Source organism: Thalassospira lucentensis (assembly GCF_001613805.1).
Classification (GTDB): Bacteria; Pseudomonadota; Alphaproteobacteria; order Rhodospirillales; family Thalassospiraceae; genus Thalassospira; species Thalassospira lucentensis_A.
The window spans coordinates 115343-171424 of sequence record NZ_LPVY01000003.1 but is presented as its reverse complement, the minus strand read 5'-3'; the positions used below and the strand labels follow the sequence as shown (position 1 = coordinate 171424).

The following is a 56082-nucleotide window of genomic DNA, read 5'->3' as shown; positions in this document are numbered from 1 at the left end:
AAACCGGGCTGTCACCTGGAATGAAATCCTTGAGATTGCTGCGGCAGAGGACGGCGGCGCTGGTATTGAACAGCTGTTCCGTCGCCTGATTGACGAAGCGGATTTTGCCATCCCGATCAGAAACGATAACCGCACTGGCAATTGCATTAAGCACGCCAGTCGGATCTACCCCGTTCCCTTTGCCAAATCCAAGTCTCATTCAAAGTTTCCCCGATAAAATAGCTATTTGGTTCTTGTTATTCTCAGGCAGCAGCCTGGTTTTCGGTATTCTCAATCAGTGGCTCATAGAAAGCCCTGATTTGACTCCTGACTTCAGATGGATCACTTAACTCATTAACAACACGGCGAAATTCCGTCGCATTGCGCAAGCTGTTGCAGTACCAAGCCAGATGCTTTCTGGCGATCCGCACACCTTGCAGCCCGTGATGATCAATCATCGCATCATAGTGACGAAGAATGGTTTCCAACTGCACATCAAGCGATGGTGCAGCCAGTTTTGTGCCTGTTTTCAGGTAATGTGAAACCTGCGCCAAAAACCACGGTCGACCTTGTGCGCCGCGTCCTACCATGACACCGTCAGCACCAGAACGTTTCAGAAGTTCTGCTGCGTCTTCTTCTCTGTTGACATCGCCATTGCCAATGACCGGGATCGATACGGCCTGTTTGACCAGCCCAATTGCACCCCAATCAGCATCACCCTTGTAAAACTGACAACGTGTGCGCCCGTGAATGGTCAACATCGCAATGCCGAGTTCCTCGGCAATTTTCGCCAGCCGCGGCGCATTACGATTATCGTCGTCCCACCCCAAACGCATCTTGAGCGTCACAGGCACGGAAACAGCGTCAACGGTTGCCTTTATGATATCCGCAGCAAGCTTTTCATCGCGCATCAGGGCCGAACCGGCATAACCCTTTGTGACTTTTTTTGCCGGACAGCCCATATTAATATCGATGATCATCGCACCGCGATCTTCATTCATCTTTGCGGCCAAAGCCATTTCATCGGGTTCGGTCCCGGCAAGCTGAACGGAAAGCGGGCTCTCGGCTGCACAATCACCGTGCATCTTGCGCACTTCCTTCTGATGGCGCTGAATGCGTGTCATGGCATCAGACGCAATCATTTCCGATACAACAAGGTGGCCGCCAAACTGGCGCACCTGTTGCCTGAAAGGAAGGTCAGTCACACCTGACATCGGTGCCAGAATGACATTCTCTGGCACGGTTACAGAACCGATCTGCAAAGACATGAAGAAAATCCGATTGCCTAAAACTTGGGCAGATTAATGAAACTGGCGCGGCGTTGCAACAACTCTAAGCGAATTGTCGAATATATAGGCCCGGATCAACCGATCAGATATCCACTGACAAATCGCACCCCAGGGAATGCCAGCGTAAGCAGAAGCCACGCCCCAAGAACAAATCGCACCGCCATTCGGCCCCGCAAGGTGGATTTTTCATGAATGAAGATCAGAGCACAAATCACAGCGAAGCCAAGCAGGGTCAAAAGCATTTTGTGATCAAGATAGAAAAGCGACTGATCTTCGACCTGACGTAGTGCAAAGCCGGTGAAAATGCCAACAACAAGAACCCAAGCAGACCATTTAAGAAAACCAACCAGCATATATTCACTGTCACGCAAAGGCGGCAGGCGGCGGCTCCAGCGATTGGGCCGCCTGTTCTTCAGGGCATTTTCCTGAACGATATATGCCATTGCCGCTATTGCTGCCAAAGTAACGAGTGCATAGGTCACCAGAGACGTTCCGATATGCACCCATAGCCAACCGGAATAAAGAACCGGTTCTGATACTGATGGGTCGAAAACCGGCTCGAACACATTGAAAAACCCGGCAATTCCACCAAACAGTAAAAGATATCCCCCGATATAACCGGCAAGGCGCCATATCTGTTTCGGCCCTTTGCAAATAACAAGCCCGCCAAAAATCAGGATTACCGAAAGCTCAGACCAATGCAAAGCCGCTGTAAAGCCGCGCGATTGCACTTCTTCGCCGGTTAATCCAAGAACCACAACGGTGCCCAAAGCCGCTATGCAAATCGAGGTAAACAGCCAGACATCACGTTGAGGATCACGCCGCATGATTTGCGTGGTCAACGGCAACAGGCACAAAATGTGAAGAACGGCAGCGAGCATGTTCGGATCCGGACTTAAGCTGTTTACGTCATAAGGTCGGGCAAATGGCGACTTGGCAAAGTCGTCGCAGAAAGATAGCCTGCGGCACAATTCAGACAAGTCACGGCATGAACGTTTATGACCAAAAAAATCGCAGTTGTCATCGTTGCTGCAGGCAGCGGTAGCAGATTTGGCGACCCGATACCAAAACAATATCATCTGCTTGGCGGAAAGCCATTGTTGCGGCACTGTATCGAGAGTTTCGCAAAGCTTGTGCCGCTTGAAATGATCCGGGTGATTTATAATCCGGACCATCGGGATCGCTACGATGACGCCATGAACGGGTTATCGCTGCCGGAACCGATCGCCGGAGGCCTGACAAGACAACAGTCGGTTCTGAACGGATTGCGATCACTGGCAGATGAAAACCCGGACTATGTCCTGATACATGATGCGGCAAGACCCGGGATTTCCGACGATGTTATTTTGCGCGTCGTTAATGCATTGTCAGAACATTCTGGTGCAATTCCGACCCTGCCCGTTATGGATACCATAAAACAAGCAGGTCTTTCGGGCTTTATTGAAAAGACAATTCCGCGCGCACAACTTCATCGCGCCCAGACACCACAGGGTTTCCATTTCGCAACAATTCTTGAAGCGCACAAGCAATTTGAAGGATTGGAGTTCACCGACGATGCCGCCCTTCTCGAGCAGCTTGGCCTTGATGTAATCTGTGTCGAGGGTAATGTTGCAAACGATAAAATTACGCGCCCTGACGATATGGATCGTGCGCATGACCGGTTGTACTCTGGTTCTAATTTAAAGAAAGAAAATAAGAAAATGATCCGCGAAGAGTTTCGGGTTGGCACAGGTTTTGATGTTCATCGCTTTGCGCCGGGCGATCATTGTATTTTGTGTGGGGTATCTGTGCCTCACACCGCACGTCTTGATGGTCATTCCGATGCAGATGTCGGATTGCACACCCTTACAGATGCATTGCTTGGGGCGATTGGTGCCGGTGATATCGGTCAGCATTTCCCGCCATCCGACATGAAATGGAAAGGTGCGGCATCCGACCAGTTTGTTTATCATGCGGTCAAACTTATCCGCGAACGAGGTGGCCGCATCATCAACGCGGATATCACGCTGATTTGCGAACGCCCAAAGATCGGACCTCATACTAGGGGCATGCGGGAAAAGGTTTCGGAAATACTGGGGATTGATGTTGATCGGGTCAATGTCAAAGCGACCACGACCGAGCGTCTTGGCTTCACTGGTCGCGAGGAAGGTATAGTGGCACAGGCAGTCGTAAGTATCGCCCTGCCAGTCGAATAATCACATACAAATGAAGTGAAAGGCCGGGACTTGTGTCACGGCCTTATATTTGTTCGTTAAGCTTGAGCTGATTAGGCTGCGGGTGAGCCGCCCTCTTCTTCCGGCAACTGATGTTTCATCAATATCGGGACCTGTGCCATGCCGAATACCATCGTCAAAGGCATGATGCCCCAGACTTTGAAGGCGACCCAGGTATCGGTCGAGAAATTACGCCAGACGATTTCATTGATCACGGCGAGGACAATAAAGAATATGCTCCAACGCCAGGTCAGGATGCGCCAACCTTCGTCAGTCGCCTTGAACGCGCTTTCCAGAACCAGCTTCAAAAACAATTTTCCTGCCATCAAACCACCAAACAGAATTGCCGCAAAAAGCAAATTAACGATGGTCGGTTTGATTTTGATGAACAGATCGTTGTCCAGATAAAGGGTCAATCCGCCAAACACGATCACAAAAACCCCGCCAATCAACGGCATTACGGGGATCGTTCTGGCAACCAGGAACGAAGTGATCAGCGATACAACAGTGGCAGCCACAAAAACTGCGGTAGCAGTCATTAGATTGGTTGTTGCATTTACAGCGAAAAAGAGAATGAGTGGCCCCATTTCAAGGGCCAATTTTGCAAGCTGGTTCATTGGTCACTTCGTAATATGTAAAATTTCGGCCATCCTAGGGGCCAAGTGTCCCCTATGCAATCACTTCGGGGCTTTTGCTTTATTAACCTGATTTCGCAACCAATTCACATACGGGGCGTTTCCTCTGCCAAGGGGAATCTCAAGGATACAAGGAACCTCGTATGGATGGTGATCGGCGATCCAGCCGGCAAGGTCCTTCGCCACCGAAGACCTTGTTTTCAAAATGACGATCATTTCATTTTCTTCCTCAATGTCGTCGTCCCATTCATAGACCGCGACCATTTGCGGTAAAATGTTTGCACAGGCCGCAAATCGCTCTCGGACGGCACCACCTGCGATCACGCGTGCGACTTCCATATCTGGTACCGTCACGTAAAGAAACACCATATCGCTCTGCTCGAAGGGATCGTTCGTCATCATGATTGCTCCCCGGTTGATTATCCGTCACACTTAACTGCAATATATAGCTTGGTCATTACATTACGCCAACCGGGCGCGACATCCTGTCCGAAGGCGCTATGACGGGGAAAAAGCAGGTGAAACCGACACAGGTACAACTCGATTGGTTGCGCCGCGGCCTAAGCCAGCCTGGCGGAAAGCTGCCGCTTTTTGATACCAACGGCAAACAGATTAGTGAAAAAACGGTCAAAAGCTGCATCGATCACGGATGGGCTGCACCATGGTTCGATAACCCGATAAAACCGGATTGGCTGATCTGCAAACTGACGGATGAAGGCCGTCGGGTTGCTACCTCCGTTACAGATAACAGGGCCTAAAAGATCCAAGCCCCCAGCTGCCGCTCAACTGATCTGATCAGTACGTTCTCGGGTATCAAGTTCAATAACTTTTTGCCAATGAGTGTGCCGCATCATGCGTTCATTTATCAGAAATATGATTGTCGCTCTAACTTTCGTCTGCTCGTTTGTCCCCCACAGCATCAAGGCAGCAGATGTGCCCCATTCGTTGGATATATGGCGCCAGCCCGGAGTGCACGCGCTGATGCGCCATGCCATCGCACCGGGCACTGGCGATCCCAAAAACTTTGTTATTGGCGATTGCAATACCCAACGAAACCTTGACGAGGCTGGTCGCAATCAAGCGCGTGCAATAGGGGGGCGCGTGCGTGAAGCGGGCATATTGCTGGACGTAGTTCTCAGCAGTCAGTGGTGTCGCTGTTTGGAAACAGCCAAATTACTCGGACTTGGCAACGTGATTGAGACACCTGCTTTGAATTCGTTTTTCCGCGATGGTAGCACCAAGAAAATACAGACAGATCAAATCATTGACCGACTTCGCGCACTTCCCAAACACAGCAATGCCCTGTTGATCACCCATCAGGTGAACATTACCGCCTTGACCGGTGTTTATCCAAGCTCAGGCGAAATAATTCTGTTCCGATTTGGTGATAATGACGTCTTGGACATGCTTGCGCGATTGACGCTGTAGCCTCGACAGGACAACAGGGTTCAGATCAAATTTTGAGAGAGATTAAATTGGTCGGAGCGAGAGGATTCGAACCTCCGACCCCCTGCACCCCATGCAGGTGCGCTACCAGGCTGCGCCACGCTCCGACCGTAAATGCGCCGTTTGGCGCGGCTCGATAAATAGCCGCGCAAGCCCAAAGACGCAAATGGTTTTTACGTATTTTTTTCCGCCTGCCCCAAGGCCGAGTTAAGGATGCCCTGCAGGTCTTCCAATTCACCCAAAAGGTTCGTCAGAGCAATTTTATCGGATGCGGTTACGTTGCCAGACACTGCGACAGGAGGTTGTATTTGATCCGAAGCGAGATCAGCTGTTTCCGTCAAAGAAGCAACTGCAATTTCGGAAGGCAACTTGCCTTTGTGCTGATCCAGCAGCTTTTGCACGCCCTTGATCGTATATCCCTGATCATGGAGCAAAGAACGGATATCTGCCAGTAACACCAAGTCTTCCGGGCGGTAGTAACGACGCCCGCCCGCACGTTTCATCGGCTTGATCTGGGGAAACTTGGATTCCCAAAAACGCAGGACATGCTGCTGCAGGCCCAGTTCTTTTGCTGCTTCGCTAATTGTACGAAACGCAGAGTCAGACTTTGCTGTGCGGCGGTTATCCGCCACAGCCCCCAAGTGATTTTTCATGAGTTCGGTTCTTAAGCGTTAATGCGTGCTTTCAGCACCTGCGACGGCCGGAACACAAGTACCTTGCGTGGCAGGATCGGTACTTCTTCGCCCGTTTTGGGGTTACGACCGATGCGCTGCCCTTTCTGACGGACAGAGAAACTGCCAAAGGAGGAAATCTTGACGACTTCGTCTTTGATCAGTGCAGAAGAAATTTCATCGAGTACCGTTTCCAGCAACTGGGCGGACTCGTTACGCGACAAACCGACTTCCTGATAAACGGCTTCGGCGAGATCCGCGCGGGTAATCGTAGCTTCCGACATAACTGGCCGCCTCCTTAAAACGGGACTTTATACACAAGGCTATATCTGGTAGCGAAATCAGTCAATATCAACAGGATACATTGCTTTAAGGCAGAATGTTGTGCTTTTTAAGCAAATGCTTTGTTTTTCAGGGATATTGCAGGGAAATTTCTGCTTTACCAGCGAACGAGTGCCGCACCCCAGGTAAAGCCGCCGCCCATTGCTTCCAGAATGACAATGTCACCGCGCTGAATACGTCCATCATGAACCGCTTCTGCCAGTGCCAGGGGAATCGACGCTGCTGATGTGTTTGCGTGACGATCAACTGTGATCACCACCTTATCTTCGGAAATACCGAACTTTTTGGCGGTGCTATCCAGAATGCGACGGTTCGCCTGATGCGGGACCAGCCAGTCAATATCCGATGCTTCCAGCCCTGTATCAGCAAGAACTTCACGAATAACACCGGCAAGATTGGTCACAGCATGACGGAAGACTTCTTTGCCTTCCATCTGAAGATACCCCACGGTCTGCGTTGAAGATGGGCCGCCATTAACATAAAGAAGTTCGTATTTGCTGCCATCTGAATGCAGCCGACTTGCAAGAATACCCTGATCCTTGATCGTTCCATGCCCTTCGACAGCCTGAAGAACAACTGCGCCAGCCCCATCACCGAACAAAACGCATGTACGGCGATCTTCCCAATCAAGAATGCGCGAAAATGTCTCCGCCCCGATCACAAGAACAGTTTTTGCCTGACCGTTGCGAATATACATATCGGCAGTGGTCAGTGCATAGACAAAGCCCGAGCAGACCGCCTGAACATCAAACGCAAAACCGACAACACCAAGACGATGCTGAACCTTTGTGGCCGTGGCCGGGAAAGTATTATCGGGTGTTGCCGTCGCAACAATGATCATGTCGATATCGGCTGCAGTTACACCCGCATGCTCCATAGCGCGCGTGGCAGCCGCAACCGCCAGATCACTGGTGGTTTCACCCTCCGCAGCTACGTGGCGCTGGCGTATTCCAGTCCTGGCAACGATCCACTCATCAGACGTATCGACGCGCTTTGCCAGCTCATCATTGGTTACAACATTCGAAGGAAGATATGATCCGCAACCAATAATGCGAGAACGAACAGTCATGATTTAAGAACCGCCAGTTTTAGTGGGAATAGTTGGGACAGTATCAGTCGGCCTGGCCAGCTGCGAGGGCGATGGTTTCCTCATCGATAGGCGCTTTGGATATTGCTTCTTCGAAGGCCGCAAGTTCGCCCTTGATTGTTTCATTTAGCCGGTTAGCGATAAGATCGTGACAAACGCCAATGGCATTCGAGAAACCCAACGCATCGGTGCCACCGTGGCTCTTCACCGCAATCCCGTTCAGGCCAAGCAGCATCGCGCCATTGTAACGGCGCGGATCCATCCGTTCACGAAAACGCTGCAATGAACGACGGGCTAATAGATAGCCAACTTTCGCCCAGAATGAGCTTTTGAAAGTTTCGCGCAGGAAATGCACCAGCAAACGTGCAGTTCCTTCAGCGGTTTTAAGTGCAACGTTACCGGTGAAACCATCAGTAACGATCACATCGACCGTACCTTTGGCCAGGTCATCACCTTCGACAAACCCTTCGAAACGGATCGGCAGATCGATTTCGCGAAGTATGGCCGCGGCTTTTTTGACAGACTCATTACCTTTGAGTTCTTCAATCCCGACATTGAGCAGACCGACAGACGGCTTTTCAATGCCAAACAGGATGCGCGCGAAAACCTCACCCATCAGCGCGAACTGCACCAGGTTGTTTTCATCGCATTCGATATTGGCACCAAGATCGAGCATGACGGTTTCGCCACGCTGGGTTGGCATATAGGTCGCGATGGCCGGACGATCGATGCCACGAACCGTTTTAAGGACAAATTTTGCCATTGCCATCAGTGCACCGGTATTGCCGGCAGATACGACGCCCTGCGCATCGCCCTCTTTCACGGCATTGATGGCGAGCCGCATACTGGAATCCCGCCGTTGCCGCAAGGCAACTGACGGCTTGTCATCCATTGTCACCTCTTGCGAGGCGTGACGAACTTCAGTGACGGCCTCAAGACCCGGATATTTGGCGAGCAGCGGTTTGATCCGCGCTTCATCCCCAAACATCAAAAATTTAAGATGAGGCAACCGCTTCAGGGCAATTTCTGCACCCGCCACGACCATCTCGGGCGCGTGGTCTCCTCCCATCGCGTCAAGTGATATGCAGACCTGTTCAGGCAATGTATTCTCTTATGGTTGTTCTAAAACATCTGAACCGGAATTTACCGGCAGGCTTGCCAATCGGCGAAACTTGTCTTCGGCATGCCGGAACGCCCGTAATTACCGGAATTCTCAGCCAGATACAAGGTAAAGCCGATATGCAGCCCAAAGCCAGTCCAGTTCTGCTTTCGGTCCGTATTTTCGCTCAAAAGCGTGAAATGCCGGTAACGACCGGCATTTCAGCGATATCTTACATGACGAAACACGCAACCAGAATGGTAATTTAGTTTTTCTTCTCAAGCTGTTCCTTAAGGCCCGCAAGTTTGGCAAACGGGTTCGGACGCTCTTCTTCGTCATCCTCGGATTTGACCACGTCGGCGACTTTTGCACCATCCTTGCGGGGGTATGGGTCCATAGCCACGGCAAGAAATTGCGAAACGACTTCGCCAACATCAATTTTGCCATCAACCAATGGCTCTGGCTGATCAAGAAGAGCCATAAGTTCCTCTTCGGAAAGATCATCCAGATCATCGGGATTCGACGGAAGATCATCTTCGGAAATATGCGGCGAAAACAGAACTTCCACCTCGTCTTCGACAATCTCGGGAACCGGTTCGAGGGTTGCGACACAACGCTGAATAATATCGGCATGCATTGGACCACGCAGGGTAACTTCGCCGTTGCCTGCCGTCGTGATTGTCAGGGTCGCCTTCAAACTGTTGATCGCAATCAGTTCGAAGCGTTCAGCAAGTGCAGCACACTCTTTTTCGTTCGCTTCAATCTCGATCTTGTTCTTTTTCCCGACCTGTTCGTCAGTGTTGACGATACGGGAAAACTCAGGTGCGATTTGCTCAGGCATTTGGGCCTCTTTCTATTCGGTTTGTGCAACAGCGATTTCCGGCACGGCCGGAAAATGAATGACGCCGTTGTGTAATTCTTCGGTTTTCTGACGATCAAGATTTGCAAGGGCATCATTGATATAGCCAACCATGGCCATCAATTGTGCGTCGCTTGCGTCATTATCTGCGTACAGATTGCGGTTAAGGGCGGCTGCAAGTTCTATGGCGCCAGTTTGCACGCCTTCCTCGTAGGCGACGATGCGACCGTGATAGGACTCCGACATTTTCCGGATGCGTTTAAGGATTCCGACGTCACCAATTCCCATCTCACGCATATTCTGATCAAGGTCGGAAAACATCACGTCAAAGATTTCCTGTGCCAGCTCCCGGCTTTCATTGTCTTTTTTCAGACGTCGAAACAGAACGAACGCATGCACCAGAATCAGGTCAAACCGACCTTCCATCGTGTCGGCAACGCCAAGACGTGTATAGAATGCAGGGTCTCGCGCCTGCTCGACCATTCTGGTGTAAAGCGCAAAGGCTGCACTTTGTTTGCGGTCTTTTTTCTTCAACCAGCCGAACAACAGCAACACTCCTTCGTTGACATTCCAGCCATGGCACGCAGAATGCCGTAAATTTCCCGGGGCGATACTGCCCCACCATTGCCCGGCAATATCATGCGCCCAGCGCTGAAACTCAAGGCAATTCCTTATTGATTTCAACTAGCGGATCGCTCTGGTGAGTTCCATGCATAAAAGAACAACACGCATTTCCCTTCTGATGCTGGCCGGACTGGCAATGGCAGTCGTTTCTGCCTGCAGCCCGCGTATTGCGACGCGCGGCAATGCCCCCGAACCGGAAGCACTCGAACAGATCGTGATCGGGGAATCGACCAAGGGTGATGTCACCGACCTTTTGGGATCACCATCCAGCGTTGCGGCATTCGACGAAAATGTCTGGCTATATATTTCACGCAGGACAGAAACAATTGCCTTTCTCGAGCCGGATGTTGTCGAACAGAAAGTCGTTCTGATCAGTTTTGATGCCGCAAACCGGGTTGATATTCTTAGCGAGTATGACCTTGAAGACGGAAAGCCGGTCATTCCAACCGACCGGATCACGCCAACTGCAGGCAAGGAAATCACAATCCTGCAGCAGTTGTTTGGCAACCTTGGTCGCTTCAGCGAAACGAAATAAGTCCGCTTAGTATCCAAAATGGTCGAACCCGCCCTTTGCGAGTTCGGCCATTTTTTTATCCATACCAATCAGATCAACCTGCCCGCTTCGATTTGTGACTTCGCCAATAATTGCAACATCATCACCCAGTTTTTTGATTTCATTGGGATCTGCACAAATCAGAAGTTCGTAATCATCACCGCCACAAAATACCGCATTCCAAAGTGTGGGATCATTCTGCACAGCATTTCGGGCGGCCTTTGAAAGTGGAATCCGTTCTTGATCAAAGGTCATACCGACATTGGATGCTGCGCAAATTTTTCGGCAGTCCCCCGCCAGTCCGTCTGAAAGATCCATAGCGGCATACCGTCGGTTGGCAGCTACGCATTTTCGACCGATTTCCAAACGTGGTTGAGGCACCCAGTATCGCGATTTCAGAAACGCTGCATCTTCGTGATCAAGGCTGCTTAAATCGCCCTGCAGAACCTTCAAGCCAAGTGCGCCATCCCCCAAGGTACCCGTGACCGCAATCAGATCACCAGGCTTGGCCGCATCACGGCGGAGCGCTCTTCCCGTCGGTACCGCGCCAAATGCTGTCAGGCTAAAGAATGTAGGACCAGGTGTGCCAACGGTATCGCCGCCCAGAAGTGGTGCGTTGAAGGCATCGCAATCTTGTCCCAAACCGTTCGCAAATTCCGCGATCCAATCTTCGGACAAATCCCGGTGATATCCTGCTGTCAATACGACGCCCAATGGGGATGCCCCCATTGCGGCAATATCCGACAGGTTAACACGCATTACCTTGCGCGCAATATCGGCCGGGTAGTCCTGGCTTCGGAAATGGACATCGGCAACAAGAGCATCAACCGTTATCACCAGTTCCTGCCCATCGGGCACGGACAAAACAGCCGCATCGTCCATAAGAGACAATGCGGCTTCTGACTTTTGCGCGATTGGCGCAAAATGACGCGCGATCAGATCAAACTCTCCTGACCGCCCTGCCATATTATTGCTGCCCGGTTTCACCTGCACGAAGCGTTTTGCCGATCCGGTCAAGAACAGCATTCACCAGCTTCGGCTCGGTTTCGTCAAAGAACGAATGGGCCGCATCCACGTATTCGGTGATGACGACACGCATCGGAACGTCTTCACGCATCATCAACTCGTAGGTTCCCGCCCTTAGGATACTGCGCAAAACGGTTTCAAGACGCTTGGTGGTCCAGCCTTTTTCCAAAGCTGAATCGATCAATCCGTCAATGTCGACGGTACGCGCGGTGACCCCCTGAACCAGATCGGCAAAAAAACCGCGATCCGGGTCAATAAGGTTGTCATTCGGCTCGTCAAGGTCGCGAACACCTTCGCCATCAAGGCGGAAGTCGGAGTATTCACGCACGACGTCACCGGCCGAAAGCTGTGAAAGCTCGGCCTGATAAAGCGCCTGAATGGCAGCAAAACGCGCGGCACTGCGTCGTTGGGCGGCTGAAGCCTTGGGTTTATCGGTCATTACTTGTGATGTATTCCAAAGTGGTTTTGAACTTCGATCATACGAAGAACGGCGCGGGCGGCCTCGCCCCCTTTATTCTTCTGATCGGCCTTGGCACGTGCAAGTGCCTGGGCTTCATTTTCAACAGTCAGGATGCCATTGCCGATCGCCAGACGATAATCAAGGCAAAGCTGCATCAAGGCACGGTTGGCTTCTTCGCAGATGTGATCGTAATGCGTGGTTTCACCGCGGATAACACACCCGAGAGCAAGATAGCCATCATACCGAGGGCCCGTTGCAAGGTCAGCCATCGACTGTACGGCATAGCGAATTGCTATCGGAACTTCGAAGGCACCGGAAACAGAAAGCCGGTCCCAAGTCGCACCACCAGCTTCCAGAGTCGACGCAGCCCCTTTGACCAGATCTTCGACGATGTGGGTGTAATAAGGCGCATCAACGATCAGGATGTGCGGACCGTTACTCATGTTTTATTCCTCCGAGACGACAAGCGGACGCTGATCAACCAAATTTAGACCGAACCCGTCAAGTCCTACGATGTGTCTTTTGGTGTTTGAAAGCAAAATCATGTCGTGAATGCCCAAATCCAGCAAGATTTGCGCCCCAACACCATAATCGCGCAAATCAGAGTCGCCAGCGGTTTTCGCGATTTCCTGACGAAGTGCCTCGCCATCGCCACCGTGCCGTTCGATCAGTTTTGCAATCGATGACGAAAGCGTATTGGGTCGCGGTTCACGGATCAGAACGATCACACCACGTCCCTCCTCACCGATCTGGCGCATTGCTGCCTGCAACTCACCACCGTGGCTTCCCTGCCGGTCGCCAAGTACATCTTCAAGAACATTCAGGGCATGGACGCGTGTAAGGACTGGTGCACTATCAGAAATATCGCCTTTAACAAGCGCGATATGTTCCGCATAGGTGATATTGTTTACATAAAGATTAAGCTCAAACTCGCCACCATGCAGCGAATTGATTTTGGTTGTCGCCTTACGCTGAACGACTTTTTCGTGTTTCCTGCGATAGCGGATCAAGTCGGCAATCTGCGCAATTTTCAAATTATGCTTTTGGGCAAATTCAACGAGTTCTGGCAAACGCGCCATTTCGCCGCTTTCGCTCATGATCTCGCAGATGACACCAGACGGATTGAGCCCAGCCAGCCGGGAAATATCAACCGATGCCTCGGTATGCCCGGCACGGACCAGAACCCCGCCCGGACGCGCACGAAGCGGAAAGATGTGCCCCGGGGTTACTATATCATCCGCCGTTGATTTTGGATCAATCGCTACAGAAATTGTTCTGGCTCTGTCCGGGGCGGATATCCCGGTTGTGACTCCGGTTGCCGCCTCTATCGAAACGGTGAATGCCGTTTCATGTCGTGTACCGTTTCGCGCGCTCATCAAAGGCAGGCCAAGATGATCGCACCGTTCGGATTCAAGCGTCAGACAAATAAGCCCACGGCCATGAGTTGCCATGAAATTCACGGCATCGGGTGTCGCCATTTGCGCGGGAATAACCAGATCGCCCTCGTTCTCACGATCCTCGTCGTCGACAAGGATGAACATCCGGCCGTTACGGGCTTCTTCAATAACATCTTCAATCGGCGAAAGGTGGCGATGTGGCATGGCTATTCAATCCTTCCCCAGCATGCGCGCGACATAACGCGCCAGCATGTCTATCTCGAAATTGATCCGGTCTCCCGGTTGCTTCGATCCCAGCGTCGTATGTGTCTGGGTATGGGGTATCAGATTGATACCAAAAGTGTTTCCGTCAACCTCATTGACCGTCAAAGAAACACCTTCAAGCGTTACGGAGCCCTTTGACGCTATATATTTCGCAAAAACCTCGGGAACCTCGAATGTCAGACGCAGAGAGTCACCTTCCGAAAGGCGTTTCGTAAGGATTGCAACGCCGTCGACATGCCCCGAAACAATGTGGCCACCCAGCTCGTCCCCAACCCGGGTTGCCTGTTCCAGATTGACCCGTGATCCGATACCAAGATCACCCATCGTCGTTTTGCTCAGACTTTCGGCAGATGCTTCGATGGCAAACCAGTCCGCCCCGGTTTCAATCACGGTCATGCAGGCGCCATTGCAGGAAATTGATGCACCCAGAACGATTTTGGAAGTATCGAAACCTGTCGTGAACTCAAACCGTGTATCGCCGCGCTTTTCAATTTTGCGAACGGTACCTATATCTGTGATGATGCCTGTGAACATTCAATTAATCCGTTATTTTCTCATAGTTTGTCACGATATCCTTGCCTGCTGCGCGAATAGAAACACGCCGGAACATCGATATATCTGACAGGCGATCAAAACCAAGATTCGCGATCATTGCCTTCCCATCCGCCCCTATAATGGAGGGGGCGCTGAAGTGGATAATGCGATCAACGAGATTATCCCGCACCAGACTGGCTGCAAGAATACCGCCACTTTCGACCAGCACACGGGTCAACCCCAGTTCGCCCAAACGTTTCATCACGTCATTTAGGTCGAAATGATCATTTTCGCATCTGGCAGAAAGTACTTTCACGCCGGTTTTTGTAAATTTTTCAGAAACTTCGCGCAAAAGTGCATCCGTTGTCACGACCCAGGTAGGAACATTATTGGCACTTGTCACCATGTCAGCCGACAGTGGCACCTCGCCTTTGCGATCCAGGATGATGCGAACAGGTGATTGTTCGTAGCGCCCGGCGATACGGCACGTCAGGGTCGGGTTATCCGTCAAGACGGTATTTGCACCGACAAGGATCGCGTCATGATTGGCACGCAACACATGCCCCTGCTCGCGCGCAGCACTACCGGTTATCCATTTGCTTTCGCCTGATTTTGTTGCCGATCGACCATCCATGGTTGATGCAAGTTTCAGCGTCACCGTTGGACGCCCGGACAGAATGCGCGACAGAAAACCGGAATTAATACGACGCGCTTCGTCACCATAAAGCCCGACATCAACAATAATGCCCGCATCACGCAACATATCGTGGCCTCGCCCGGATACACGATCGTCCGGGTCTTCAAGCGCACTGACAACACGTTTAACACCGGCCTCAATCAGGCCTGCGGCACAGGGGGGCGATACGCCGAAATGGCTGCATGGTTCAAGGGTGACATAGGCCGTCGCATTGCGGGCCTTTTCTGCAGCCTCATCCAGAGCAACACGTTCGGCATGGGGTCTTCCACCCGGCTTGGTGAAACCGCGCCCGACAATCGTTCCCTGGGGTGAAACCAGAACACACCCGACAGACGGGTTGGGCCAGACATTTCCCAGACCGCGTTTTGACAGGCTTAGAGCGACCCGCATGAAATGCCGGTCATCATCCGAAAACGCGGGAGTTGTCATTACTCTGCGTCCGCCCCTTCTTCCCCATCATGCATGTTTTCCACGAACTGTTCGAAGTCGCGGGCTTCACGGAAGTTCTTATACACCGAAGCATAACGGACATAAGCAACCTGATCGAGTGCGATCAACGCCCCCATCACCATTTCACCGATCGTGTCGGTTGAAATGTCGCTTTCACCACTGCTTTCTAGACGACGTTGAATACCGTTAAGCGCCTTTTCGACACGCTCGTCCTCAATCGGACGTTTACGGCAGGCAAGAAAGATTGATCGCGCAAGCTTGTCACGATCAAACAATTCGCGTTGCCCATCCTTTTTCACCACCATCAATTCACGGAGCTGAACACGTTCAAACGTCGTGAAACGCGATCCACAGGCTGGGCAAAACCGGCGCCGGCGAATAGCGTGATGTTCCTCGGTCGGACGGGAGTCCTTGACCTGGGTGTCTGTATGGCCACAGAACGGGCAACGCATTGTTTTTACTCGCTCCTGAAAGGATCAGGCATAAATCGGGAAGCGTTTGCAAAGGTCTTCGACCTTGGTGCGAACAGCATTCTCGATCTGGGCATTGCCATCAGGATTATCTACAAGGGCGTCAAGCACATCACCGATCAATTCGCCGATCTGCTTGAATTCCTCTACACCAAAGCCACGCGTGGTGCCAGCCGGCGTACCCAAACGAACGCCCGATGTAATGGTAGGCTTTTCGGTGTCAAACGGAATGCCGTTCTTGTTGCAGGTGATCCCTGCACGCTCAAGTGCGACTTCCGCGTTGTTGCCCTTAAGCCCCTTGGGACGCAGGTCAACCAGCATCAGGTGCGTATCGGTGCCGCCGGTTACGATATCGAAACCGCGTTTTACCAGAACTTCGGCCAAGGCCTTGGCATTGTCGACAACCTGCTGCGCATATTCCTTGAATTCCGGACGCAATGCTTCGCCAAAAGCAACTGCCTTGGCCGCGATGACATGCATCAACGGGCCACCCTGCAGGCCAGGGAAGACCGCCGAATTGATCTTTTTGCCGATTTCAACATTGTTCGACAGGATCATGCCGCCGCGCGGACCGCGAAGAGTTTTATGAGTGGTGGTGGTGACAATGTCTGCATAAGGAAGCGGGCTCGGATGAACGCCACCGGCAACCAGACCAGCAAAGTGCGCCATATCAACCATCAGCAGCGCACCAACCTTGTCCGCAATTTCGCGGAAACGCTTGAAATCAATCTGGCGTGGAATAGCCGAGCCACCAGCGATGATCAGGGTCGGTTTATGTTCGGCTGCAAGGGCTTCAACCTGATCATAATCAAGGGTCAGGTCGTCTTCACGTACGCCATACTGAATGGCATTGAACCATTTCCCCGAAAGCGCAGGACGTGCGCCATGGGTCAGATGGCCACCTGCATCAAGTGACATGCCGAGAATGGTATCGCCCGGTTTGCAAAGCGCCAGCATGACAGCACCGTTTGCCTGTGCGCCCGAATGCGGCTGAACGTTGACGAATTCGCAACCGAACAGTTCTTTGGCACGATTGATTGCAAGTTCCTCGGCAACGTCAACAAACTCGCAGCCACCATAGTAACGGCGTGAAGGGTAACCTTCGGCATATTTGTTGGTCAGAACCGTTCCCTGTGCCTCGATCACGGCCTTGGAAACAATATTCTCGGAGGCGATCATTTCGATCTGGTTCTGCTGACGATCCAGTTCGTCAGTTACTGATTTGAACAGGGCCGGATCTGCTTCTGACAAGCTGGTAGAGAAAAAGCCTTTAAACGACATTATGGGGCCTCTCGATACGATGTGGCGGGACCGAACGCAGCAAAGTTCGAAACCCGTACCGGGTTATTGCCAGGTGGCGAAAGAAATCAATCAGGAAGTGACGACAGTTTTTCGACACGACGTCCGTGTCGACCGCCTTCAAATTCAGTCGTTACGAATGCATTGACGCAATCGAGTGCCGTCGCATCGCCAAGCAGGCGCGCGCCAAGGCACAGAACATTGGCGTTGTTGTGTTGACGGCACAGTTCGGCTGACAGTCGGTCATGCACCAAAGCGGCACGGATTTGCGGATAACGGTTGGCAGCAATGCTCATGCCAATCCCGGAGCCGCAGACAAGGATGCCGCTCGCCGCATCGCCATTGATAATCGATTTTGCAACGGCCTGCGCATAATCCGGATAATCGACCGATGCCGATCCGTCAGTACCGAGATCAATCACTTCCCAGCCATTATCGGCAAGCGATTTGATGATTTGGGATTTGAGTTCAACACCACCGTGATCGGCAGCGATGGCAATGGTCTTGGCTGTCATATGCGAGCCCTTGGTAAATACGTCAAACAGTAATTTGGAGCGCCTTTTAGCACATAGCTTCGTAACTGCCAACGGACAGCGGCCTTTGTGCTTAAAGTTTTAGATGGACAACTTTTGAGTGTTCACCCGACAAGGCTACTACACTTAAGGAAAGACGTTCACACCAGTTACGTTAGAAACAGGTCAATTAAAGAAAAATAATGATATATATACCTTGATATATAGAGCACTACACACTTCAGATCAAAATCGATGTAACAAAACATGCATCCTTTGTTCAAATCAAACCGAATTGTCTATTTTTGGGTCCCATATGCGACTTCTTTGCCATCCATCCTAGTTTTATCCGGCTTATAAAATTTAAGTAGAATTGACATATTGAATAACAGTCTTGTTTGACTATATCTTCGAAATAATGCAAAAGCATTGTCTATTCGTAATGACGAAGGAATTATTTCAAGATGACCGATGCTGAAAACAGCGTTCTGGACCGCGACGAACTGCTACAGATGACTGTTGATATCGTTTCTGCTTATGTCAGCAACAATGCAATTGCATCTGCACAGATTCCCGAATTGATTTCGACGATTTTCAATTCGCTTGACGATTTGCGTGAAGTCGAAACCGTTGAAGAAGAAGAGCCGTTGAAACCGGCGGTTCCAATCCGCAAATCGATTGGCGATGATTACATCATTTGCCTTGAAGACGGTAAAAAGCTCAAAATGCTCAAGCGCCATCTTCGGACAACCTATAACTTGACCCCGGAAGAATACCGGGCGAAATGGGGCCTGCCGTCAGATTATCCGATGGTTGCACCAAACTATGCCAAACAGCGTTCGCAGTTTGCCAAGAAAATCGGTCTGGGTCGCAAGGCGAAGTAAACGCCTGCCCTTTTGATCTTAAAGAAAAAGCGTCTTCGGGATTATCTGAAGACGCTTTTCTTCTACCCGGCAAGCAACAAAAAAGCCCGGCATAATACCGGGCTTTCTGCCGATCAGAATATCTGATTAGTTGGCGTAATCGTAGCCACCGTCTTTCCATTCATAGAAGACGTAACCCGGTGCAGCAACATCGCCTTTGGCATCGAAGGAAATCGAACCAAGAACGGTGTCGAATGCATCGCCGCTGTGCAGAGCTTCGATAACAGCTTCAGAGTCGGTGGTACCGGCTTTTTCAACTGCCTGTGCCCAAGCCTGAACCGCACCATAGGTGTAAAGGGTGTAACCTTCCGGCTTGTAACCCTGACCTTCGAAGTATTTTACGAGTTCAGCGTTGCGCGGGTCTTTTTCAAGCGCCGGACCGGCGGTGAAAAGAGTGCCCGCACCGGCATCGCCAGTGATCGACCAATATTCGAGCGAGTTGAGTGCATCACCCGAAATCGCAACAGTCTCAAGACCCTGGCTGCGCATCTGACGAACGATCAGACCAAGTTCGGTGTGATAACCGCCGTAATAAAGGACATCAACGCCTTCGGATTTCAGCTTGGTCACCAGAGCCGAGTAATCTTTCTCGCCCGGGGTGATGGCTTCGTACATGACTTCTTCAACGCCAGCAGCGTTCAGGTTTTTCTTGGTCTCGTCAGCGAGACCTTTGGAATAAGCCTGTTTGTCATGAACGATGGCGATTTTCTTGTCGCCATAGTTTTCAGCAAGATATTTGCCTGCAACTTCGCCCTGCTGATCGTCGCGGCCGCAAACACGGAAAACGTTATCCATATCACGTTCGGTCAGCTGCGGGTTGGTCGAAGCCGGGGAAATCTGCACGATGCCTTCTTCGAAGTAAACTTCAGAAGCCGGGATCGATGAGCCCGAGCAGAAGTGACCAGCGACAAGGGCAACACCCTTGCTGACGAGCTGGTTTGCAACAGCAACAGCCTGTTTCGGATCGCAAGCGTCATCGCCGATTTCGAGAACGACTTTTTCGCCGTTAACGCCACCGGCAGCATTGAGGTCTGCAACCGCTTTCTGGGCACCCTGGGTCATCTGTTCGCCAAAGGCGGCGTACGGGCCGGTCATCGGACCAACTGTCGCGATAACGATGTCTGCTTTTGCTGCACCCATCGAGAGGACAAGCGCGGAAGCAGTTGCCAGAAGGCCGAGCTTGGTTTTCGACATAAGAGAAGTCTCCCTGTTCCAAAGGTTGGCCCCGTCACCATGACAGAACCATCTTTTTCGGACCCTAAACCGGCTCGTTTTTTTGTCGATTACCGGTTTCGGCTCCCTGTACTTTAACACCCCAGAATTAGTGTGCAATAGTACTAAACACTGCATTGCCAATAATTTAGCAATGCGATGGTGACGGCAAACCGTCACCATCAAAAAGTTCAGACATCCGCTCCTTCGCGTGCACGGAAACCGAACGGTCCCATACGCTCGTAAAGCCACGGATACTGTGACAGCATCTTGTTGACCCGTGTAACACGGAAGGCAGCCGCCATGATCACAAACAGGATAACCGTATCAAAGATATATCCTGAAAACGAAAGCAACTCGCCTTCGAAGAGAGCGAAGGTCATGAAACGGTCAGTTGCCCCCAGCAATAACGCGTAGGGGTAAAGCTGGTAAAACGGTCGCCACGTGTTAGCAATCGCCTGCCCTGTCATGAACGCGCAGAACCCCATCAGGATGACGGTCATTCCGATCGTGACACCAATGCTGGTACCTGTAATCGCTTCCATATCCGTCCTCCTAGTGACCACCCTCGAGATAAGCTGCCCGAACTTCCGGATTTGCCAGAAGTTCTGCACCAGTACCCGAGAGAGTGATGTTGCCGTTGACCATCACGTAACCGCGATGGGCAAGTTTGAGTGCGTGAAACGCATTCTGCTCGACCAGGAAAACCGTTACTTTCTTCTCGCGATTGATCTTCTTGATCGTCTCGAAGATCTGTTTCACGACAAGCGGCGCAATCCCGAGAGACGGTTCGTCCAGTAAAAGCAGGCGCGGACGTCCCATAAGGGCACGACCGATTGCCAGCATCTGCTGTTCGCCGCCGGACATCGTGCCGGCACGCTGGTTGATGCGTTCCTTCAGACGAGGGAACAGATCAAACACCATTTCCAGATCCTCTTCGAAATATTTCGGATCCTGGGTGCTTGCCCCCATCTGCAGGTTTTCATAAACCGACATGCGCGGGAAAATCCGGCGCCCTTCGGGTGACTGCTGAATGCCAAGACGGCAAATCTCATGCGTTGGCATGCGACTGATATCCTGACCTTCAAACAGAATACGCCCCTTGGACGCCTGCGGTGATCCGCAGCATGTCATAAGCAAGGTTGTCTTGCCGGCACCATTGGCACCGATCAATGTGACGATCTCGCCTTCGTTGACTTCCATATCAATGCCCTTGAGGGCTTCGATATTGCCATAGAAGGTGTGAACACCTTCAATCTTCAGCATGGACATATCGATCTGCTCCCTCGCTACGCATTCGGATCAAGATGAAGGTCGGCAGCGACTTCCGGCGGCAGTTCATCGTCTTCTTCCTCGCCGAGGTAAGCACGAATAACAGCCGGATCGTTTTTGACTTCGTCAGGATTGCCGTCAGCAATCTTTTTACCGTAATCAAGCACGATCACATGATCGGAAATCTTCATGACGACGCTCATGTCATGTTCGATCAGCAAAAGGCCGATCCCCTGATCGTCACGGATGCTTTGCAACAGAACGTTGAGCTCCGCAGACTCACGAGGGTTAAGACCCGCTGCCGGCTCGTCGAGACACAGCAAGGAAGGATTGACGCACATCGCACGCGCAATCTCGAGACGACGCTGGGAACCATAAGGCAGGTTACCGGCATTCCAGTCAGCCTGCTCGTACAGGCCAACCTTGTTAAGCCAGAACTTGGCTGTCTCAAGTGCTTCTTTCTCGGCACTGGTATAGCGACCGAGATTGAAAAGCCCCGCCAGCGAAAAGGCGGATGCCTCCATAAGCTGGTTATGCTGCGCGACAATCAGGTTTTCCAGAACGGTCATGCCCGTAAACAGACGGATATTCTGGAAAGTACGTGCAACGCCGTTGTTGCGCGGAATACGGAAACCTTCCATACGTTCGAGCAAACGCGGTCCATCATTGGCATAAAGCGTCAGACGCCCCTCGGTCGGAACATAAAACCCGGTAAGACAGTTGAAAACCGTGGTTTTCCCTGCCCCGTTCGGGCCGATAATTGCCGTAATCTCGCGCTTTCTTGCGGTGAACGAAAGATCGTCAATGGCGACCAGACCGCCAAAGCGCATGGTGAGATGTTCGACTTCAAGCTGTACGTTGTCGGTCATTTGACTTCTCCGGCAACTTTTTCTTTCTTGCTCATATTCAGCAGAATGGTCGGGTCACGGAAAGACAGAAGACCGCGCGGACGCCACAACATGATGGCAACCATACCAGCCCCGAAAATCAGCATGCGATATTCGGCCAGTTCACGGAACATTTCCGGGAAACCAATCATCACAATCGCGGCAAGAACCACCCCGATCTGACTGCCCATACCACCCAGAACAACGATGGCAAGGATCACGGCAGATTCGAGGAAGGTAAAGCTTTCCGGGCTGATGAAGCCCTGACGGGTGGCAAAGAATGCGCCGGCAAAACCGCCAAACATTGCGCCGATGGCAAATGCTGACAGCTTGGTGTTTGTCGGGTTGATACCCAGCGAACGGCAGGCAATTTCATCCTCACGCAACGCTTCCCATGCACGACCGATCGGCAGTTTGCGCAATCGTACGGTGACAAACGCAGTCACCAGTGCCAGCACAAGGATCAGATAATACAGGAAAATCAGGCGATGCATCGTCGAATAGTCCAGACCGAACAATTCGTTGAAGCCCATCACCCCTTCCGGCAAGCGTCGATCAAACTCGGCGAACCCAAAGAAACTCGGCCGTTCGATCGAAGAAATGCCGTCCGGGCCGCCGGTCAGATCATACCAGTTGATCAGAACAACACGGATGATCTCGCCAAATCCAAGGGTAACAATCGCAAGATAGTCCCCGCGCAGTCGTAGCACAGGGAAGCCCAGGATGATCCCGAAGCTTGCGGCGAAAATGCCAGCCAATGGCAGACAAAGCCAGAAGCTGAGATCAAAATGCTGCGACAGAAGTGCGTAGGAATAGGCACCGACCGCGTAGAACGCAACGTAGCCAAGGTCAAGCAGCCCCGCCAGACCAACCACGATGTTCAAGCCCCAACCCAGCATGATGTAGATCATGACAAGGGTTGCAAGATCGATCGCCGAACGGTTTTCACCAAACAGGAACGGGAAGATGATGAAGAATACAATCCCCAGCGCCCCGATCTTTTTGGTGTTGGTCCGGTAAGCCAACTGGATTTTGGCGGACAGCTTTGATCCGCTTTCTTCCTCTTCGGCAGTTGCCTTTTTCATGCTGAAATAGGCGATTGCAAAGACGATGGCGATAAACGCAATGGCCAGAACGATACTGGTTACACTGCTAAACGCCATATCAATGAAAACAGGGGAAGCCCAGCGGTCATCCATATCGCGGAAGCGGACAAACATTTCGAAGACTGCGACAGCTGCCACAGTAATCAGGATAGCCTGTCCGACACGCGAAATATTTTCGCGGCGAATGATCAACGCCAGTCGGCCGATGATGGTCGATATGATCGCGGTGATAACAAGATCCCAGCGAACGGCCAGTTCAAGTCCGGTTGGACGGTCAACTGTCTCAACACCCAGGATCATGACTGACATCAGCAGTGCAATGACAGCAAAGAACGCAAGTTCCTTAACAATCTCTGCACCGGAAATCCGTGAAGAAGTGATAAGAGCGGACATCAGACTTTCTCGACCTCCGGCTTACCAAGCAGACCCCACGGACGGAAAATCAGCACAAGAACCAGAATACCGAACGTTGCAACGTCCTTGTATTCGATTGTGAGATAGCCCGACCAGAACGCTTCGATCAAACCAATCAGCAAACCGCCAAGCATCGCACCCGGAAGTGAGCCGATCCCGCCCAGAACGGCTGCAGTGAAGGCCTTAACACCGGCAAGGAAGCCGATATAGAAGTCGATCACGCCGTAATACAGGGTCACCATCATGCCAGCGACCGCTGCAAGGGCTGCACCCATGACGAAGGTCGTGGAGATCGTACGATCAACGTTGACACCAAGAAGGCCTGCCATCGTGCGATCCTGCTCACAGGCGCGCTGGGCGCGACCGAGCGAGGTTTTCGCAATCAGCGTCGAGAATACAACCATTAGCACGAAGGTCAGAACAATAATGACGATCTGCATATAGCTGAGCTGAACGTTGAAATTCGGGCTTTCCATCAGGGTGATGCCACCCTCGATCAGTGGCTGCATCGGCTTCACGCGGGCCCCCTGCGAAATCTGAACGAAGTTCTGCAGGAAGATCGACATGCCGATGGCCGAAATCAGCGCTGCAAGACGGAATGATCCGCGCAGCGGCCTGTATGCAATCCGTTCAACGCCCCACCCGTAGATAGAGGTGAGTACCATTGACACAAACAGCATCAAAAGAAGTGTAAGCGGAAGTATACCGCTAATCCCTGCTGCCTGACAGATCAGGAACGTGATCAGGGAATGAAACGCGCCCAGCATATAGATTTCGCCGTGCGCGAAGTTGATCATACCGATGATGCCGTAAACCATCGTATAACCGATGGCGATCAAACCGTAGATGGCTCCCAGCGTCAGACCGTTGATCAATTGTTGTAAGAAATAAGCCCAATCCATTGCACAACCTTAGATTTGGCACAGACAAACGAGGTCTTCGACCGACTGGCTGAAGGTGCAAAACAAGATACAGCTGTATTGATTGGATGAGACCAAGTCTCCCCATTGCCCCCTAGCAAACCTCCGAAGCCTCCGTCTTTTTGTTATCGGGTTTTCCCCGGTTCTAGCTTTTGGGCACGACCATTCTTATTGTGGTTCATTATCCAAAAGCGCGATTAGAGTGCAAACCTTAGACACATGAGGTCGAAGGCTGCAAGCGGCTTTGATAAATTGGTCAAAAACACCAAATCGTATTTCATTCTTAGAATAAAACACCAACGCCACCGAATGCATCGCTCTTTATATTGTATACTTTATCCTTTATTGAGGACGTATTCAAGTTTTTGTACTGCGACGCGCTTGAGTTGCTCCGGATTCCTCGAAACCGGACCGGCAACTGTCACCTCGATTCCCGTTTTTCCGTCAATTGCCGTACACCGCAGATAGTTTCCAACCTGTCTCAATTCGAAATAGATTTCACGCGGGGCATTGTTTCTTGTTGTCATTCGTCAATCCGGGAATTTCTGTATCGGTGCCTTGACCGCTAGCCAGCACAAATCTACCACTAATGCGGGCCACGGTATTCATAAAAAAACAGGCCCGGCAAATACCGGGCCTGCATACCATACCTCATAATGCCGTAACGTTACTTGTCGCCATCCAGCATTTTGACAATCGCCGAGAAATCCATCCCGCCATTCCCGCTATTTGAATAAAGCGCATACAGGCTTTCGGCCAACGCCCCCATTGGTGTTGTCGCGCCAGACGATGCCGCGGCCTGCTGTGCAAGCTTCAGGTCTTTGAGCATCATGTCCACAGCAAATCCCGGCTGATAATCGCGATTTGCCGGCGACGTCGGAACCGGCCCCGGCACGGGGCAGTAACTCGTCAGGGACCAGCACTGACCGGATGCTTTTGACGAAATATCAAACAGCTTCTGCGCGTCCAGCCCCAGACGCTTGGCAAGCATGAAGGCTTCGGATACCGCAATCATGCTGACGCCAAGCACCATGTTGTTGCAAATCTTTGCCGCCTGCCCGGCCCCGCTGGTGCCAGCATGAATGATATTACTGCCCATTCCTTCAAGAACCGGTTTCGCGCGATCAAAATCACCATCATCGCCGCCGACCATGAATGTCAGTGTTCCGGCGGTCGCCCCTGCAACCCCACCAGAGATCGGCGCGTCAACTGCACCAAGACCTTTGGCCTTCGCCAGGTCGGCCGCCTTGCGCGCAGCATCAACTTCGATGGTGGAGCTATCAATCAAAAGAGTGCCCGCCTTGGCATTGGCAATCACGCCATCTGGCCCGTCATAAACCGATAGCACGTGCTTGCCAGCAGGAAGAACCGTGACAACGAATTCGACATCCTTTGCCGCGTCGGCAACCGTTGATGCCTTGGTTGCACCTTCTGTAACCGCCTTGCTCACCGCGGCCTCGGACAAATCAAAAACCTTCAGCGCGTGTCCGGCCTTGATCAGGTTGGCCGCCATCGGCCCCCCCATATTTCCCAGACCGATGAAACCGATTTTCGCCATTTGGAGTCTCCTCTGATTTCTCGATGATCGAGATTCTATTTTGATTTCTATCAGTTAAAGAACCAGTCAGAACTGCAACTTCAACTCTTTATCTTCAGGTAAAAGGTCAAAATATGCCGCCACATCGCGCGGATCGACCTGACCAATATCGGCGTGTTGCCATTTCGGACTGTGATCCTTGTCAACAATCACCGCACGGACTCCTTCGAACAGATCTGGCATACGAACGGTGCGCTGTGACAAACGGAATTCCATCGCCAGATCCTGCGCCAGCGTCATGTCGCGTCCCTGGCGGATCTGTTCGAACGTCACGCAAACGGCAATTGGCGATTTGCTTCGCAGTATTTTGGCCGTTTCTTTGGCAAAATCAGTCGAGGACGCATCAAGTGCGGCAAAAATATCTGCCACCGTATCGGCACCAAACAGCTTGTCGACCTCGGTGCGTAGGGTATTCAGAATCCCCTCTTCACCTTTTACATGATGATCATCCAGAACTTTCTTCACCGCTGCAAACGGATCATTCCCGCCTTCTATGGCCGACAGATCCGACTTCAGCGCGGCAATATTTTCGCTATTCACATTATGGGTTGCCAGGTCGGCATAAAGGCAATCTGCGGCCTTTATCCGGGCCCCCGTCAAACCAAGATAGAGGCCGATCTGCCCCGGGCAGCGGGACAGAAAATATCCGCCCCCGACATCGGGGAAAAACCCGATCCCAGTTTCCGGCATTGCGAACAATGTGCGTTCCGTCACCACCCGGAAATGCCCATGCACCGAAACCCCGACGCCCCCGCCCATCGTAATGCCATTCATCAAGGCAATATAAGGCTTGGGATATGTGGCGATGTAATTGTTCAGGCAGTATTCCCGCCGATAGAAGGCATCAAGCAGTGCATCGTCATCACGTTTTCGCGCGTCATAAAGTCCGCGAATGTCGCCACCGGCACAAAAGGCCTTTTCACCTGCCCCTTCGATCACGATTGCAACAACCGTCTCATCGTTTTCCCACTCACGAAGTTTGGCTGTGATCGCATCAACCATCGGCAGGTCAAGCGCATTCAATGCCTTGGGCCGGTTTAACAGGATATGACCGATGGCCCCGTCTTTCGAGAAAACAACGGATGCCTCATTGCCATGCGGTGGACTTGTCGCGTTTTCGCTGCTCATAAATCAATCCTTTAACGCGGCACGTGAGATGATCAGGCGCATGATTTCGTTGGTGCCTTCCAGAATCTGGTGAACCCGAAGATCGCGCAGAAGTCTCTCAATCGGATATTCGCGGATATAGCCATATCCACCGTGAAGCTGCAGCGCTTCATTACAGACCCTGAACCCGATATCCGTGCCGAAACGTTTCGCCATTGCGCAAAACTGTGTTGCATCCGGTGCCTTGTTGTCCAGTTTCCAGGCTGCTTTGTGCAACATCAACCGTGCCGCCTCAAGCTCCGTTACCATGTCGGCATATTTGAACTGCAATGCCTGAAACTGATCGAGTGTCTTGCCAAACTGCTTGCGGACTTTCATGTGATCGCGCGCATGATCCATCGCGGCACGTGCGCCGCCAATAGAACAGGCCGAGATATTAAGCCGTCCGCCATCAAGCCCCATCATGGCGAATTTGAAGCCCTCGCCTTCGTCGCCCAACCGGTTTTCGACCGGAACTTTGCAGTTGCTGAAAATGACGGCGGATGTCGGCTGGCTGTTCCAGCCCATTTTTTCTTCCAGCTTGCCAAACGAGAGACCTTCGGCATCCTTCGGGATGATAAAGGTGGAAATGCCCTTCGGGCTGTCATCACCGGTTCGCGCCATGACGATATAAACATCACTGTGCGATCCGCCCGAAATAAATGCCTTTTCGCCATTCAGGATATAGTGATCGCCGTCCCGAACGGCACGGGTGCAAAGTGCCCCTGCATCCGATCCTGCCCCCGGTTCTGTCAGGCAATAACTGGCGAAATGTTCCATGGTGACAAGTTTCGGAAGATATTTCTGGCGCTGATCTTCATTCCCGAAACGGTCGATCATCCAGCAAGCCATGTTGTGGATCGAGATATAGGCAGCCGTTGACGGACATGCGCTTGCCAGTTCTTCGAAAATCACCGCGGCATCCAGGCGGCCAAGGCCCGATCCCCCGACATCTTCGCGCGTATATATGGCGGCAAAGCCAAGTTCGGCCGCCTTGCGAAGGGTTTCTTCGGGGAAAATGTGGTTTGCATCCCACTCGCCCGCATAGGGTGCCATTTCGTTTTGCGCGAAATCGCGGGCTGCCTGTGCAAATGCCTGTTGGTCTTCAGACAGGTTGAATTCCATTGGATCGCCGCCTCTGAATGTTTTGGTATTTTCCCTTTACGTAAACGTGAATTCGGACCTTTGTCAATTCATTCGGTATAATAGTACCGAATTATGTGAATGTATTCTGATCGGGCTTTTTTATTCCGTCATTTGCGGATTTTTCATCCATCTTCTTGTCGCCATGGCGCGAATATGCATTACTTCCGCAAAATCAATACAACCTATAATCAGGGGAAACGACATGACAGGATCATCCAAACCGGAAACCATCGTTTTACATGCTGGATATCGTGCTGACCCGGCCACCGGCTCGGTTGCGGTACCGTTATATCAAACGACCAGTTATCAGTTCCGCGATACACAGCATGCGGCTGATCTCTTTGCCCTCAAGGAGCTCGGCAATATATACACCCGCCTGATGAACCCGACAAATGATGTGCTGGAACAGCGCATTACAGCCCTTGAGGGCGGTGCCGCGGCGGTTGCCGTCGGCTCCGGTCAGGCGGCATCAACTTTTTCCGTGCTTAACATCGCCCAGGCTGGCGACAATATCGTCAGTTCGACGGATTTGTATGGCGGTACATGGAACCTGTTTGCCAATACGTTCAAACAGATGGGAATCGAAGTACGCTTTGCCGATCCATCCGACCCGGAAAACTTCCGACGCCTGACGGATGATAAAACGCGCGCCTATTACGCCGAAACCCTGCCAAATCCCAAACTTCATGTTTTCCCCATCCGCGAGGTGGCCGATATTGGTGACGAGCTGGGTGTTCCGTTGATCATGGACAATACCGCCGCGCCGGTGCTGTGCCGCCCCATCGATCATGGCGCGACCATTGTCATGTATTCGACCACCAAATTTATCGCTGGCCACGGTACGTCTGTCGGCGGGATTGTCGTCGATTCAGGCAGATTTGACTGGGAAAAACATGCAAAACGCTTCCCGTTGCTGAACGAACCGGACCCCAGCTATCACGGTGCGGTCTGGACGCAGGCCGTCAAACCGATTGGTCCGGTTGCCTATGCGATCAAGCTGCGCTGCACATTGCTGCGTGATGTTGGTGCGGCCGCCTCACCATTCAACTCGTTCCAGACCATCCAGGGTATGGAAACACTGCCGTTGCGTATGGAACGCCATTGCGAAAACAGCGCCAAGGTCGCCGATTTCCTGTCCGCACATCCAAAGGTCACCAAGGTGATCTATCCCGGAAAACAGGATGGTGAAAGCCGCCGCCGTGCCGATACTTACCTTAAGGGCGGATATGGATCGCTTATGGGGTTTGAGCTTGCGGGCGGCAAGGAAGCTGGCGAGAAATTCATCAACAGCCTTGGCCTGTTTTATCATGTCGCCAATATCGGCGACACCAGATCGCTTGCCATTCATCCGGCCACGACCACGCACAGCCAGCTTTCCGAACAGGATCGTATTTCATCTGGCGTGACGGACGGTTATGTCCGCCTGTCGATAGGTATCGAACATATCGATGACATTCTTGCCGATCTGAAACAGGCACTTGATAAAGCCTGAGCCATCACATCGTTGAATCTGGAACCGGTCCTGTTTGCACGGGGCCGGTTTTTTATTGACCATTTTTCCGATCAAAGGTAAACGCGCATTATCGGCAAAACATGCAAAACAGGCAAATAGATGTCGAGTGTCAATTCGCGCCAGCGTGAAATCGAAAAACTCCTTCACAGCCAGGGCACAGTTCATATTCATGACCTGTCTGCTCTTTTTCATGCATCCCTTGATACCATTCGGCGTGACCTGCGCCAGATGGAAGATGCCGGAAGTCTCAGGCGTATTCATGGCGGTGCTACGTTGCCAAGTACTGCCCGCGAAGGATTTCATGACCGGGCACAGGATTTAAAGCCGGAACGATCCGAAATCGCGCGCAAGGTCGCCCATGACCTTGTTCCAGATCATGGTGTGGTCTTTTTTGATAGTGGAACGACGATTTATGAAGTCGCCCGGAATCTGAAACCGTCATTTTGTGGTACCGTGATCACGGTCAATCCCCTGATTGCTGTTGAACTGGCCAATCATCCGAATGCGAATATCATCATGATTGGCGGGATGGTTCTGAAACGTGATCTGGCGATCTGCGGACCGACGGCCATTGATGAAATACGCAACTATAATGCCGATCTTGTTCTGCTGGGCACCTGCGCCCTTCATCCCGAACTTGGTTTGACCACCAGCACCGCCGAAGAGCGCGCCACCAAGGCGGCAATGCTGGCAAAGTCTGCCGAAGCGATTGCCGTCACAACTGCCGACAAACTCGAAACCAGCTTGCCATTCAGGGTCTGTGACCTTGATGCGATTTCACATCTGGTCACGGGCAGGAAGCTGTCGAGCGGATATCTGAACAACTATACCGAACGCGGGATCAATGTGATCCTCGCCTGACGGAGGCCGAGCCCCAAATGCCTATCTCCAACCAGATTGCCCACAACCGGATCCGTGCCATTTTCTTTTTGCATGGTGCCGCCTTTTCAAGCTGGGTCCCGCATATTCCGCTGGTGCAGGAACGCCTTGGCTTTGGTCATGATGACCTTGGCGCCATCTTGCTGGCCGCCGCAGTTGGCGTTCTTGCCGTTATGCCAGTTGCCGGTCGGCTTTCGGACAAATTCGGCAGCGAACGCGTCGCACGCTATTCCGGGGTGGCTTATTTCATTTCCGTTGGCATTCCTGTCTTCATGCCAAGCTTTATGTCGATTGCGATTGCCATGTTCGCACTTGGCTTTTTTGGCGCGTTCCTTGATATATCGATGAATGCCAATGGCCTGAATGTTGAACGGGCTAAGAAACGCAGCGTCATGTCCGGCCTGCACGGTTTCTGGAGCCTCGGGGGCTTTGCCGGTGCCGGAACGACGGCGGCATGGTTTGCCCTGCCCTTGCCGGTTGAATGGCACCTTCCCGTCATGCTGACCCTATTTCTGATTTTGCATCTGATCCTTCAGCGTCAATTGCTGCCAGATGCAGCCGTTCCCCATCCCGCCCAAACGCATGAAGGATCATCTGCCAAACAGCGCGCGATGTTTCTGACCCTGTTGCCATTTGGGGCCTGCGCCTTCATCGGCCAGTTTGGCGAGGGCGTGATTACCGACTGGGCGACGGTTCTGATGAATACGGAACTCAATTCCGGCCCGACGATGGCCGCCGTGGGTTTTGCCTGCTATTCAGCAACCATGGCCATTACCCGCCTGTCGGGGGACTGGCTGGTTACGAAATTTGGCCGCCCTCAAATCCTGCTATCCAGTTCGGCATGTGCGTCTTTTGGCCTTTTTGTTCTGGCACTTGCGCCACATTACGTCGTTGCCTGGATCGGGTGTGCCATCGCCGGAATTGGGTTGGCAGTCATCCTGCCGCTTCTGATTTCTGCGGCGGCGGAGGCAAGTGGCAGAAGCGGCGGTGCGGTCGTTTCAACCATTGCGGCAACCGGTTACACCGCCCTGATGGCCGGGCCACCGGTTATTGGGGCGATTGGTCAACAGCTTGGACTGGTTACGGCTTTTGTCCTGACAGCAAGTTTTCTGGCCTTGATCATACCGGTTTATATGCTGACCATGCGTAAACGCCTTTATCGCGCCAGCAATAGTTGATCCGCCGCCAATTCTGTCCCATAAATTGGGCACCTCATTTCTGAATTCAGAATGCCGCCCCACTGACAAGAGAACAGATCATGGCCAAAACAGTCACCTATGGCACTTTCCCGCGTACACGCCTTCGCCGTACCCGCATGAGCGACTGGTCGCGTCGCATGGTGGCGGAAACCCGATTGACGGCACATGATCTGATCCTGCCGGTATTTGTGATTGACGGTAAAAACGAACGGACACCGATCCCGTCAATGCCCGGTGTCGAACGCCAAAGCGTCGATGTGCTTGTTGAAACGGCAAAACATGCCGAAAAGCTTGGCATCCCGGCCCTTGCGCTTTTCCCGTATATTGATGCCGGCCTCAAAACCAAGGATGCGCGCGAAGCATATAATCCCGACAACGTGGTTTGCCGCGCGACAAAGGCGATCAAAGACGCCTGCCCCAATCTTGGTGTCATCACCGACGTTGCCCTTGATCCATTCAATGCGGATGGTCAGGACGGGATCGTGATTAACGGTGAAATCCTTAATGACGAAACGACCGAGGCCCTTGTGCGCCAGGCACTGGTTCAGGCACAGGCCGGATGCGATGTCGTCGCCCCGTCCGACATGATGGATGGCCGTATCGGTGCCATTCGTGATGTTCTGGAATCCGAAGGGCTTAAAAAGGTCCAGATCATGGCCTATGCGGCAAAGTACGCATCGTCCTTCTATGGCCCGTTCCGCGATGCAATCGGATCGGCTTCGGCCCTAGGCAAGGCGGACAAGAAAACATACCAGCTTGACCCCGCCAATAGCAGCGAAGCGATGCGCGAAGTCGCCTATGATCTCGAAGAAGGCGCAGACTCCGTCATCGTGAAACCCGGCCTGCCATATCTCGACGTGCTGTATCGGGTGCGTGAAGAATTTGGCGTCCCTGTTTTCGCCTATCAGGTATCGGGTGAATACGCCATGTTGCGGGCTGCGGCCCAGAATGGCTGGCTTGATTATCTTGGCTGCGCCATTGAAACGCTGTCCTGTTTCAAGCGTGCCGGCGCGTCAGGAATTCTGACATACAGTGCAATTGACGTTGCCGAGGCCATTTAACAAGGGAACTTTTTTCCGCTTTTCCGCAAAAAGTTCTTGATTTGTTCTTTCTGTTGTGGCATAAAGATAAAGTCAACAGGACAAATGGGTCCGGAGACAAAACCCGCAAAGCGTGATTCGCTTTTGCGGGTTTTTTGCGTTTCGGGCGGCAAAGACAGGAATTGGATGATGATGGAGCAGCGATCTGATCGTCTGAAAGGACGACGGCGGTATCGCCAAAGGGGCATCTCTGGCGCATGGAAAAGTCATTACGGCGGTGGTGCGTTCGGGCCGTGAGGCCATCGGAAATTACGAAAAACTGTGGTTTGTCATGATGGGAGAGATGTGCCCTTGGGGCAAGGGTGTTTGTTCGGGGCAGCGAGAGCCGGGCTGAGGTCAGCCCATCCCGCCGTTACCCAACCGGTCGGTGAAGTCTGGCAATGCCGAGGATCAGCAGGCCCGAATTGCGTCTGCATTGGATCGGCTGGCTGAATTGGTAGGCTTGGCGATGGGGCAGATGGATCATTCGGAGATGCCGAAAGGCTGGTCATCAATGGCGGGATTTGTGCCTGCCCTGCGACAACGCCTTCGTCCTTGGGGCGAGGTGCGCTTGCAGTGTCCATCGAGAGCCCGCGGCGTTTGTTCGGGGCAGCAGGGACTGGGGCGTGGTCGGTCTGGTGCAATCCAGTTCTATCCAGCCCAACCCCGTCCGGCCTACCCGGTCGGTGACGTTTGGCGATGCAGAGGGCAGCAGGGTTCACGGGCTGGATTGGATTGGTGGCGGGGCCGATGGTTCGTTCGGACGTACCGAAAGGTCGGTCATCGATGGCGGCTTGTGGGATTGACTGGATTGGTTTGTCGGTTGATCAAAATCTTCATTCCGGGCGCAGCGCAGACCCGGAATCCATGCCCTGTTGAAAGAGGCTGGATTCCCGCCGTTGCGGGAATGACGATCAGGTCGGGAGTGCCCTGTCAGCGGGCCTTTTTTTACCGGGGCGTTTTATCCATTATCAGGCACAGCAGGCTTCGCTTTTGGCACCTGACACGTCAATGCCATGACCAATCGCGCGCGCACAAAAATGCGGGCGCAGACCCGATTTTTCAAACAGGCTTTCGATATCGTCCTGGCCGTCAAGGAATCCCCCCTGATGCACCAGAAGTGTCTTGATGCCTGCTGCAAGTCCACCCAGCACATCGGTATGGATTGTATCCCCCACCATCAGAACACGGTCCCGGCTGATATCCGGATGACGACGCAGGACTTCATCAAACACGTGACCATAGGGTTTGCCAACGCAATCCGGTATCACGTTGCAACGATCCGCTGCCTTATGGGCGAAATATCCGGACTCAACCGACAGGAATGCCCCCATCGGCGCACAGATATCGGGATTGCCGACCAGAATGGGGCGCGGATTGGCCGCAAGGCTTTCTTCCAGATGATTCTGCTGGATATCGGACCAGTTTTCAGAATCAATAAGAACAAAACCGTCAACCGCATCATAAAGTGCACGATCCGCACCAAGCGGTTCCACCCTGCCCGGCAGGATATCAAATGGCCAGTGAACCGGCGCCATGGCCCCCCAATGGGACAGATCCCTGTAGGTTTCCATCATCGGGGCGACGAATTGCTGGCTGCTGATCAGGTTTGTCGTGTTGAAATCAAACCCGCGCCCGCGATGCCGTGCCAGAATTGCCTCGGCTGAACTCGATGCATCATTGGTGACAACGGCAAGTTTCTTTCCCGATTTCTGAAGAGCGGCCACCGTTTCGACCGCGCCGGGAATGGCTTGCGCGCCGCTATTGAGCACACCGAAAGCATCAAACACGATCAGATCAAATTGATCCGCGATTTCCAGAAGGTTCCCGACATACTGCGTTTTCGCAGGAACAGATGCCGGATCAACCTGCGGCAAACGCGGGGCATATTGCAGATAAGCTGCAATTGCCTGCTCAAAGCTGAGCTTCGGGCGGTTGATACTCATCTGTCCGTGTCTCCTGTCCGATAGAAAGCCATCCATGGATTGGTCTGAAAACGTCAATCCGGATATGTTCATATGAAAATCGCGATTGCTGTTGTAGCGGTTCCGCCCTCAATTGGAAAGCGATTGGTAATTTAATTAGCTATGCGCTAAAAACATAGCAATAAACAACGAAGCAAATCTGTATTATGACGTTATTTAAGCGTTTTCGTTGCAAAAACATGACTTTCTGCGCTTTCCAACCTCCAGCCATGCAAAAAATGCATTGGATTTCACAATCAACCGGGCGTAGTTTGCATTCACGAGATAAAAACGATGTATCGACTGGCTGATGCGAAGAAATGCAGATGATCATTCGGTACATATTAAGCAGACCGACACGTCAAACCAGTTAACTATTCCTTGATGGAATATCTTCGGTGAGCACATGCCGGTTATCTGAATGACAGCGCCAATTTGAAATTGGCCGGTTTGAAATAGGTGATGAAATGATCGTAACCAAGATTTTTGCTTTCCTGCGCGCCCTTCGTGTTCAGTACCAGACCCAGACTGCGCTCCGTAAACTTGATGCACGTGAGCTGGCAGATATCGGCCTGAACCGTGACATGATTGATGATGTCGCACATCGCGTTGCTTTCGGTCGCTAAGCCAGACCGTAGCCGTCCAAAAGAAAAGCCCCGGCATTGATTGCCGGGGCTTTTCTTGTTTTCGGGATAATGTGCTGACAGGGCAAGCTGCTCCCCTCGCCCCGTTGTAGCGCCCCGTTCTAGTTGGCAAATAGCGCGCTATAATCCTCGCGCAGGATATTCTTCTGTACTTTTCCCATCGCATTGCGTGGAAGCTCGGACACGAAGAAAACGCGCTTGGGCACTTTGAAATTGGCAAGCTGTCCCTTGATCGCATTCACCACATCGTCTTCGGACAGTTTATCGCTACTGCGGACGATGACGGCGACAACCGCTTCGCCGAAATCCGGATGCGCGACACCGATCACGGCACTTTCGACAACACCATCCATCTTGTCGATGACCGTTTCGATTTCTTTGGGATAAACATTAAACCCGCCGGAAATCACAAGATCCTTGGCGCGACCAACGATATGGACATATCCCTTGGCATCGATTTTCGCGATGTCACCGGTAATGAAGAACCCGTCTTCGCGGAATTCCTCGGCCGTCTTTTCCGGCATTTGCCAGTATCCGGCAAAAACGTTCGGCCCGCGTGCTTCCAGAACGCCGATCTCGTCGGTTCCAAGCACGTTACCCTTTTCATCACAGACCCGGACTTCCACATCCGGCAGGGCCGGGCCGACCGTATGCACGATCCGCTCGCCATTTAACGGGTTGGACGTTGCCATTCCCATTTCAGTCATGCCGTAACGTTCCAGCAGCGCCTTCCCGGTCCGTTCCCTGAAGGCGACAAAGGTTTCGGGCAGCAAGGGGGCCGATCCCGAAATGAACAGCCGCATACCCGATGTCACATCGGCATTGAAATCATCACCAGATAATAGCCGGACATAGAATGTCGGTACCCCCATCATGACAGTACTGCGCGGCAGCAGCGCCATGACCTGATCGCGATCAAACTTCGGCAGGAAGAACATTTTCGATCCCGACAGCATCACGCAATGACACGCAATGAAAAGCCCATGCGTATGGAAAATCGGAAGCGCGTGTAGAAGAACGTCGTCCGGACCAAAGCCCCAAAGCTTTTCCAGAGTCGCGGCATTTGACCACAAATTGGTCTGGGTCATCATCGCACCCTTTGGCTTGCCCGTCGTGCCAGAGGTATAGAGAATGGCGGCAAGTTCATCATCGGCACAGGCAACCGGGGCAAATTCGGCGGAGAAATCCGCCGCCTGACTGATCAGCGTCCCCTCGCCCGATGTGCCAAGTGTTAAAACCTTTTCAACGCGCTGTGCGTCGGCAATTGCCGTTACCTCATCTTCGCGATGCGGCTGGCAGACAAAAATGACCGGTGCCGCGTTCCCCATGAAATAGGCAAGTTCGCCTGCCTGATATGCGGTATTCAGCGGCAGATAGACCAGACCTGCGCGGATACAGCCCAGATAAAGGAACAGGGCTTCGGGTGATTTATCGACCTGAACCGCGACGCGATCACCTTTTTTGGCACCAAGCGCGGTCAAAAGCCCGGCAATACGTGCGGATGCCGCATCGGCATCACCGTAACTGTATGTTCTGCCCTCTGCCGTTTCGATCAGGACCTTGGACAGGTCGGATGGAAATCGGCTTTGTATGCGCATGAAAAGGCTGTTGGTCACGGCGTATCTTCCCTGTTTTCGGATCTTGTGCCGGGCATTCATGCTGCCCGTGTCATAACGGGCAGCATAGTGCACACAAGAATATCCGCAAACAAGTACTGTTTTACCGCTATGGCCGGTTGTGATCAGCCGACCTGCGGAAATTCGCCATCAATGAACGGGAATGTTTCGCCGACCGTCACCAGCAATTCTGGGTAAAATCCGTTGAAATGGGTGGCCAGTGCGTTGCTGTAGGCACCGATATGGCCAAATTCGATCCAGTCCCCTTCACGGATGTCCGCAGGCAGGGTCACCGTTGCCGGAAGCACATCCATATTGTCGCAGGTTGGACCATAGATCGTGAAATCAAGAGTATCATCTTCGTTGAAATCGCCGCCAATTCGCATCGGCCGGACCGGGAAACGCAATTGCCCGGTAACAGCTTCGGAAAGGCTGCCATATACGCCGTCATTGATGAATAGCTGATCTTCCTTGCGCAGATGTACCTGCGTGATCAGCGACACACCGCTCGACACAAGTGCGCGGCCCGGTTCGCACATAAAGGTGGTATCGGGCAGGCCAAGCCAGCGGATGCAGTCCTTGATTTCCTCCATGAAGACCTCAAGCCCCGGTGCGCGCTGGTTCATATATTGGCCGGGGAACCCGCCACCCACATCGATATAACGAACTTTGACCCCGGAAAAATCGACAACCTGTCGGATCAGTTCGACGGCAATGCGATACCCGTTCGGCGTCGTGCATTGCGAACCGACATGGAAACAAAGCCCGGCGGCATAGCCGTATCCATCGACCTTTTTCAAAAGTTCCGATGCCGTCATCGGGCGCGCACCGAACTTTGCCGAAAGGTTATAGGCCGCCCCTGCCGGCGGGGTTGCCAGGCGGACATGAATGACCAGATCGGTCTCGCCGTCGGTTTCGGCGCGGACTTTTTCCAGTTCATCCTCGGTATCGATCACGTAATGCTTCACGCCGAAAACGCGGTGCGCACTGCGAATGGCGTCCCGGCTTTTGACCGGATGCATGAAATAGACATTCATTCCCGGAAACTGGCGGCGGACAAGGGCAATTTCCTCGGGCGAGGCGGTATCGAAATGGCGAACACCGCCTTCGTGCAGGTAGCGCATGATTTCCGGATGCGGATTACATTTGACCGCATAAAGGACATTGCCGGGAAACATATCGACAAACCGTTTGGCCGACTCACGCAGGATGTCGGGGCGCAGGCAGTAAACCGGATAAGAAGGCTTAAGTTCACGGACAACATCAAACGTCGTGTCGAAATGGCGCGGCATGGGTATCCCCTTGTCCTTACGGAATTGTATCTGTGGCGCATTCACAATCGGGAATGCCGCCCGCGTTTAATTAGGGTCATGACTCTAACCCTATCAATCCTGCTCCTGACTGTCATGCCTAACATGGTGAAAGGACCTTGCCTTTCCGGTATCGGATCGATAAATTGGTAAAACAATACCGAATAACCACTTATTTCGCTGCTCAGTCAGAAAACGGGCGCGCAGCTATATGACAGGGAGCCTGAAATGTCTATCGAACCCGTGCTTGATCCCCATAAACTGGTTAAGGAACTCGATCGCCGTCACCTGATCGACGGGGAACTTGTGCCTGCCAAAAATGGCAAGAATTTCGACGTCCTGAACCCGGCAACCGGCAAAGTCATTGCGCAGGCTGCCGAAGGTGATGCCGATGACGTCGATTTCGCAGTTTCGGTTGCAAAGAAGGCCCAGAAGGATTGGGCCAACCGCCCTGCCCGCGAACGCGGCAAGCTGGTGGCGGAATGCGGACGTATCCTGACCCAGCATGTTGAAGAACTCGGTCGCCTGGTCGCCCTTGAATCGGGCAAGGCCCTGCGTACCGAGAGCCGGGTCGAGGCATCGGTTCTTGCCGACATGTTCACCTTCTTTGGCGGCCTTGCTTCGGAACTGAAGGGCGAAACCATTCCGTTCAACCCGAACATGATGACCCTGACGACACGAGAACCGGTTGGCGTTGTCGGTGCGATAATTCCCTGGAACGTGCCGCTTCTCCTGATGGCGATCAAGGTTGCCCCGGCATTGGTCGCAGGCAACACCGTCGTTGTTAAATCGGCAGAAGACACACCGTTTACCGTCCTTCGCGTTTGCCAGATCATGCAGCAGATCCTGCCAAAAGGCGTTTTGAATATCCTTTCCGGCTTTGGTCCGGGATGCGGCGGCCCGCTGGTTGCGCATAAGGATGTCAAAAAGGTTTCCTTCACCGGATCGGTCGAAACCGGTCGTACGGTTTACCGCGCGGCGGCCGAAAAGCTGATCCCGGTCACGCTGGAACTGGGTGGTAAATCCCCGATGATCGTGATGGGTGATGCCGATCTGGACAAGGCCATCGCAGGGGCAATTGGCGGTATGCGCTTTACCCGTCAGGGCCAGAGCTGCACGGCGTCGTCGCGCATTCTGGTTCATGAAAGCCTGCATGACGAGTTTGTCAGCCGCCTTCTGGCCAAGGTCAACACCCTTAAAATGGGTGATCCGCTGGACGAGGAAACCGATATCGGCACCATCATCAACCGCAAACAGCGCGACAAGGTGTGCGGTTATATCGAGATCGGCGAACAGGAAGGTGCGACCAAAAATGAACTCAGCGCCCTTCCGACCGATCCGGCACTTACAGACGGCATGTTTGTCCGTCCGGTCGTCTTTACCAACGTCAAGCCCGATGCCCGGATTGCCCGCGAAGAAATCTTTGGCCCCGTCGCCTGCGTGTTCAGGTTCAAAACCTTTGACGAGGCGATCGAGCTTGCCAATGACAGCGACTTTGGCCTTGCCGCAACTGTCTGGACCAAGGACCTTAAAACCGCACTGAGCGCGACCAAACGGCTTGAAGCGGGCTTTGTTCAGGTCAACCAGAACCTTGTCGTGCAGCCCAACCTGTCATATGGCGGCGTCAAGCTTTCGGGTCTTGGCAAGGAGGCATCGCTTGAAAGCATGCTTGAACATTTCACGCACAAGAAAACCATCATCATGAATATGGAATAACCCTGCCCGCGTTCCCCAACCGGCCGGGTTGCAACATTTGCAACCCGGCTTTTTTGTTTGCAAACTTGACCTTGCGCGCCTAATCCGCAAAGCTGCATCACGATTAACGATCCATAACCCGAAAGAACATGGCTATGTCTGCTTGCCTTGACATCCTCGCATCGCATCCCCGTCCGACGCTTCGTGCCGGTGCGATGGCCATGATTATCGGGATTTCCGCCCTGCGAATGTGATCCCTGTCATCTGCGGATGACAGGCTTGGTTAAACATCCGAATTTTGCCCACACATGATAAAATGCCAGCACGCCATATATAAAGGCGACTGGCCGCAGGAGTATGGAAATGACCGTTTCCTATCACGACATCGTACGCGCATCCGGCTTGCTTGAAGGCATCGTCAGCAAAACACCACTGGTAAAATCGCAAACACTTTCAAGAATTTGCGAGGCAGAAGTTCATCTGAAACTTGAAAATCTGCAATATACGGCATCCTTCAAGGAACGCGGCGCCTATGTCAAACTTGCCAGCCTGACGCCAGAGGAACGCGCGAAAGGCGTCATTGCCGTATCGGCAGGCAACCATGCCCAGGGGGTCGCCTATAACGCCAAGCGCCTTGGTATTCCGGCAACCATTGTCATGCCGAAAAACACGCCCTTTACCAAGGTCCATCACACCCGTTCACACGGAGCGGAAGTTGTCCTTAAAGGCAGTGTTTTCGCCGAAAGCCTTGAAGCCGCATCGAAAATTCAGGAAGAACGCGGCCTGACCTTTGTTCATCCGTTTGATGATCCGCATATCATTGCCGGTCAGGGGACTGTCGGGCTTGAAATCCTTAATGATGGGGCGGACATCGACACCATTATCGTGCCAATTGGCGGCGGCGGCCTAGCGGCCGGTATTGTAACGGCAATCAAGGCACGACGTCCGGATATCGAGGTGATCGGGGTCGAGACCAAGCTTTATCCTTCGATGTATGAAGGCATCAAGGGCCTGCCGCTTTCGGGTGGTGGTGTGACGATTGCCGAGGGCATTGCCGTCAAGCAGCCCGGCGGCCTGACCCTCGAAATCTGCAAGGAAAAGCTTGATGATGTGCTGCTGGTCGAGGAAAGCTCGATCGAGCGGGCCATTCAGATGCTGATCGAGATCGAGAAAACCGTTGTCGAAGGTGCTGGTGCGGCCCCTCTTGCGGCCCTGCTTGACCATCATGACCGTTTCAAGGGCAAGAAAGTTTGCATGATTGTCAGTGGCGGCAATATCGATACACGCCTTCTGGCGCAGGTTCTGATGCGTGGTATGGCGCGCGAAGGCCGCCTTGTGCGTGTGCGCATCGAAATCCCGGATGTGCCGGGCGCACTTGCAACCATCAGCGCGCTGATCGGTGACGCCGAAGCCAACATCATCGAAGTGTATCATCAGCGCCATTTCTATGACGTTCCGGCAAAGCAGACAGACGTTGATATGGTTCTCGAAGTCAGAGACACCACCCACGCGGAACAGGTCATCGAAAAACTGACGGGTGCCGGATTTGGCAGTCGCCTTCTGGGCAACACATCGCTCGACTAAAAAGCATCAGGGCCAGCGACAGCGTCGTTGGCCCTTTGATCATTCCCCGAGGGAGTGGTAGCGGCCACCATAATAAAGAAGCGGATCGCCGGTATTCCCCATCGAAATATCCTGCACATGCCCGACAATGATGCTGTGGTCCCCGCCATCGTGAATTGCATGTCGCTTGCAGGAAAATGTCGCAAGATTACCGGTCAGCTTTGGCACACCATGACAATCATCTTCAAAAACAAGGTCTTCCCAACGGTCCTGAACCGGTGATGAAAACAGATCAGACAGATCGCGCTGTTCCCGATTAAGGATATTGATGCAAAAGCGGTCACATTCACCTGCAAACAAAGAATGTGTTGCCGCGCGCTGATCTACCGAAAACAGGACCAGCGCCGGATCGAGTGACACCGACGCAAACGAATTGATCGTAATGCCTGCTTTTGCGCCATTGTTCGCCCGTGCCGTAACAACAGCAACACCGGTTGCAAATTGCCCCAGACAGTCCCGAAAATCGCGCGATGAAAATGACATATTGAAGAATGCTCTTGCTGATAAAACCTATTAGACATGACCTGCGTACAGGATCAGGGAAAATGGCGGGAAAAACTTGTGCTGTCAAACCCCACGCGACAGCGTTTTAAACGCTATATTAATAAGATTAAAAGTTAATATGGATCATATAGTTGCAGGTATCGTATCCCAAAATCAGCCAATGCGAATTTCGCCGAGCCGTTTCAGGATGAGTTACTTGTGAAAATTTATGGGGTAGCGGGGAATACATAATGTTTCTGATTATTGGTTACGTTATCGTAATCGGTGCCGTTCTGGGTGGTTATCTTCCGCATGGCGAGTTTGGCGTACTTGTTCAGCCGCTTGAGGTTCTGATCATTTTCGGCGCGGCTTTCGGTACGTTTCTGATTGCCAACCCGCTAAGCATCCTTAAAAAATCCATCGCTTATACGATCCGGGCGCTAAAAGGGCCGAAGAAAAAAGCGGCTTATCTTGAATTGCTGATTTGCCTTTATGCCGTATTCCGGCTTGCCAAATCGAAGGGCGACCTTGCCCTTGAGAGCCATGTCGAGAATCCCGAAAGTTCAAGCCTGTTTGGCAACTTTCCGGGCGTCATGCATGACCACCATGCCGTGGAATTCCTGTGCGATTATTTGCGCCTGTTAACGCTGGGTACAACCAACGCCTACGAGCTGGAAGCCGTTATTGATCAGGAACTCGAAGTTCATCATGAAGAAGAGCACATGGTTCCTGATGCCATCCAGACGGTAGGTGATGCCCTTCCCGGCCTCGGGATTGTTGCAGCCGTTCTTGGTGTGATCGTGACCATGGGCTCGGTCACCGAGCCCCCGGAAGTTCTGGGCGGCCTGATCGGTGCGGCACTTGTCGGGACCTTCCTTGGGATCCTGGCATCCTATGGTTTCGTTGGCCCGACATCTGCCATCATCAAAAAGACACTTGATCAGGATGCAAAATTCTACAGCTGCATGAAGGCTGCCCTGATTGGTCACATGCAGGGATATGCCCCGCAGGTTTCGGTCGAGTTTGCCCGAAAAACGCTTCCTCATGACATTCGTCCCAGCTTCAAAGAGCTGGACGATGCCTTGCAGAATGCGCCAACGGCCTAATAAGAAAAACAATCTTCAAGCGTTATTGATAACCGGGATCCGCGTAAAGAATGCCTGATATCGTCATAAAGAAAGTCAAAAAAGGCGGACACGGTGGCCATCATGGCGGCTCGTGGAAAGTTGCCTATGCCGATTTTGTGACGGCAATGATGGCGTTCTTTTTGTTGCTTTGGCTGCTTAGCAGCGCGACCGAGGAACAGCTTCAGGGTATTTCGAACTACTTCACCCCGGAAACCATTTCTCAAAGCGAGTCCGGTTCCGGGGGCATTCTGGGTGGCCAAAGCCTTGCAGAACAAGGAGCTTTACGCTCCGAGATGGGGGCACCGACGGTCAGTATTGATATTCCCCCAGTAAAAACACCGGAAGAAATGGCTGAACAACGCCTTGCCGAACAAGAAGACAAGGAATTCAAGGAAGCGGAAGAAGAACTTCGCAAGGCTCTTGAAAGCTCCCCGGATCTCCAGGAACTTGCCAAGAATATCCGGATCGAAGAAACCGACGAAGGTCTTCGCATCCAGATTTTGGACGAAGACGGTACTGCAATGTTCCCAAGCGGGAGTGCTGTCATGGCCGAACATACCAAGCTTCTGCTTTCAAAGGTTGTCGAAGCAATCAAAGGCATGCCGCAGGATATTTCGATCGAAGGCCACACGGATGCGGTGCCCTTTACGACAATCACCGGCTACAGCAACTGGGAACTGTCTTCGGATCGTGCATTGGCCACCCGCCGGGAACTTGAAACACAGGGCCTTGCAACAGGGCGCTTCGCCAAAGTCGCGGGCCTTGCGGATACCGACCCGCTGATCCCGGAAGCACCGGAAAACGAGCGTAACCGCCGTATCAGCATTACGCTTCTGCGCGGAACCGGTGAACGCCCGGCAGAAGATGGCGAAACATCCGCCCCTGCCCAGTCTGGTACTCCATCCACCGAACAGGGAACCAGCAATCCAGCACCGGCAAACCGGCGCCCAAGCTTTGCTGTCCCGTCAAACCGGTAGGGAACTTTCTGGCGAATTCCGACAATCGTCGGGTTCGCCCTTTAAACCGTCATGATTTATACCTAATCTCATATTATCAGAAGACCCTCTTGAACCCGGGCAAACGCGATAAATGACCGTCAATCAAAGACGACTGACCCAACATTATTTCATGACGGCTCCGATGCCCTGTCCGTATCTGGCAGGCCGGTTCGAACGCAAGCTGGTCACAGAATTACGGGGACCGGAAGCGAACAACATTCATGATCTGCTTTCACGGTCGGGGTTCCGTCGCAGTCATTCCATCGCCTATTTGCCGGCCTGCAGTGAATGTGATGCGTGCGTTCCGGTGCGCGTGCGTTCGGCCGACTTTTGCAAGACAAAGTCGTTTCGCCGGATTGTCGCAAAAAATAACGACCTGACCCGCACGATTTTGCCGCCAGCCGCAACACAGGAACAGTTTCAGCTGTTCAGTGAATATCAGGATGCCCGTCACGGCAATGGCGACATGGCAAGGATGGATGCCCGCGATTACCGGGCAATGATCGAAGACAGCACCGTTGATACGTCAATCTTCGAATACAGACGTCCTGACCACAGCCTGATTGCTGTTGCCCTGGTCGACAATCTTTCTGATGGGTTATCGGCTGTTTACAGCTTTTTTGATCCGCGCGAACAGCGCCGCGGGCTTGGAACCTTTATCATCCTTGATCTCATAAACGAGTGCCAGATTCTTGAACTGCCACATGTTTATCTGGGATACTGGATCGGCGAATGCCGCAAAATGTCCTACAAGATGCGCTTTCAGCCTCTTGAAGGTTTTCGCGGCGGGAAATGGGTGAAAATCCCTTCGTCGAACGTTTCAGATGACTGACATCTGCCGGTAAAATACCCGGCACGAAACACTTAGACTAAAGTAGTGCCTACCTACTCGATCCCCGGTTGCCACATTCTCCAGACGCATATAAGCTTTGCCCAAAGTCGCATGACGGCTTTGAGTAAAATAAATCATGAGCTTGCATCTTTGGGAGGCTGTAATCTATGAAACGTCGCCAATTTCTCTCCGGCGCCGCGGTAGCTGGTGCGACCGCAGCGGTCGCGTCTACCTTTGCCAAACCGGCTATCGCACAGGAAGTCCGTGAATGGCGTATGGTCACCACCTGGCCAAAAAACTTCCCGGGTCTGGGGACCGGGGCTAACCTTCTGGCTGAATACATCAACAAGGCATCAAACGGCCGCATGAATGTGACCGTTTTTGGCGCGGGCGAAATTGTTCCCGCTTTTGAGGCCATTGATGCCGTTGGTAACGGCACTGTCGAAATGGGGCATGGCGCGCCTTACTACTGGAAAGGTAAAGTTGACGCCACCCAGTATATCGCAGCCATGCCGTTCGGTCTGAACGCTCAGGAACAGAATGCCTGGTTCCAGTGGGGCGGCGGTCAGGAACTTGCAGATAAAGTCTATTCCGAACTGAACTGCAAATTCTTCCCGTCCGGCAATACCGGCACCCAGATGGGCGGCTGGTTCAACAAGGAAATGAATACGATTGACGACTATAAAGGTCTGAAAATGCGTATTCCGGGCCTTGGTGGCGAAGTTGTCAAAGCTGCTGGTGGCAACGTTGTGAACCTTCCGGGTGGCGAAATTCCGCCTGCCCTTCAGTCCGGTGCGATTGACGCGACCGAATGGGTTGGACCGTATAACGACCTGGCATTTGGTCTCTATAAATCAGCCAAGTTCTACTACTATCCGGGCTGGCACGAGCCGGCAACCGTGCTTGACAACTTCATCAACCTGGACGCTTGGAACAGCCTTCCGGATGACCTGAAGGCAATTGTCGAGCAGGCCAACCGTGCCGTGAACCAGATGGTTCTGTCGGAATTCACCGCACGCAACAATCAGGCGCTCCAGACCCTGCGCGACAAGCACAATGTCGATGTTCGCCCGTTCTCGGACGACATTCTGACAAACCTTGGCGCATTGTCGGGCACGGTTTTGCGTGACCTCGTTGCTTCAAACCCGCTGTCGCAGGAAGTCTTTGAAAGCCTGATCGCGTTCCGTACCCAGTCGATTGGCTGGTCGAAATTCTCGGAATCGGCTTTCGCCCAGGCACGTATTCTGCCGTTCAAATACTAGGTTTTCAGCGATTGAAAGCACAAAGGGGTCGGCAAATGCCGACCCCTTTTTTTATCCGTATATCGGAAAAAACAGCAAAGAAAAGGCGCCCGTAATGGGCGCCTTTTACCTTGTGATTTAAACGGTTGCTACTTGAACAACACGTCCGGCAACCAGGTTGCCAGGACCGGGAATGCGGCCACAAGGCCAAGTCCAAGAACCTGGATCAGGACAAACGGGACAATCCCGCGATAGATGTCCCAGGTCTTGATTGCCGCCGGAGCCACCCCACGCAGATAGAACAGGGCAAAGCCGAACGGTGGTGTCAGGAAGCTGGTCTGCAGGTTGATGGCAATCATCACGCCAAGCCAGACCGGATCGATATCCATCTTGAGCAGGATCGGGCCAACGATTGGCACAACCACAAACACGATTTCAATGAAATCGAGGAAGAAGCCCATGACAAACATCAGCAGCATCACAACCAGCATGGCGCTGAAAACACCACCCGGAAGGTTATGCAGCAGTTCTTCGACAAGGTGATCCCCGCCAAGGCCACGGAAGACCAGCGAGAATACCGAAGCACCCAGCAGGATTACGAACACCATCGCGCTGATCTGGACGGTCTGACGCGTCACGTGGCGCAGAACATCCCATGACAGGCGTTTGTAGAAAGCCGCAAGAATGACGGCACCAACGCCACCAAAGGCCGCAGATTCCGTCGGGGTTGCAATACCGGTAAGGATCGAGCCAAGCACGGCGACAATCAGCAATCCCGGGGGTATCAGCGCACGAAGAACTTCGCCCCAAAGACCTTCCGGACGTTTGTCGGTGACCAGCGGAGGCGCCGATTTCGGATCAATAAACGCCTGAATGATGATCCAGCAAATATAAAGCCCGACCAGAAGCATGCCGGGAATGAATGCACCGGCAAACAGGTCGATAACCGAAACCGGCTCCGGGGCCCAATTGCCCAGCGAACGTTGTGCTTCGGCATAGGCCCCCTGAAGGATATCACCGAGCAAAACCAGCACGATCGACGGCGGTATGATCTGCCCCAATGTACCGGATGCACAGATTACCCCGGTCGAAAGACGCGGGCTGTAACCGGCCTTCTGCATCGCCGGAAGGCTGAGAAGCCCCATCGTTACAACGGTTGCCCCAACGATACCGGTTGACGCCGCCAGCAGCATCCCCACCAGCACAACCGAAATGCCAAGCCCCGCCCGCATGGTACCAAACAGAAGCCCCATGGTCGTCAGCAGCTTTTCCGCAATTCGGGCACGTTCAAGCATGACGCCCATGAAAACGAAAAGCGGGATCGCAACATAAAGCTCGTTGGTCATCACCCCGAAATAGCGCGACGGCAAAGAACCCAGAAGCGGCATGTCAAACACGCCCATCGAGTTGCCGATCAGCGCAAAGGCAAGCCCCGTCCCCGCCAGGGAAAATGCGACCGGAAAACCGAGAAGAAGAACGCCGCAGGCTACTGCGAACATTACAAGGCTAAGAATTTCCCCCGACATCAAACGCCCTCGTGCTCTTCTTCTTTGATTTCAAATTCTTTATGTCCGGCCAGCACGAGAATGCTGCGCGCAGCAAGGGACAATCCCTGCAAAGCAATCAGGACGCAGAAAACGAGAATAACCGATTTATAAAGGAACAGCCCCGGCAGGCCGCCGGTTTCGTGCGATCCTTCAAGGCGATGCCAGCTGGTCATCACATAGGGGTAACTATAAATATACACCATGATGATCACCGGCAGCAGCAGCAGCAGGGAACCGAAAAGGTCAACCCAGGCCTTATAGCGTGCCGAAGCCGGCCGATAGAACACATCCACCCGGACATGGCCACCATGCAGCAATGTATAACCGGCTCCCACCATGAAGACGATGCCGTGCAGCCACATATAGCTTTCCTGCATCGAAACCCAGCCAATGGAAAACCCGTAACGCAGTGTCGCGACCAGAAATGTGATCACCACCATCGGGATTATCAGCCAGGCCACGCCACGTCCGATCCAGTCATTCAGACCGTCGATAAAACGGACGAAACTCCCTAGAAAATTCACGTTTTCACTCCCACGCCCTTTTGGAAATCACAGGGATTTTGCGGGCTCCCTGCCAATCAGGTTGCGAAGTTACATATTTACGCCCCAAAACGCTATATATTTTGCCTGTTTGAGCGCCATTCCGGAATATGGAATAAAAACAAGCCACTTTTTCTGAGAACATGGCCAAACATGTGCCCGAAAACGAAAAAGGGATAAGGCCATCCCTGCCCTTATCCCTTTATTCTCTCGGCTATCAGATCAAGCGAGCGTGTCACTCGAACTTGTTTGATCGCGGGAAACCGGTCGGCGGCATACGCCCGGCACCGGCACGCTTGCCAATCCATTCGTCAAGTTCGGTAACCGTACGTGTGCGGCCTTCACTGCCACCCATTGTCCAGCTCAGACCTTCTTCAAGATTGAACAGAATAAGGTCTGCCAAGCCACCCTGACGATATTTCTGCAGGATGACCCCGCGCCCACGGGTCATTTCTGGCACCTCGGCCACCGGATAGATCAGAAGCTTGCGGTTTTCGCCCAATACAGCGACATGATCCTGATCGACTGGCAGGCAGATTTTAGCCTCTTCATCCTTGCCAAGGTTCAAAATCTGCTTGCCGTTCTTGGTCTGCGCAACCACGTCGGCCTCTGCCACCTGGAAGCCGCGGCCGGCCGAGCTTGCAACAAGCAGGTTCCGGCCAGACTTATGGATGACCATTGCGACAATGTCATGTTCCTGCGGCAGATCAATTGTCAGCCGGATCGGCTCACCATGGCCACGCCCGCCCGGAAGCTTGTCACATGACATCGTGTAACACCGGCCTTCGGTGCTCATGATCAGAAGCTTGTCAGTGGTGAAGGCTTTAAGGGCAAAGCGCCCCTCGTCACCATCCTTGAACTTCAGATCACTGGTATCGGCGGTATGCCCTTTAAGGGCTCTGATCCACCCCATTTTCGAACAGATCACCATGATCGGCTCACGTTCGATCAAGGCTTCAAGGGGGACTTCGATTTCTTCCGGCGCATCACCGATTTCGGTACGGCGCTTGCCAAGGGTCGTCTTCTTGCCGAATTTCTCGCGCATTTCCTCGACTTCGTCGCGGATTTTTTCCCAACGCAGCGTTTCGCTGGCAAGAAGCGCTTCGAGGCCTTCTTTCTCTTCGGTCAGTTTGGCATGCTCGTTTTTGATTTCCATCTCTTCGAGCTTGCGCAACGACCGCAGACGCATATTAAGAATTGCATCCGCCTGAACTTCGGTGAGATTGAAGGTCGTCATCAAGGAAACCTTCGGCTCATCCTCGAACCGAATGATCCGGATCACCTCGTCCAGGTTCAGATAGGCAACAAGATAACCATCCAGAACTTCAAGACGATGATTGATCTTGGCCAGTCGATGGTTGGAACGACGGATAAGAACATCCTGCCGATGCGCCAGAAACGCACGCAGCACTTCGCGCAGGTTCATCACGCGCGGCGTATTGTCCCCGTCCAGCACGTTCATGTTCAGACCAAACCGGATTTCCAGTTCGGTATTCTTGAACAGCATTTCCATCAGATGTTCCGGCTCGACAGCACGGGTGCGCGGCTCGAACACCAGACGGATCAGGTCGGTCGATTCATCGCGGACATCGGCCAGAAGCGGAAGCTTTTTCAGCACCATAAGGTCTGCAATACGTTCGACCAGTTTGGCTTTCTGAACCTGATAGGGAATTTCGGTCACAACGACCTGGAACAGTCCGTGACTGAGTTTCTCGACTTCCCATTTGGCGCGCAGACGGAATGAACCGCGCCCGGTGGCATAGGCCTCAAGAATGTTTTCGCGCGGCTCGACCAGAACACCACCCGTCGGGAAATCCGGCCCCGGCACACACCGCACCAGTTCCGCAATCGACGTATCGGGATTATCGATCAGCTTAACCAGGCCGGCGCAAAGTTCGCCAACATTGTGCGGCGGAATATTGGTTGCCATACCAACCGCGATACCAGCGGCACCATTGGCAAGCAGGTTCGGAAACGCTGCCGGCATGACAATCGGTTCGTGATCTTCGCCATCATATGTCGGCCGGAAGTCAACCGCATCTTCATCAAGGCCGTTCATCAAGGCTGCGGCAACCGCGGTCATGCGGGCCTCGGTATAACGCATTGCCGCTGCGTTATCGCCGTCGATGTTGCCAAAGTTCCCCTGTCCGTCGACAAGCGGATAGCGAACGGCAAAATCCTGCGCCAAACGCACAAGCGCGTCATAGACCGACTGATCACCATGCGGGTGATATTTACCGATCACGTCACCGACAACACGGGCGCATTTCTTGAAACCCTGCGCCGGATCAAGCTTTAGCTGTCGCATGGCATAGAGCAGACGCCGATGCACAGGTTTCAGACCATCGCGCACATCGGGAAGAGAGCGCGACATGATCGTCGACATGGCATAAGCGAGATAACGTTCGCTCAACGCGTCCGCAAGGCGCGTTTCCCTGATTTGGCCGGCATTGGCCGGATCGGAAGTCTTGGTGCTCATGAACGATTTTTCTTGTTGTTTGGCAGGTTGCAATCAATTCGGCAATTCAGTCCGTTGTCCGGCGCTCAATCACCATTTTGGCAACATACTACGGTGGGTATGGTTCTGGTCAACACAAGTCCGCATCAAAGTACGGTATTTATTTTTAATCCGTGTCTGCTGATCGCCAGATATGGCTTACCAATCTGTCGCGGGCTGCAACGGGCTTTACACCTTTTGCCTCGAAAATATCGCGATGAATGAAAAATCCGGTCAGTTTGATCCCCTGCCGGAATTGTTCGTTCAACCCTTGTTCCCGGCTGCTTTGTGATGACCTCCCACCGGCCAGAAACGCCGGTAATGGCAGCAAACGGTCACGATAGGCCGTGCCTGCGGCCTCGGAAACGGCGCGGCCACTTTTGGGGGAAACAAAACACAGATCATCCGTGACATCGGTTGCCGCACAACGATCAAGGCTTAACCCATATCCAAGCTCGTCAAGCAACCCGACTTCCCACCGGATATAGGATGCCAGCCATTGTTCTGTCTTAAGGGCCGAAAGCAATGCGACGGTACCGTGATATAATGCGGCATGTGCTTCGCGTTCCGGCAAAGTGACTTCAAGCATGGCACAGGCCGAACTCAACGCCATCAACGGCCCGGGAGACAGCAGAAGATCGGCAACATGCGCGCCCGTCAATTCACAGCGAAACTGCCCCAGATGTTCAGCCAGTCTGGCCGACCATCCCACCCGAACCTCGTTCCCGGGCTCAAGCGTGCCGCGCATGGATTTGCTGGTCGCCCCGCGTACCATACCGGCATATCGACCGTAGTCGCGCGTCAGAACCGAAAGACGTACCGAATTTTCGCCGAGCTTGCGTGTGGACAGGACGATTGCATCATCACGCCAATCCATCCTGCACCTCTAGAAAAAGCCGCGTGGCAGGATCAGTCGGGTAACAAGAAAGAAAAGACCGGCAAGACTGGATGCAAGGCAGATCAACGCAACAATAAAAACAATACGTTTCAATGTGTTGCTGTTTTCAACTTCATCAATTGCATCATCAATCGGATCATTGTGGTGCCTAGTCATTACGACGGTCCATTTCCATTCAAACGCCAAAGCAATCCAAGAACGAAGGTCGCAACCGCCGCCAGCAAAGCCAGAAGATTAACCGGGCGCGAAAGGAATGATTTCTCGCGCTCGATATGTTTGCCGTCGTGCCGATAACGGAATGGCCGGCGGGCAACACGCGCAACGATCATCGCGGCAACGGCGCCAACGACAATCAACACTATTCCCCATAAAGATCCGTTTTCCATATCCAAACCCGTTGGCTGGCTACAATCGCGTCTCGCTTGCCGGACATGCCTCAAGCGTTGGGATCAAGTCCCCACATTGCAAAGCGGTTGGGGTCATCGCCCCAGTTTTCCCGGACCTTGACGAACAGGAACAGATGAACGCGACGTTCAAAAATGGCTTCCAGCTCCTTGCGGGCATCACTGCCAAGCGCCTTGATGCGCTTGCCACCTTTGCCGAGGATGATGGCTTTCTGGCCCTCGCGTTCCACGAAAATCGTCTGCTCCAGCTTGACCGATCCGTCCTTGCGCTCTTCCCACAGTTCGGTTTCCACCGTTGCCGAATACGGCAATTCCTGCTGTAGCTGATAATAAAGCTTTTCGCGCGTGATCTCGGCCGCCAAAAGGCGCAACGGCATATCCGAAACGTCGTCTTCCGGGAACATCCAGGGCCCATCAGGCATTTTCGCAGCCAGGAAATTCACTAGATCCTGTGTGCCGGAACCTTTCTTTGCCGAAATCATGAAGACATCGGTGAAAACTTCCTCGGCGAAAAACTCCTGCGACAGACGAAGAAGCTTTTCCTTGTCGGCGACCTTATCGACCTTGTTCATCGCAAGAATGGCCTTGCGGTTCTGTGTTTTTAGCTGGTCGATGATCGCGCGGACTTCTTCGGTGATCCCTGCCCCAGCATCAATGACAAGCACAACCAGATCGGCATCGTCCGCGCCGTTCCACGCGGCTTTGACCATCGCCCGGTCAAGACGGCGTTTCGGTGCAAAGATACCCGGCGTATCGATGAAAACAAGCTGTGCGTCGTCGGTCATGACGATTCCGCGCACGCGCGTCCGTGTCGTCTGCACCTTGGGGGACACAATCGATACTTTCGTACCGACAAGCTGGTTCAGAAGGGTTGATTTACCGGCATTTGGCGCACCGACCAGTGCGACAAATCCGCACCGCTGCTGATAAGGTAATCTGTCTTCGTTCACAGGCGTGGGAACCTCATTCATGGTTCAGTGTATCCAACATCAATTGAGCGGCCAGTTGTTCCGCCTCGCGTTTCGATTTGCCCTCGGCCTTTACGCTTTCACCGTCTCCGGTGCTTAGTTCGATGGTAAAGACAGGTGCATGTGCTGGGCCCTGACGACCAACCATTTCATATTTCGGCAATGGTTTGCCGCGTCCCTGCAACAGTTCCTGCAAACGGGTTTTAGCATCCTGCGGCGGCTTGGGCGCTTCATCGAGAAGCGGCAGCCAAAGCCGTTCAATAAACACTCTCGCGGGCTCCAGCCCGCCGTCAAGATAGAGTGCGGCAATCACTGCTTCCATGCAATCAGATAAAATGGCGGGATTGGTGTCTGCACCTGCGGCACGTTCGCCTTTTGCCATTTGAATGTGATTGCCAAGACCAATCTGCTGCGCCAGCCTCGCAAGCGTTTCACGACGGACAAGGGCGACAAAACGCTTGGCCATCGCGCCCTCGCGTTCGCGACCAAACCGCGTGTAAAGCATTTCGGCAACAACAAGCCCAAGGACACGGTCGCCAAGAAATTCCAGCCGTTCATTGCCACCACTTAACGCATCCTTGCCTTTGGCGGCACTGCGATGCGTCAACGCAACCCGAAGCAGATCGGGTTGCGCAAATTCGTGATCAATTTCAGCAATCAATGGCGCAGTTTCGGCCATTAGTTAACTCCCTGGAACAACCGGTCAAACCGGATGCTGCCCAAGTCATAAATCGGCTGCGAGCTGTCTTTGGAATAGAACAGGAATTCCGCACGTCCCACGAGGTTTTCGATCGGAACGAACCGGAACCGCGACGGGAAGGCACGGCTGTCTGCCGAATTGTCGCGGTTGTCACCCATCATGAAGAAATGCCCTTCGGGAACGGTAAAGGGTTCGGTGTTGTCGCTCGGCCCCTGATCGCCAAAGATTTCAAGGATGCGGTGAACCTTACCGTTCGGAAGAGTTTCGATATATTGCGGCACGGCAATCGCCTGCCCGCTGCCATCGGTCAGGATGTAATCCTCGATCCGGTCACGTTCGACGGTTTTGCCGTTAATCAGCAAACGACCATTGGTAACCTGAACCGTATCGCCCGGCAGGCCGATAACACGTTTGATGTAATCCTGCGACGGATCGGCAGGCAGTTTGAAAACCACCACATCGCCGCGTTCCGGTTCGGACGACATGATACGCCCGGGAATCAGCGGCACGCTGAATGGCAGGCTGTGCTTTGAATATCCATAGGAAAATTTCGACACGAACAAATAGTCGCCAACCAGCAAGGTCGGGATCATCGAACCAGATGGAATATTAAACGGTTCGAAGGCGAATGTCCGAACCAGAAGCGCGATCACAATGGCCCAGAAAACGGTTTTCAAGGTGTCCAGAAGTCCACCCGTTTTCTTCTTTTGCACTAGCTTTTCCATTCAGTATCTAAACCAATCATTTTTTACCAATCAATCGGCCGAAATTACCACGACCGCATTCGCCAACGGGTATTCGTCTGTCAGCGTTACATAAACTGATGCAACTTTTCCTGTTGGCGTCAATTCTTCAAGTCTTTTCAGCGCGCCGTCAATCAACACCATGTCAGGCTTGCCACTGGGCTGATGCACAACCCCCATGGTGCTGTGATACACACCACGACGAAAACCTGTTCCCAATGCCTTGGAACATGCTTCCTTTGCCGCAAATGCCATCGCCAGTGACGATGCCGTCCTGTGCGGGCGGCGCACGGCACGTGCGATCTCGATCTCGGTGAAAACGCGCTTCATGAAACGTTCGCCATGACGATCCAGCGCTGTTTCAATCCGCCGGATATCACACAGATCGGTGCCAATGCCAATAATCATTGTGCGTTGTCACTTTCCTGGCGTGCCAGATCCATTAATCGACGCATTTCTGCAATGCTGTGTTCCAGGCCGGTAAACACCGCCTCGCCAATCAGGAAATGGCCGATATTGAGCTCGGCAATTTCCGGCATCGCCGCGACAGGTGAAACCGTATCAAAGCTAAGACCATGTCCGGCATGAACTTCAAGCCCGATACTGGCACCATAGCGAACGGCATCCCGAATACGTTCCAGCTCGTGCGCCCGTGCCTCGCCCGTTTTATCGCAATAGGCACCGGTGTGAATTTCAACAACGGGCGCGCCAAGATGTTTGGCCGCATCAAGCTGCGCCCTTGATGCCTCGATAAACAGCGAAACACGAATCCCCGCTGCCCCAAGTTCCGAAACATATTTATGCAGGTGATTATGCCCGCCTGCGGCATCCAGACCGCCTTCGGTCGTGCGTTCTTCGCGCTTTTCCGGAACGATGCAGGCAGCATGCGGTTTTGCCGCAACCGCAATCGCCAGCATTTCATCCGTCGCGGCCATTTCGAAATTCAGCGGAAGATCAATTTCGGCGCGCAAGCGTTTGATATCGTTATCTGAAATATGGCGACGATCTTCACGCAGATGGGCTGTTATGCCATCCGCACCGGCTTTTGCGG

Annotated in this window: 61 protein-coding genes and 1 tRNA gene (2 of these 62 only partly in view); 16 read left to right on the top strand and 46 right to left on the bottom strand. The window is 52.9% G+C overall.

The genetic code is table 11. The features are described 5' to 3' along the window. From AUP42_RS03115 to AUP42_RS03105, 3 genes are all read right to left on the bottom strand, one after another. Positions 1–199, bottom strand: partial view of a two-component system sensor histidine kinase NtrB gene (locus tag AUP42_RS03115; RefSeq protein WP_062948816.1) — the 5' portion only. 947 nt of this gene lie to the left of the window's left edge; the window shows 199 of its 1146 coding nt (coding positions 1–199); its start codon is at positions 197–199; its stop codon lies off the left edge, out of view. 43 nt (positions 200–242) lie between these two features. Next, positions 243–1247, bottom strand: coding sequence for a tRNA dihydrouridine synthase DusB (gene dusB, locus AUP42_RS03110; RefSeq protein ID WP_062948814.1), 1005 nt, complete (start codon positions 1245–1247; stop codon positions 243–245). Positions 1248–1342: 95 nt separating this feature from the next. Further along, on the bottom strand, positions 1343–2149 hold the full coding sequence (locus AUP42_RS03105; protein WP_062948812.1) for a cytochrome C assembly family protein: 807 nt from the start codon (positions 2147–2149) through the stop codon (positions 1343–1345). A 117-nt stretch (positions 2150–2266) separates the two neighbouring features. Here AUP42_RS03105 and AUP42_RS03100 point away from each other — a divergent pair, with 117 nt between their 5' ends. Next, positions 2267–3463: a bifunctional 2-C-methyl-D-erythritol 4-phosphate cytidylyltransferase/2-C-methyl-D-erythritol 2,4-cyclodiphosphate synthase gene (locus AUP42_RS03100; RefSeq protein WP_062948810.1), complete on the top strand. Its 1197-nt coding sequence runs from the start codon at positions 2267–2269 to the stop codon at positions 3461–3463. A 71-nt stretch (positions 3464–3534) separates the two neighbouring features. Here AUP42_RS03100 and AUP42_RS03095 read toward each other — a convergent pair whose 3' ends face one another. Together AUP42_RS03095 and cutA are read right to left on the bottom strand one after the other, a co-directional pair. Next, positions 3535–4098 (bottom strand): septation protein A, encoded by a 564-nt coding sequence (locus AUP42_RS03095; protein WP_062948808.1) that lies wholly within the window; start codon positions 4096–4098, stop codon positions 3535–3537. Positions 4099–4158: 60 nt separating this feature from the next. Further along, a complete protein-coding gene (cutA, locus tag AUP42_RS03090) occupies positions 4159–4518 on the bottom strand; it encodes a divalent-cation tolerance protein CutA (protein WP_231858137.1) in 360 nt (119 codons plus the stop codon). Positions 4519–4616: 98 nt separating this feature from the next. Between cutA and AUP42_RS22045 the strand changes: the two genes are divergently transcribed. After that, positions 4617–4874 (top strand): hypothetical protein, encoded by a 258-nt coding sequence (locus AUP42_RS22045; RefSeq protein ID WP_062948805.1) that lies wholly within the window; start codon positions 4617–4619, stop codon positions 4872–4874. 94 nt (positions 4875–4968) lie between these two features. Beyond that, on the top strand, positions 4969–5544 hold the full coding sequence (locus AUP42_RS03080; RefSeq protein ID WP_231858136.1) for a histidine phosphatase family protein: 576 nt from the start codon (positions 4969–4971) through the stop codon (positions 5542–5544). A gap of 48 nt (positions 5545–5592) precedes the next feature. Here AUP42_RS03080 and AUP42_RS03075 read toward each other — a convergent pair. From AUP42_RS03075 to AUP42_RS03040, 7 genes are all read right to left on the bottom strand, one after another. After that, positions 5593–5669: transfer RNA gene (locus AUP42_RS03075), tRNA-Pro, on the bottom strand. A 66-nt stretch (positions 5670–5735) separates the two neighbouring features. Further along, entirely contained in the window at positions 5736–6215 is a 480-nt protein-coding gene (locus tag AUP42_RS03070; RefSeq protein ID WP_062948801.1) for a MerR family transcriptional regulator, read from the bottom strand. 11 nt (positions 6216–6226) lie between these two features. Continuing rightward, on the bottom strand, positions 6227–6517 hold the full coding sequence (locus tag AUP42_RS03065) for an integration host factor subunit alpha (RefSeq protein ID WP_007089542.1): 291 nt from the start codon (positions 6515–6517) through the stop codon (positions 6227–6229). A gap of 155 nt (positions 6518–6672) precedes the next feature. Continuing rightward, positions 6673–7644 (bottom strand): beta-ketoacyl-ACP synthase III, encoded by a 972-nt coding sequence (locus AUP42_RS03060; RefSeq protein ID WP_062948799.1) that lies wholly within the window; start codon positions 7642–7644, stop codon positions 6673–6675. Positions 7645–7687: 43 nt separating this feature from the next. Continuing rightward, entirely contained in the window at positions 7688–8764 is a 1077-nt protein-coding gene (plsX, locus tag AUP42_RS03055; RefSeq protein WP_062948797.1) for a phosphate acyltransferase PlsX, read from the bottom strand. Positions 8765–9026: 262 nt separating this feature from the next. Beyond that, the gene (locus AUP42_RS03045) at positions 9027–9602 is read right to left on the bottom strand and encodes a YceD family protein (protein WP_062948793.1); all 576 of its coding nucleotides are present in this window, start codon (positions 9600–9602) and stop codon (positions 9027–9029) included. 12 nt (positions 9603–9614) lie between these two features. After that, a complete protein-coding gene (locus AUP42_RS03040; RefSeq protein ID WP_062948791.1) occupies positions 9615–10166 on the bottom strand; it encodes a ubiquinol-cytochrome C chaperone family protein in 552 nt (183 codons plus the stop codon). Positions 10167–10329: 163 nt separating this feature from the next. Between AUP42_RS03040 and AUP42_RS03035 the strand changes: the two genes are divergently transcribed. Next, entirely contained in the window at positions 10330–10779 is a 450-nt protein-coding gene (locus AUP42_RS03035) for an outer membrane protein assembly factor BamE (protein ID WP_062948789.1), read from the top strand. A gap of 6 nt (positions 10780–10785) precedes the next feature. Here the strand turns inward: AUP42_RS03035 and thiL are convergent, their stop codons facing one another. From thiL to rpiB, 9 genes are all read right to left on the bottom strand, one after another. After that, positions 10786–11823 (bottom strand): thiamine-phosphate kinase, encoded by a 1038-nt coding sequence (gene thiL / locus AUP42_RS03030; RefSeq protein WP_231858135.1) that lies wholly within the window; start codon positions 11821–11823, stop codon positions 10786–10788. Continuing rightward, positions 11765–12262 carry a transcription antitermination factor NusB gene (gene nusB, locus AUP42_RS03025; protein WP_062948785.1) on the bottom strand — a complete coding sequence of 166 codons (498 nt, stop codon included), beginning with the start codon at positions 12260–12262 and terminating at the stop codon, positions 11765–11767. The genes thiL and nusB overlap by 59 nt, the downstream gene beginning before the upstream one ends. Then, positions 12262–12726: a 6,7-dimethyl-8-ribityllumazine synthase gene (gene ribH, locus AUP42_RS03020; protein WP_062948783.1), complete on the bottom strand. Its 465-nt coding sequence runs from the start codon at positions 12724–12726 to the stop codon at positions 12262–12264. Before ribH ends, nusB begins: the two co-directional genes overlap by 1 nt. Before the next feature lie 3 nt (positions 12727–12729). After that, the gene (gene ribB / locus AUP42_RS03015) at positions 12730–13884 is read right to left on the bottom strand and encodes a 3,4-dihydroxy-2-butanone-4-phosphate synthase (RefSeq protein ID WP_062948781.1); all 1155 of its coding nucleotides are present in this window, start codon (positions 13882–13884) and stop codon (positions 12730–12732) included. Between the two features lie 6 nt (positions 13885–13890). Beyond that, a complete protein-coding gene (locus tag AUP42_RS03010; protein WP_062948779.1) occupies positions 13891–14478 on the bottom strand; it encodes a riboflavin synthase in 588 nt (195 codons plus the stop codon). Between the two features lie 4 nt (positions 14479–14482). After that, positions 14483–15604, bottom strand: a complete 1122-nt coding sequence (gene ribD, locus AUP42_RS03005; protein ID WP_062948775.1) for a bifunctional diaminohydroxyphosphoribosylaminopyrimidine deaminase/5-amino-6-(5-phosphoribosylamino)uracil reductase RibD — start codon at positions 15602–15604, stop codon at positions 14483–14485. Further along, positions 15604–16077 (bottom strand): transcriptional regulator NrdR, encoded by a 474-nt coding sequence (nrdR, locus tag AUP42_RS03000; protein ID WP_062948773.1) that lies wholly within the window; start codon positions 16075–16077, stop codon positions 15604–15606. Before nrdR ends, ribD begins: the two co-directional genes overlap by 1 nt. A 24-nt stretch (positions 16078–16101) precedes the next feature. After that, a complete protein-coding gene (gene glyA, locus AUP42_RS02995) occupies positions 16102–17376 on the bottom strand; it encodes a serine hydroxymethyltransferase (protein WP_062948771.1) in 1275 nt (424 codons plus the stop codon). A gap of 86 nt (positions 17377–17462) precedes the next feature. After that, positions 17463–17909, bottom strand: a complete 447-nt coding sequence (gene rpiB, locus AUP42_RS02990; RefSeq protein WP_062948769.1) for a ribose 5-phosphate isomerase B — start codon at positions 17907–17909, stop codon at positions 17463–17465. Between the two features lie 461 nt (positions 17910–18370). Here rpiB and AUP42_RS02985 point away from each other — a divergent pair, with 461 nt between their 5' ends. Continuing rightward, complete coding sequence (locus AUP42_RS02985) at positions 18371–18790, top strand: MucR family transcriptional regulator (protein WP_062948767.1); 420 nt, start codon at positions 18371–18373, stop codon at positions 18788–18790. Positions 18791–18916: 126 nt separating this feature from the next. On the opposite strand, the gene AUP42_RS02980 is transcribed toward AUP42_RS02985, so the two are convergent. From AUP42_RS02980 to AUP42_RS02935, 10 genes are all read right to left on the bottom strand, one after another. Further along, positions 18917–20023 (bottom strand): branched-chain amino acid ABC transporter substrate-binding protein, encoded by a 1107-nt coding sequence (locus tag AUP42_RS02980; RefSeq protein WP_062948765.1) that lies wholly within the window; start codon positions 20021–20023, stop codon positions 18917–18919. A gap of 209 nt (positions 20024–20232) precedes the next feature. After that, positions 20233–20586 carry a DUF6867 family protein gene (locus tag AUP42_RS02975; RefSeq protein ID WP_062948763.1) on the bottom strand — a complete coding sequence of 118 codons (354 nt, stop codon included), beginning with the start codon at positions 20584–20586 and terminating at the stop codon, positions 20233–20235. Between the two features lie 10 nt (positions 20587–20596). Next, positions 20597–21307, bottom strand: a complete 711-nt coding sequence (locus AUP42_RS02970; protein WP_007089524.1) for an ABC transporter ATP-binding protein — start codon at positions 21305–21307, stop codon at positions 20597–20599. 23 nt (positions 21308–21330) lie between these two features. Next, positions 21331–22182: an ABC transporter ATP-binding protein gene (locus AUP42_RS02965; RefSeq protein WP_062948761.1), complete on the bottom strand. Its 852-nt coding sequence runs from the start codon at positions 22180–22182 to the stop codon at positions 21331–21333. Next, entirely contained in the window at positions 22179–23699 is a 1521-nt protein-coding gene (gene livM, locus AUP42_RS02960; RefSeq protein ID WP_062948759.1) for a high-affinity branched-chain amino acid ABC transporter permease LivM, read from the bottom strand. The genes AUP42_RS02965 and livM overlap by 4 nt, the downstream gene beginning before the upstream one ends. After that, positions 23699–24622, bottom strand: a complete 924-nt coding sequence (locus AUP42_RS02955; RefSeq protein ID WP_062948757.1) for an ABC transporter permease subunit — start codon at positions 24620–24622, stop codon at positions 23699–23701. Before AUP42_RS02955 ends, livM begins: the two co-directional genes overlap by 1 nt. Before the next feature lie 353 nt (positions 24623–24975). Then, positions 24976–25167, bottom strand: a complete 192-nt coding sequence (locus AUP42_RS22040; RefSeq protein ID WP_062948755.1) for a DUF6898 family protein — start codon at positions 25165–25167, stop codon at positions 24976–24978. A 140-nt stretch (positions 25168–25307) separates the two neighbouring features. Further along, a complete protein-coding gene (gene mmsB / locus AUP42_RS02945; protein ID WP_062948753.1) occupies positions 25308–26198 on the bottom strand; it encodes a 3-hydroxyisobutyrate dehydrogenase in 891 nt (296 codons plus the stop codon). A 66-nt stretch (positions 26199–26264) separates the two neighbouring features. Then, entirely contained in the window at positions 26265–27365 is a 1101-nt protein-coding gene (locus AUP42_RS02940) for an enoyl-CoA hydratase/isomerase family protein (protein WP_062948751.1), read from the bottom strand. Positions 27366–27368: 3 nt separating this feature from the next. Next, positions 27369–28508, bottom strand: coding sequence for an isobutyryl-CoA dehydrogenase (locus AUP42_RS02935; protein ID WP_062948749.1), 1140 nt, complete (start codon positions 28506–28508; stop codon positions 27369–27371). Positions 28509–28731: 223 nt separating this feature from the next. Here AUP42_RS02935 and AUP42_RS02930 point away from each other — a divergent pair, with 223 nt between their 5' ends. The 4 genes from AUP42_RS02930 to hemB all read left to right on the top strand — a co-directional run bounded on the left by AUP42_RS02930 (position 28732) and on the right by hemB (position 33181). Beyond that, positions 28732–30021: an O-acetylhomoserine aminocarboxypropyltransferase/cysteine synthase family protein gene (locus AUP42_RS02930; protein ID WP_062948747.1), complete on the top strand. Its 1290-nt coding sequence runs from the start codon at positions 28732–28734 to the stop codon at positions 30019–30021. Positions 30022–30141: 120 nt separating this feature from the next. After that, positions 30142–30903 (top strand): DeoR/GlpR family DNA-binding transcription regulator, encoded by a 762-nt coding sequence (locus tag AUP42_RS02925; RefSeq protein WP_062948745.1) that lies wholly within the window; start codon positions 30142–30144, stop codon positions 30901–30903. A gap of 17 nt (positions 30904–30920) precedes the next feature. Beyond that, a complete protein-coding gene (locus tag AUP42_RS02920; RefSeq protein WP_062948743.1) occupies positions 30921–32099 on the top strand; it encodes an MFS transporter in 1179 nt (392 codons plus the stop codon). An 80-nt stretch (positions 32100–32179) separates the two neighbouring features. After that, positions 32180–33181, top strand: a complete 1002-nt coding sequence (gene hemB / locus AUP42_RS02915) for a porphobilinogen synthase (protein ID WP_062948741.1) — start codon at positions 32180–32182, stop codon at positions 33179–33181. 989 nt (positions 33182–34170) lie between these two features. Here the strand turns inward: hemB and AUP42_RS02905 are convergent. Continuing rightward, positions 34171–35145 (bottom strand): HAD-IIA family hydrolase, encoded by a 975-nt coding sequence (locus AUP42_RS02905; protein WP_062948737.1) that lies wholly within the window; start codon positions 35143–35145, stop codon positions 34171–34173. A gap of 485 nt (positions 35146–35630) precedes the next feature. On the opposite strand from AUP42_RS02905, the gene AUP42_RS21165 reads away from it, so the two are divergent. Next, a complete protein-coding gene (locus tag AUP42_RS21165; RefSeq protein WP_082242478.1) occupies positions 35631–35789 on the top strand; it encodes a DUF1127 domain-containing protein in 159 nt (52 codons plus the stop codon). 119 nt (positions 35790–35908) lie between these two features. On the opposite strand, the gene AUP42_RS02895 is transcribed toward AUP42_RS21165, so the two are convergent. Both AUP42_RS02895 and AUP42_RS02890 read right to left on the bottom strand, forming a co-directional pair. Continuing rightward, positions 35909–37423 carry a malonate--CoA ligase gene (locus AUP42_RS02895; RefSeq protein WP_062949347.1) on the bottom strand — a complete coding sequence of 505 codons (1515 nt, stop codon included), beginning with the start codon at positions 37421–37423 and terminating at the stop codon, positions 35909–35911. Positions 37424–37548: 125 nt separating this feature from the next. After that, positions 37549–38715 (bottom strand): type III PLP-dependent enzyme, encoded by a 1167-nt coding sequence (locus tag AUP42_RS02890; protein ID WP_062948733.1) that lies wholly within the window; start codon positions 38713–38715, stop codon positions 37549–37551. A 246-nt stretch (positions 38716–38961) separates the two neighbouring features. Here AUP42_RS02890 and AUP42_RS02885 point away from each other — a divergent pair, with 246 nt between their 5' ends. After that, positions 38962–40449, top strand: coding sequence for an aldehyde dehydrogenase family protein (locus tag AUP42_RS02885; protein ID WP_062948732.1), 1488 nt, complete (start codon positions 38962–38964; stop codon positions 40447–40449). Between the two features lie 342 nt (positions 40450–40791). Then, positions 40792–42012, top strand: a complete 1221-nt coding sequence (locus AUP42_RS02880; protein WP_197467430.1) for a threonine ammonia-lyase — start codon at positions 40792–40794, stop codon at positions 42010–42012. 39 nt (positions 42013–42051) lie between these two features. On the opposite strand, the gene AUP42_RS02875 is transcribed toward AUP42_RS02880, so the two are convergent. Continuing rightward, complete coding sequence (locus AUP42_RS02875) at positions 42052–42534, bottom strand: flavin reductase family protein (protein ID WP_062948729.1); 483 nt, start codon at positions 42532–42534, stop codon at positions 42052–42054. Positions 42535–42785: 251 nt separating this feature from the next. Here AUP42_RS02875 and motA point away from each other — a divergent pair, with 251 nt between their 5' ends. From motA to AUP42_RS02855, 4 genes are all read left to right on the top strand, one after another. Continuing rightward, a complete protein-coding gene (gene motA, locus AUP42_RS02870; RefSeq protein ID WP_062948727.1) occupies positions 42786–43640 on the top strand; it encodes a flagellar motor stator protein MotA in 855 nt (284 codons plus the stop codon). A 50-nt stretch (positions 43641–43690) separates the two neighbouring features. Continuing rightward, the gene (locus AUP42_RS02865) at positions 43691–44638 is read left to right on the top strand and encodes a flagellar motor protein MotB (RefSeq protein WP_062948725.1); all 948 of its coding nucleotides are present in this window, start codon (positions 43691–43693) and stop codon (positions 44636–44638) included. Positions 44639–44750: 112 nt separating this feature from the next. After that, positions 44751–45491 carry an arginyltransferase gene (locus tag AUP42_RS02860; RefSeq protein WP_062948723.1) on the top strand — a complete coding sequence of 247 codons (741 nt, stop codon included), beginning with the start codon at positions 44751–44753 and terminating at the stop codon, positions 45489–45491. Positions 45492–45658: 167 nt separating this feature from the next. Further along, positions 45659–46753, top strand: a complete 1095-nt coding sequence (locus AUP42_RS02855; RefSeq protein ID WP_062948722.1) for a TRAP transporter substrate-binding protein — start codon at positions 45659–45661, stop codon at positions 46751–46753. A gap of 128 nt (positions 46754–46881) precedes the next feature. Here AUP42_RS02855 and AUP42_RS02850 read toward each other — a convergent pair whose 3' ends face one another. The 11 genes from AUP42_RS02850 to AUP42_RS02805 all read right to left on the bottom strand — a co-directional run. Then, positions 46882–48258 (bottom strand): TRAP transporter large permease, encoded by a 1377-nt coding sequence (locus tag AUP42_RS02850; RefSeq protein ID WP_062948720.1) that lies wholly within the window; start codon positions 48256–48258, stop codon positions 46882–46884. After that, positions 48258–48803 carry a TRAP transporter small permease subunit gene (locus AUP42_RS02845; RefSeq protein ID WP_062948718.1) on the bottom strand — a complete coding sequence of 182 codons (546 nt, stop codon included), beginning with the start codon at positions 48801–48803 and terminating at the stop codon, positions 48258–48260. The genes AUP42_RS02850 and AUP42_RS02845 overlap by 1 nt, the downstream gene beginning before the upstream one ends. A gap of 253 nt (positions 48804–49056) precedes the next feature. Continuing rightward, entirely contained in the window at positions 49057–51300 is a 2244-nt protein-coding gene (gene parC / locus AUP42_RS02840) for a DNA topoisomerase IV subunit A (RefSeq protein WP_062948716.1), read from the bottom strand. A gap of 145 nt (positions 51301–51445) precedes the next feature. Further along, entirely contained in the window at positions 51446–52195 is a 750-nt protein-coding gene (gene recO / locus AUP42_RS02835; protein WP_062948714.1) for a DNA repair protein RecO, read from the bottom strand. Positions 52196–52204: 9 nt separating this feature from the next. Next, complete coding sequence (locus tag AUP42_RS21335; RefSeq protein ID WP_156484559.1) at positions 52205–52372, bottom strand: hypothetical protein; 168 nt, start codon at positions 52370–52372, stop codon at positions 52205–52207. Continuing rightward, positions 52372–52602 (bottom strand): hypothetical protein, encoded by a 231-nt coding sequence (locus AUP42_RS02830; RefSeq protein WP_062948712.1) that lies wholly within the window; start codon positions 52600–52602, stop codon positions 52372–52374. The genes AUP42_RS21335 and AUP42_RS02830 overlap by 1 nt, the downstream gene beginning before the upstream one ends. Positions 52603–52652: 50 nt before the next feature. After that, the gene (gene era, locus AUP42_RS02825; protein WP_062948710.1) at positions 52653–53591 is read right to left on the bottom strand and encodes a GTPase Era; all 939 of its coding nucleotides are present in this window, start codon (positions 53589–53591) and stop codon (positions 52653–52655) included. Beyond that, the gene (gene rnc / locus AUP42_RS02820) at positions 53584–54267 is read right to left on the bottom strand and encodes a ribonuclease III (RefSeq protein ID WP_062948708.1); all 684 of its coding nucleotides are present in this window, start codon (positions 54265–54267) and stop codon (positions 53584–53586) included. Before rnc ends, era begins: the two co-directional genes overlap by 8 nt. Continuing rightward, the gene (gene lepB, locus AUP42_RS02815; RefSeq protein ID WP_404969441.1) at positions 54267–55001 is read right to left on the bottom strand and encodes a signal peptidase I; all 735 of its coding nucleotides are present in this window, start codon (positions 54999–55001) and stop codon (positions 54267–54269) included. Before lepB ends, rnc begins: the two co-directional genes overlap by 1 nt. 42 nt (positions 55002–55043) lie before the next feature. Further along, positions 55044–55439, bottom strand: a complete 396-nt coding sequence (gene acpS / locus AUP42_RS02810; protein ID WP_062948704.1) for a holo-ACP synthase — start codon at positions 55437–55439, stop codon at positions 55044–55046. Next, positions 55436–56082, bottom strand: partial view of a pyridoxine 5'-phosphate synthase gene (locus AUP42_RS02805; RefSeq protein ID WP_062948702.1) — the 3' portion only. Its footprint extends 103 nt past the window's final position; 647 of the gene's 750 nt are visible here — the last part of the coding sequence; its start codon lies off the right edge, out of view — the gene reads right to left on this strand; the stop codon is at positions 55436–55438. The genes acpS and AUP42_RS02805 overlap by 4 nt, the downstream gene beginning before the upstream one ends.

What these genes read in the sequence shown, in the direction of transcription:
- dusB (WP_062948814.1), bottom strand. Translation starts at nt 1,247, where the DNA reads ATGTCTTTGCAGATCGGTTCTGTAACCGTGCCAGAGAATGTCATTCTG.
- AUP42_RS03105 (WP_062948812.1), bottom strand. Translation starts at nt 2,149, where the DNA reads ATGCTCGCTGCCGTTCTTCACATTTTGTGCCTGTTGCCGTTGACCACG.
- AUP42_RS03100 (WP_062948810.1), top strand. Translation starts at nt 2,267, where the DNA reads ATGACCAAAAAAATCGCAGTTGTCATCGTTGCTGCAGGCAGCGGTAGC.
- AUP42_RS03095 (WP_062948808.1), bottom strand. Translation starts at nt 4,098, where the DNA reads ATGAACCAGCTTGCAAAATTGGCCCTTGAAATGGGGCCACTCATTCTC.
- cutA (WP_231858137.1), bottom strand. Translation starts at nt 4,518, where the DNA reads ATGATGACGAACGATCCCTTCGAGCAGAGCGATATGGTGTTTCTTTAC.
- AUP42_RS22045 (WP_062948805.1), top strand. Translation starts at nt 4,617, where the DNA reads ATGACGGGGAAAAAGCAGGTGAAACCGACACAGGTACAACTCGATTGG.
- AUP42_RS03080 (WP_231858136.1), top strand. Translation starts at nt 4,969, where the DNA reads ATGCGTTCATTTATCAGAAATATGATTGTCGCTCTAACTTTCGTCTGC.
- AUP42_RS03070 (WP_062948801.1), bottom strand. Translation starts at nt 6,215, where the DNA reads ATGAAAAATCACTTGGGGGCTGTGGCGGATAACCGCCGCACAGCAAAG.
- AUP42_RS03065 (WP_007089542.1), bottom strand. Translation starts at nt 6,517, where the DNA reads ATGTCGGAAGCTACGATTACCCGCGCGGATCTCGCCGAAGCCGTTTAT.
- AUP42_RS03060 (WP_062948799.1), bottom strand. Translation starts at nt 7,644, where the DNA reads ATGACTGTTCGTTCTCGCATTATTGGTTGCGGATCATATCTTCCTTCG.
- AUP42_RS03045 (WP_062948793.1), bottom strand. Translation starts at nt 9,602, where the DNA reads ATGCCTGAGCAAATCGCACCTGAGTTTTCCCGTATCGTCAACACTGAC.
- AUP42_RS03035 (WP_062948789.1), top strand. Translation starts at nt 10,330, where the DNA reads ATGCATAAAAGAACAACACGCATTTCCCTTCTGATGCTGGCCGGACTG.
- thiL (WP_231858135.1), bottom strand. Translation starts at nt 11,823, where the DNA reads ATGCTGTTCTTGACCGGATCGGCAAAACGCTTCGTGCAGGTGAAACCG.
- nusB (WP_062948785.1), bottom strand. Translation starts at nt 12,262, where the DNA reads ATGACCGATAAACCCAAGGCTTCAGCCGCCCAACGACGCAGTGCCGCG.
- ribH (WP_062948783.1), bottom strand. Translation starts at nt 12,726, where the DNA reads ATGAGTAACGGTCCGCACATCCTGATCGTTGATGCGCCTTATTACACC.
- ribB (WP_062948781.1), bottom strand. Translation starts at nt 13,884, where the DNA reads ATGCCACATCGCCACCTTTCGCCGATTGAAGATGTTATTGAAGAAGCC.
- AUP42_RS03010 (WP_062948779.1), bottom strand. Translation starts at nt 14,478, where the DNA reads ATGTTCACAGGCATCATCACAGATATAGGTACCGTTCGCAAAATTGAA.
- ribD (WP_062948775.1), bottom strand. Translation starts at nt 15,604, where the DNA reads ATGACAACTCCCGCGTTTTCGGATGATGACCGGCATTTCATGCGGGTC.
- nrdR (WP_062948773.1), bottom strand. Translation starts at nt 16,077, where the DNA reads ATGCGTTGCCCGTTCTGTGGCCATACAGACACCCAGGTCAAGGACTCC.
- glyA (WP_062948771.1), bottom strand. Translation starts at nt 17,376, where the DNA reads ATGTCGTTTAAAGGCTTTTTCTCTACCAGCTTGTCAGAAGCAGATCCG.
- rpiB (WP_062948769.1), bottom strand. Translation starts at nt 17,909, where the DNA reads ATGACAGCCAAGACCATTGCCATCGCTGCCGATCACGGTGGTGTTGAA.
- AUP42_RS02985 (WP_062948767.1), top strand. Translation starts at nt 18,371, where the DNA reads ATGACCGATGCTGAAAACAGCGTTCTGGACCGCGACGAACTGCTACAG.
- AUP42_RS02980 (WP_062948765.1), bottom strand. Translation starts at nt 20,023, where the DNA reads ATGTCGAAAACCAAGCTCGGCCTTCTGGCAACTGCTTCCGCGCTTGTC.
- AUP42_RS02975 (WP_062948763.1), bottom strand. Translation starts at nt 20,586, where the DNA reads ATGGAAGCGATTACAGGTACCAGCATTGGTGTCACGATCGGAATGACC.
- AUP42_RS02970 (WP_007089524.1), bottom strand. Translation starts at nt 21,307, where the DNA reads ATGCTGAAGATTGAAGGTGTTCACACCTTCTATGGCAATATCGAAGCC.
- AUP42_RS02965 (WP_062948761.1), bottom strand. Translation starts at nt 22,182, where the DNA reads ATGACCGACAACGTACAGCTTGAAGTCGAACATCTCACCATGCGCTTT.
- livM (WP_062948759.1), bottom strand. Translation starts at nt 23,699, where the DNA reads ATGTCCGCTCTTATCACTTCTTCACGGATTTCCGGTGCAGAGATTGTT.
- AUP42_RS02955 (WP_062948757.1), bottom strand. Translation starts at nt 24,622, where the DNA reads ATGGATTGGGCTTATTTCTTACAACAATTGATCAACGGTCTGACGCTG.
- AUP42_RS22040 (WP_062948755.1), bottom strand. Translation starts at nt 25,167, where the DNA reads ATGACAACAAGAAACAATGCCCCGCGTGAAATCTATTTCGAATTGAGA.
- mmsB (WP_062948753.1), bottom strand. Translation starts at nt 26,198, where the DNA reads ATGGCGAAAATCGGTTTCATCGGTCTGGGAAATATGGGGGGGCCGATG.
- AUP42_RS02940 (WP_062948751.1), bottom strand. Translation starts at nt 27,365, where the DNA reads ATGAGCAGCGAAAACGCGACAAGTCCACCGCATGGCAATGAGGCATCC.
- AUP42_RS02935 (WP_062948749.1), bottom strand. Translation starts at nt 28,508, where the DNA reads ATGGAATTCAACCTGTCTGAAGACCAACAGGCATTTGCACAGGCAGCC.
- AUP42_RS02930 (WP_062948747.1), top strand. Translation starts at nt 28,732, where the DNA reads ATGACAGGATCATCCAAACCGGAAACCATCGTTTTACATGCTGGATAT.
- AUP42_RS02925 (WP_062948745.1), top strand. Translation starts at nt 30,142, where the DNA reads ATGTCGAGTGTCAATTCGCGCCAGCGTGAAATCGAAAAACTCCTTCAC.
- AUP42_RS02920 (WP_062948743.1), top strand. Translation starts at nt 30,921, where the DNA reads ATGCCTATCTCCAACCAGATTGCCCACAACCGGATCCGTGCCATTTTC.
- hemB (WP_062948741.1), top strand. Translation starts at nt 32,180, where the DNA reads ATGGCCAAAACAGTCACCTATGGCACTTTCCCGCGTACACGCCTTCGC.
- AUP42_RS02905 (WP_062948737.1), bottom strand. Translation starts at nt 35,145, where the DNA reads ATGAGTATCAACCGCCCGAAGCTCAGCTTTGAGCAGGCAATTGCAGCT.
- AUP42_RS21165 (WP_082242478.1), top strand. Translation starts at nt 35,631, where the DNA reads ATGATCGTAACCAAGATTTTTGCTTTCCTGCGCGCCCTTCGTGTTCAG.
- AUP42_RS02890 (WP_062948733.1), bottom strand. Translation starts at nt 38,715, where the DNA reads ATGCCGCGCCATTTCGACACGACGTTTGATGTTGTCCGTGAACTTAAG.
- AUP42_RS02885 (WP_062948732.1), top strand. Translation starts at nt 38,962, where the DNA reads ATGTCTATCGAACCCGTGCTTGATCCCCATAAACTGGTTAAGGAACTC.
- AUP42_RS02880 (WP_197467430.1), top strand. Translation starts at nt 40,792, where the DNA reads ATGACCGTTTCCTATCACGACATCGTACGCGCATCCGGCTTGCTTGAA.
- AUP42_RS02875 (WP_062948729.1), bottom strand. Translation starts at nt 42,534, where the DNA reads ATGTCATTTTCATCGCGCGATTTTCGGGACTGTCTGGGGCAATTTGCA.
- motA (WP_062948727.1), top strand. Translation starts at nt 42,786, where the DNA reads ATGTTTCTGATTATTGGTTACGTTATCGTAATCGGTGCCGTTCTGGGT.
- AUP42_RS02865 (WP_062948725.1), top strand. Translation starts at nt 43,691, where the DNA reads ATGCCTGATATCGTCATAAAGAAAGTCAAAAAAGGCGGACACGGTGGC.
- AUP42_RS02860 (WP_062948723.1), top strand. Translation starts at nt 44,751, where the DNA reads ATGACCGTCAATCAAAGACGACTGACCCAACATTATTTCATGACGGCT.
- AUP42_RS02855 (WP_062948722.1), top strand. Translation starts at nt 45,659, where the DNA reads ATGAAACGTCGCCAATTTCTCTCCGGCGCCGCGGTAGCTGGTGCGACC.
- AUP42_RS02850 (WP_062948720.1), bottom strand. Translation starts at nt 48,258, where the DNA reads ATGTCGGGGGAAATTCTTAGCCTTGTAATGTTCGCAGTAGCCTGCGGC.
- parC (WP_062948716.1), bottom strand. Translation starts at nt 51,300, where the DNA reads ATGAGCACCAAGACTTCCGATCCGGCCAATGCCGGCCAAATCAGGGAA.
- recO (WP_062948714.1), bottom strand. Translation starts at nt 52,195, where the DNA reads ATGGATTGGCGTGATGATGCAATCGTCCTGTCCACACGCAAGCTCGGC.
- AUP42_RS21335 (WP_156484559.1), bottom strand. Translation starts at nt 52,372, where the DNA reads ATGACTAGGCACCACAATGATCCGATTGATGATGCAATTGATGAAGTT.
- AUP42_RS02830 (WP_062948712.1), bottom strand. Translation starts at nt 52,602, where the DNA reads ATGGAAAACGGATCTTTATGGGGAATAGTGTTGATTGTCGTTGGCGCC.
- era (WP_062948710.1), bottom strand. Translation starts at nt 53,591, where the DNA reads ATGAATGAGGTTCCCACGCCTGTGAACGAAGACAGATTACCTTATCAG.
- rnc (WP_062948708.1), bottom strand. Translation starts at nt 54,267, where the DNA reads ATGGCCGAAACTGCGCCATTGATTGCTGAAATTGATCACGAATTTGCG.
- acpS (WP_062948704.1), bottom strand. Translation starts at nt 55,439, where the DNA reads ATGATTATTGGCATTGGCACCGATCTGTGTGATATCCGGCGGATTGAA.